Source organism: Ferrovum myxofaciens (assembly GCF_000735045.1).
GTDB classification, from domain to species: domain Bacteria; phylum Pseudomonadota; class Gammaproteobacteria; order Burkholderiales; family Ferrovaceae; genus Ferrovum; species Ferrovum myxofaciens.
In genome coordinates this window covers 1-55,980 of the sequence record NZ_JPOQ01000008.1, presented here as the reverse complement: position 1 = coordinate 55,980, position 55,980 = coordinate 1, and the positions used below count along the sequence as shown (strand labels likewise).

The following is a 55,980-nucleotide window of genomic DNA, read 5'->3' as shown; positions in this document are numbered from 1 at the left end:
TTCGCCGGATCTTCCGGTTTTGCGAGAATCCCCCCGTGGGGTGGATTGGCAACTCTTCAAAAAGCCTCGTTTTGCCTTTGGTTGGAGTGCCCTATTTGTCTATGTGGGTGCCGAAGTAACTCTAGGGAGTTTGATGACCAGTTATTTGATACAACCCCAGGTATTGGGCGTCAGTGCTCCTGTGGCGGGAAGTTTGGTCAGTCTTTATTGGGGAGGGGCCATGATGGGGCGTTTTATGGGTTCCTGGGTACTCTCCCGCTTGCCGGCGCACCAGGTCTTGGGAGGTTGTGCTCTGGGAGCGGCGACCCTGGTCCTGATCTCCTCTTTAAGTCACGGGCATCTTGCAGCGGGGGCCCTGATTTCCGTAGGGCTGTGTAACTCGATCATGTTTCCGGTCATCTTTTCGTTGACCCTGGAAGATCTGGGCGGTGATACACCCCAGGGTTCGGGATTGTTGTGCATGGCCATTGTGGGGGGTGCGCTGATTCCTTTGCTGACGGGGGCCCTGGCTGATACATGGGGGTTGGCCCGTGCTTTTGGGGTCCCTGTGCTTTGTTATTTCCTCATTGCCTCCTTTGCCTTTTTACAAAAGAGAATGGTCCGGTGTGAGCATCATCCTTAGGCGCCGAATTCCATGCGGTTTCGCTTGCAGGGTATTGGTCTGTAACGGTAAACGGAAACTGACGCTTGACCTTTGTGATGGAATATGGAAAAGGCAGTGTTCGGTAGTCCGTTTCTTCGCATATCCTGTACTGAATACCGGATCATTCCGAATCACCCAGGCACTTTCATTTGAGGTGGATGGGGTGATGGGCGGCCAAAAAAAACGGCCATAAAGGCCCGTGTTTATTGATGTAATGGTGGAGGTAAGCGGGATCGAACCGCTGACCTCTTGCATGCCATGCAAGCGCTCTCCCAGCTGAGCTATACCCCCCAAAAGAATCCGTGCATCATACAGGGTTCGAGGGGGGCATGCAAGTGACATGGGAGCCGGGAAAAGGTTCTCAGGGCGTTATCGGTGGATTGTCAGTGGGTGAAAGGGGTAATTCGGCGGTACTAGGTGTCCTCTCCGTAGTCGAATTGTATGGGGTAAAAATTTATTGATTTTGGAGTTTTAAATATCTGTTCCCAAGGTTGTTTGGTGTGAACTGGTTTGGCAAAAGTGAAATAGAGACGATGGTTATGATTTATTGAAAATGATTGCTTTTGAAATTCATCAATAAAACTTGCTTTTTCATTTTGTTTCAATTTTGTTTTGTGATTTGGTATACTGATTGCCAATCCGGTGGTTACGGAATTTTATTGGTAATTCGGATTTGGTACTTTCAAAAGTGCCTTAAGTTTCGCTTAACAAAAGGAATGTGATGATGGCAACTTATGAAGAATTGATGGCTCAGGCAGAGGAATTGAAACAACAGGCTAACGCCGTGCGGCAACAGGAAAAGCAGGGTGTGATTGCAGAGATTCGGGAAAAAGTGGCGCGCTATGGCATCACCGCCAAGGAATTGGGTTTGGTGGGAACCCGAGTCGCGGCACGCTCTGCTGGACCCGGCGTTCGTTATCGGGGTCCTAATGGGGAAATCTGGAATGGCAAGGGACGTCGTCCAGATTGGCTTAAACAGGCCACCAGCGCAGGGCGTAATAAGTCCGATTTCGCGATCTGATTGCCCGCATCCCTTGCTTGAAAAGGCACACAGGTCAAGGCGGAGGTTTACTTTGCCTTGACCTTGGATTGATCGTCCAGGTTTTTCAGGAAATCCATTTTTTCGGCAATCTTGATTTCCAGTCCGCGGGGTACGGGACGGTACCATTGAGGCGGTTTCATGCCTGCAGGTAAGTAGGTTTCTCCTGCAGCATAGGCATGGGGTTCATTGTGGGCGTAACGATAAGTTTGCCCATGACCTATTTCTTTCATCAAGCGGGTTGGAGCATTGCGCAGATGAATGGGAACTTCACGACTCTTGTCCTGCTTGACGAATGCACACGCTTGGTTGTAGGCCATGTAGCCGGCATTGCTCTTGGCAGCGACGGCAAGGTAAATGACTGCTTGGCCTAATGCTAATTCACCTTCAGGACTACCCAGTCGTTCAAAGGTCAGGGCAGCATCGTTGGCAATCTGCAGGGCTCTTGGATCAGCCAAACCGATGTCTTCCCATGCCATCCGGATAATCCGCCGCGCCAGATAACGGGGATCGGCGCCCCCATCCAGCATCCTGCACAACCAGTAGAGCGCTGCATCAGGATTGGAGCCACGAACCGATTTGTGCAGGGCAGAAATCTGGTCATGGAAGTTGTCTCCACCCTTGTCAAACCTTCTGCTGTTCAGGGTAAGCGCGTTCCGGATGAAGTCGGCATCAATCGTGGTTACGCCCGCAGCACCGGCGGCCGTGTTGCATTGTTCGAGCAGATTCAGGAACCTTCGAGCATCACCATCGGCATAGCCAATGAGGGTGTCAACGGCCAAGTTATCAAATTGGAGATGGCCCAGTGCTTTTTCCTGGGCCCGTATCAGCAATTGTTTCAGTTCGTCTTCTGTCAGAGACGTCAGCACATAGACCTGAGCACGAGACAGAAGGGCTGAGTTCACTTCAAAGGATGGATTCTCGGTCGTTGCGCCAATGAAGGTGACCAGTCCGCTTTCGGCGTAGGGAAGCAGGGCATCTTGTTGGCTCTTGTTGAACCTGTGGATTTCATCAACAAACAGGAGGGTACGTTTGCCATGCGCCAGGTTCTCTTGAGCTTGTTCCATGGCTGCCCTGATGTCTTTTACCCCGGAGAACACGGCGGATAGAGCGATGAATTCACAATCAAAGGCCTGTGCAGTCAGTCTGGCCAGGGTGGTTTTACCTACCCCCGGCGGACCCCATAAAATCATTGAATGGGGTTTTCCTGATTGAAAAGCCAATTTCAATGGTTTGCCTTCACCCAGAAGATGGGACTGCCCAATGACTTCATCCAGTACCTTGGGCCGGAGGGCTTCAGCCAGTGGTGCAACAGGCGCTTGCGTGAACAAATCAGACATGGTTTTCCTCAACCAAACCTCGGGATTGCCCCATAAACTCTTCAAGAATTTGTGGGCGGAGCAATTCGAACAATAGGGTTGTGAGGTTCCGAGGCATGAGGGGGTTTCCGTGTCAGCGGAAAACTATATTAAGGGCCGAGAAACGGATGGAGCATGGATTATAATCCATTCCATTCAGGGTGGACGCCCTCCGATTCTTGCTACAGGTTCTCTCGCTCATGGATCTTTCAGCCCATACCCCGGTGATGCGTCAATATTTGGCTTTGAAGGCCCAACATCCGGAACGACTGGTTTTTTATCGGATGGGGGATTTTTACGAACTGTTCTATGAAGATGCGGAAAAAGCCGCACGCTTGCTGGATATTTCCCTGACCCGTCGCGGTATGTCAGCGGGCCAGCCGATTCCCATGGCGGGAGTTCCTTACCATGCAGCCGAAGGTTACCTGGCTCGTCTGGTGGAATTGGGGGAATCGGTGGCTATTTGTGAGCAGGTGGGAGATCCGGCCACCAGCAAAGGCCTGGTGGAGCGCCAGGTGATGCGCATCGTGACTCCGGGAACCGTGACGGAAGCCGCTCTATTGCCGGATCATCGTGATGCTCCTTTAGTGGCGCTGGCGCAACGGGCAGGGCAGGTGGGGGTGGCAGTTCTGACCTTGAGCAGTGGGCGCTTTCGGGTGCTGGAGGTTCCATTGCCGGATTTGATGTCCGAATTGGAGCGTATTCAGGCTCGGGAAGTACTCTGTCAAAGTGGAGAAGAGCCAGCGACCCGAGGTTGGGTGGTACAGGTGCTTCCTGCCTGGCATTTCGATGAAAACCGGGCGTTGCGCGATTTGACGCAGCATTTTGGCGTGCATGATCTGGCGGGGTTTGGTTCGGTGAGTCCGCTGATGTTACAAGCTGCGGGGGCCCTGTTTCACTATGTACAGCAGGCTCAAGGGATGCACCTGCCCCACATTGATCGCCTGGAAGTTCAGCAGACCAAAGATTGGGTGCATCTGGATGAAGTTACCCGACGCAACCTGGAAATTACGGAAACCTTGCGCGGGAGCGTAGCCCCTACCCTATATTCCTCGCTGGACACCTGCCGCAACTCCATGGGGCGACGTTTGCTGCGCCATTGGCTACACCATCCCCTGCGCGACCTGAATGTGATTCGGGCCCGCCAGGAGGGTATTCGACAACTCATTGGTCGAGGAGATGGGCATGGAGCCCAGCAACTGCAAAACCTTCTCAAGACCACGGGCGATGTGGAACGAGGAGTGGGAAGGATTGCCTTGGGCAGCGCGCGTCCTCGGGATTTGGTGGCTTTGCGCGAAACCCTGCAGGGGTTGCCTGATCTCGGAACCCTATTACAGGATCTGACGGACTCGGCTCGTCTGCGGGAATTATATGACGTTTTGCACCACTTTCCCGTTGAAGTAGTGACCCTGCTACAGCACTCCATTGCTTCAGAACCTGCCAATTTGATCCGGGAGGGGGGGGTCATTGCTCCGGGTTTTGATGCTGAACTGGATGAATTGCGCAGCATTCAGAATGATTGTGGTGCTTTTTTACAGGCCCTGGAGCAACAGGAAAGAGCGCGCACAGGCATTCCCACCCTGAAGGTGGAATATAACCGGGTACAGGGGTTTTATATTGAAGTGACCCATGTACACCGGGAGCGTATTCCCGATAACTACCAGCGCCGTCAGACCCTTAAGAATGCCGAGCGCTATCTCACGCCTGAACTCAAGGCGTTTGAAGAGCGTGCCCTGGCTGCGGGAGAGCGCGCCCTGGCTCGGGAGAAATGGCTTTATCAGCAAGTTTTGGAAACGTTGAGGCGGTTTCTCAAGGAACTCAAGATGCTGGCCTTGGCCATTGCCGAATTGGATGTATTGGCCTGTTTTGCGGAACGTGCAGTGGCGCTGAATCTGGCGGCCCCTGAGTTCTGTGGAGAGTTACGCATGGAGATCGAGGGAGGACGGCATCTGGTGGTGGAGCAGCAGGTGGATCGATTTGTGCCCAACGATACCCATTTGCACGAAGGGCGCCGCCTGCTTCTGATTACGGGTCCCAATATGGGCGGCAAGTCTACCTACATGCGGCAAATTGCCCTGATCGCCCTGCTGGCGCATACCGGAAGTTTTGTGCCGGCTCGACGCGCGCTTCTCGGCCCCTTGGATCAGATTTTTACCCGTATCGGGGCGGGTGATGATCTGGCCTCGGGGCGATCTACTTTTTTGGTGGAAATGTCAGAAGCGGCTTATATACTGCACCATGCGACCCCTGCCAGTCTGGTTTTAGTGGATGAAATAGGAAGGGGAACATCCACCTTTGACGGACTGGCACTGGCCCATGCCATAGCCCGTCATTTATTGGAAAAGAATCGTTGCGCCTGCCTGTTTGCAACGCATTATTTTGAGTTGACACATTTGGAACGGGAGGTGGCGGGGGTGGCTAATGTACATCTGGATGCAGTGGAACACCGTGACCGCATCGTGTTCTTGCATGCTCTGGAAGAAGGGGCAGCCAGCCGCAGTTACGGTCTCCAGGTGGCGGCTTTGGCGGGTATTCCCCGCCCCGTATTGCGCTGGGCACGGGAATTATTGGCCCGTCTGGAACAGCAACCGGGGCTACGACCGGCCCAGGACGACCTGTTCCAACGGGAGTGGAAACCCCTGCCGGAAGAGGAACAGGAGGAAAACCTCCGGAAACCGGAACCTCATCCGGCAATGGTGCGTCTTGCTGCATTGGAACCCGATCGATTGACGCCCCGTGAAGCGTTGGAAACCCTGTACGCTCTGGTGGCGCAGGTTCAATCGAATCCGCCGCCAGAGGGCTAAAGACAGGCCGGGTTTCTGCCTGCCGGGTAGATCAGGTAGAATGCATCCAGCAACGGGAGGTTCCACATGCTGAAAACTGGACAACTGGCCCCGGGTTTTGAGTTGCCCGATGCAGGGATGGAAATGGTTTCCCTTAAGGGCTACCTAGGGCAGTGGATCGTCGTGCTTTTTTTCTATGCGCGCGATGCGTTTCCTCAATGTCGTGAGGAAGCTATCGGTTTTAGTGATCGGGAAGAGGAATTTGATCGCTTTGGCGCCAAGGTGCTGGGCGTTTCCCAGGATGATGTGCTGTGCCATGCGGACTTTTGTGAGGCTCATGGCTTGAATGCCCGACTCCTGTCGGATGTGGAAGGGGAAGTTTGCCAACGTTACGATGTCCTGCGCGAAAAGGAGTTAGGCGGGCAGAAACGCTCCTGTGTCGATCGTATCACCTACATCATCGATCGTCAGGGTGTGGTTCGTTTTGCAGTAGCGGTGAACAACAACCGTGACCATGTGGTCGAAGTGTTGAATCTTGTCAAGGAACTTAATCGATCATGATTATCGCAAAGAATTCAGTCGTCACGCTCGCTTTTGTATTGCGGGACGATCAGGGGGTGTTGCTGGAAGAAAGCGACCCCACCATCAGTTACCTGCATGGGGGGTATGACGGCATTTTCCCTTCGGTGGAAGAAACGCTGGAGGGTCAGGAGGAAGGGTTTGCCTGTACGGTGACCATGACGCCGGACATGGCCTTTGGGGAGTACGACCCCACTTTGCGCAGAACGGAACCACGTTCACTGTTTCCCTCCCAGGTCAAGGTGGGGATGCAGTTTCAAGGCGAGGGGGAAGGAGAGCAGAACTGGCTGTTTGCGGTGACTGAAGTCACGGACGAAACAGTGACGCTGGACGGGAATCATCCGTTGGTTGGCAAGACGTTGGTGTTTGACTGTACGGTGAAAGGTGTGCGACGTGCCAGTGAAGAAGAACTGGAGCATGGTCATGTTCACGGGGAACATGACCATCACCATTGAAGAATCAGTTGGATTTTAGGTAGTCTGGCCATGGAGTACCCAGTTCGCTCTGGGTCAGACGTGGACTCTGGAACAGGGTCCACTTGCCGATCAGTCCTTTGGACCAGATTCCCAGAACCAGTTGACCATCGCGATACTCGCAACGGTAGGTGGCAGGGATCGTGGTCGTCCCTGTACCAAACGGGACTCCTGTGAGATCGGCATCAGTTTCGATAATGACGCCGTCCATTGTGCGCAGGATGCGCTCATGGATATTTTTGGCGGCATTACCCGGTGAGGCATTCAGCATGCTTACCGGACAGGCGGCTTGCATGGCTTCCAGTTCCAGGCCGGGTTTATTGGCGATCTCCCGTTGGGCAGGGTGCTCCAGTTTGAGTTCGTCGGGATAAGAGTCGTTGGCTTGAGCCATGAGCGGGGCTGCCATCAGCAAGGCCAGACCGACCAGCGCCGGGCGTAGGATAGGTGCGGACATAGGAGTTCTCCAGAACAGATCGTTATTAGAGGTTTCGGCGGGAGGGGGTGATGACCTGACCTGCCCTCCCATGAGGCGATTCTACTGCAATCCATGGGCAATCGTGCAACGAGACAAAGAAGATATGCAACTTTTCTCACTTGCGGTCATAATGACGCAGTCAATTTCTTCCCCGTTCCGCCTTAAAATGTGGGTTACAGGATGCCTCAGCATATGAATGATGAATCGGTGGTTCCAGATACCCTTGCCGAAGATTCCCTGTTGCTTCAGATTCGCGCATTGGGTCACCTGCCTTCTCCTTCCTCCACCGCCTTGCGCCTCTATGCATTGATCCAGTCGGAGGACGTGGATTTACACAAAGTGGCCGAAGTGATCAAAAGGGATGTGGCACTGACCGTACGTCTGATCCGCATGGCCAATCGTCCAGGCGGGACCCCCGGTCGTCCGGTGGCTTCCGTTGAAGAGGGGTTGATGCGCATCGGACTCAAAACAGTGGCGGGACTGGCTGTGGGCCTGTCGGTGATCGATGACGCAGTCGCCTCGAGTGCGCCGGATGCCAGCGCCTATCTGGCGCTGTGCCGTCATTCCCTGGCGGCGGCTGTGCTGGCAGAATGGATGTGTGACCGACCTGAAATCCCGGTCAGTGCGGCGGACCTTTTTACCTGTGCCCTGCTGGCACGGATCGGGCAATTGGCCCTATTGCGTTTCTACCCCGAGCCATACTCGGTTCTGCTTCGTTTGAATAAGAATACCCACGAACTGCTGGATGCGGAGCGGGAACAACTGGGTATCGATCATCAGGCGATCACTCTGGCGTTGTTGCAGGAATGGGGGTTTCCTGATCCGCTGACGGAGGCCATTCGAATTTCCGAAGCAGAACCTGAACTGCGGGTGGGCAATGACCGTAGTCACGTCATGGCACAAATTCTCAATTTTGCCTGGGAGGCCGCTCCTGCGTTGATCTCCCGGCACACCGAGAAGATCAACGGTTATTTGGAACATGGCTTGGCCCTTTTGGGTCAAAGCGTGTCGACAGAAGAGTTGCCCGGAATGGTTGAGGACATCATTGGGCATTGGCAGGAATGGGGTTCTCACACACCAGGACACGATAGTTCCAATAAAGATATTGCCCCGAATAGTGGAGAGGCGGAGTCAGTTACCACACGGCTTTTGCTCGTGGGAATCCCTTTGGCCATACGCCAGTCATGGGAATCGACCTTTGCCGGGCGAGGTTATGGCGTTTTGAACGTGGATTCCTGGGGGGCTGTGACGACCCAGATGACCAACGAATCGGTGGGGTTCCTGATTATTTGGCAGGATGAACCCCACATCTTGGGTGAACAAGAAAAAAGATTGTTTGAATCCTGGACTGGGGAAGAGCAACGGGCAATTGTGGTGCTGGTTCCCGAATTGAATGCCCCCTTTGCCCAGGAACTTTTGGAAATCGGCGCGGACATCGTACTGCCTTGCACGGTGTCAGCCCCTCTGCTGGGAGCTCAGTTAGCGCGTTTGGAGGGCAAGTTGGTGGTGGCGCGAAACCTCGAGGCGGAACGGTCTACGCACCGCAAATTGTTGTCCGAATTGGTATTGACGACGCGTAAATTGCATTTGCAGACTTTGACCGACCCGCTCACCGGGTTGGCCAACCGGCGTATGGCAGAGGCTTTTTTGAAACGTCACTGGTTCCAGGTGGAACGCCGAAACCTCCCTTTGGGTGTCTTGATCATCGATCTCGATGATTTCAAGCGAATCAATGACAAATTCGGGCACGATGCGGGTGATGCCGCCCTTCGGGCTTTTGCTACCGTCCTCAAGGAAAATGTTCGCCAGGAAGATTTGGCGGTTCGTTTGGGGGGGGATGAGTTTTTGGTGGTGTGTCCTTTGGCACAAGTCTCCAATCTGGAATATCTGCGCAAGCGTCTGATCGAAGTTGCCCGTCAGTTGACCCTGGAAACAGGTCCTTTATCATGTTCTATCGGGTTTGCCGAAAGCGATCGAAATACCATGAAATCCCCGTCTGAATTATTAAAGCAAGCGGATGAACATTTGATGCGATTGAAACGCAATCGTCCAGGTAAAGGGTAATTGCAAAAGGGTCGATAAGGTTTGGTGATTGTGGTGATTAGAATTATTTAATTTTTTTATACTTGATTTCCTATAAGATGTTTGTAGCAAGACCCCTGAGTAGTAGTTAACCTGATGGAGGAAAACCATGTCAGTGAAGAAATACAATGCTGGTGTGAAGGAATATCGCCAGACCTATTGGACCCCTGAATACACCCCTAAAGACACGGATTTATTGGCGTGTTTTAAAATCACCCCGCAGCCTGGAGTGGATCGCGAGGAAGTGGCCGCTGCCGTGGCCGCCGAGTCATCCACTGGAACCTGGACCACGGTGTGGACCGACCTCTTGACTGATCTGGATCACTACAAGGGGCGTGCCTATAAAATTGAAGATGTTCCTGGCGACGATACCTGTTATTACGCATTTGTGGCATACCCCATTGACCTTTTTGAAGAAGGGTCGGTGGTCAACGTGTTGACATCGTTGGTTGGTAATGTTTTTGGATTCAAGGCGTTGCGTGCTCTTCGATTGGAAGATGTGCGGTTCCCCATTGCTTATGTCATGACCTGTGGCGGCCCTCCCCATGGGATTCAGGTTGAACGGGATGTGATGAATAAATATGGTCGTCCCATGCTGGGTTGTACCATCAAGCCCAAATTGGGTCTGTCCGCCAAGAACTACGGCCGTGCGGTTTATGAATGCCTGCGTGGTGGTTTGGACTTCACCAAGGATGACGAAAATGTCAACTCCCAGCCTTTCATGCGCTGGAAGCAACGTTTCGACTTCGTCATGGAAGCCATTGAAAAGGCGGAGCGTGAAACCGGCGAGCGCAAGGGGCACTATCTGAACGTGACGGCGCCCACTCCGGAAGAAATGTACAAACGTGCGGAGTATGCCCGGGACATCGGCGCGCCTATCATCATGCACGATTATCTGACCGGCGGGTTGACGGCTAATACTGGACTGGCCAACTGGTGTCGGGATAATGGAGTGCTGTTGCACATTCACCGTGCCATGCACGCGGTGCTCGACCGTAATCCCCATCATGGAATTCACTTCCGTGTATTGACCAAGGTGCTGCGTCTGTCCGGCGGTGACCATCTCCACTCGGGTACCGTGGTGGGCAAGTTGGAAGGCGACCGTGAAGCCACCTTGGGCTGGATTGATATCATGCGTGACAGTTATATCAAGGAAGACCGCAAGCGCGGGATCTTCTTCGATCAGGACTGGGGTTCCATGCCTGGTGTGCTGCCAGTAGCCTCTGGTGGGATTCACGTCTGGCACATGCCGGCTCTCGTGACCATTTTCGGGGATGATTCCGTTCTGCAATTTGGTGGAGGAACCTTGGGTCATCCCTGGGGTAATGCAGCGGGTGCCGCAGCCAATCGCGTGGCACTGGAAGCCTGTGTGGAAGCCCGCAATCAGGGCATCGCCATCGAGAAGGAAGGCAAGGCTGTATTGACCAAGGCCGCCGAGCACAGTCCCGAACTGAAGATTGCCATGGAAACCTGGAAAGAAATCAAGTTTGAGTTCGATACCGTGGACAAACTGGACGTGGCCCACAAGTAATGGTGCCTGATGTCGTGCGGCTCTAGGGCCACACGACCCTGCAAACTAATTTGAGGAAAGAAGTCATGAGTGAAGTAATGGATTACAAGTCGCGCTTGAGCGACCCTGCCAGCCGTAAGTTTGAAACCTTTTCCTACTTGCCGGCCATGGGTGCGGACGAAATCCGCAAGCAGGTGGAGTATCTGGTCAAGAAGGGATGGAACCCGGCCATCGAACATATCGAGCCCGAGTACTTGATGGATTCTTACTGGTACATGTGGAAATTGCCGATGTTTGGCGAAACCGATGTGGAAAAAGTATTGGCCGAAGCCGAAGCCTGCCATAAGGCCAACCCTGACAATCATGTGCGCTTGATTGGCTATGACAATTTCAGTCAGTCTCAAGGTGCCTCCATGGTGATTTTCCGCGGCAAGACCGTGTAACGGGGGAAGTCCTCGCATCCGCCCCCGTGACCTCGACATCGAGGGCCGGGGGCTTTTTGTTGGCGGACCTCTTTCTGTCTGGTTAGGGAAGAGGCATGATCAAGGATCAGATAAGGAATCATTCCATGAGTGATATCATTTCGCAGTATCGAATTTCCACGGCTCCCTATTATCGTCCGGTGGCGGATGAAGTGGAACTGTTTCAGGCTGCCTATAGTGTGCGCATGCCCATGATGCTCAAAGGGCCGACGGGTTGTGGTAAAACCCGTTTCGTCGAGTACATGGCTTATACGTTGGGGAAGCCTCTGATTACCGTGGCTTGCAACGAAGACATGACGGCCTCGGATCTGGTGGGGCGATTCCTTCTGGATGCCCAGGGGACGCGCTGGCAGGACGGACCGCTTGCCATTGCCGCCCGGTATGGCGCCCTCTGTTATCTGGATGAAGTGGTGGAGGCGCGTCAGGATACCACGGTGGTGATTCACCCACTGACGGACAACCGGCGTGTACTCCCCTTGGAAAAGAAGGGCGAATTGATCAAGGCCCATTCCGACTTCCAGTTGGTGATTTCTTATAATCCCGGTTATCAAAGTTTGATGAAAGATCTCAAGCAGTCGACCAAACAGCGTTTTGGCGCGTTGGACTTCAATTATCCCGCTCACGAGGTTGAAACGGAGATCATTGCCCATGAAACTCGGGTGACTGTGGAGGTAGCCAGCAAATTGGTTTCCATTGCAGAACGGGCTCGTAATCTGAAAGGACACGGACTGGATGAAGGAATTTCCACCCGGATGCTGATCTATGCCGGAAGTTTGATTGTCGCTGGGGTGGATGCCAAAAATGCCTGCCGTGTGGCGCTGGTCCGTCCCATTACGGATGATCCAGACATGCGCGATGCCCTCGATGCGGCGGTTATGACCTTCTTTTAAGGAGTGGGCGGACCATGGCGATCCATCTCGAAGATTATCAGGAGTTACTGGCTGATTTGTCTCCAGCCTGCCAGCAAAGGTTGCGCGACGAGTGGCATGAGGCTACACGGGCACTTTCGGCCCGCGGCCTGGACAATTACCTCAAGGGAACAGCGGCCTTGCAACATCTGGGGCGTGGCAATGAACTGGTCCTGAGCTGGATTGAAGTGGCCCCCCAGGTGGCTCGGGCGGTGGGTGAGGAATGCCTGACAGATCTCGTACAGATTGCGCTGGGATTTTCATCCCGGACTTCTGGAACGGTGATCGAACGCTTGTTGGGGACGGCTCCCGTGGCGGCCAACCGACTGGGGGATGCCGACCTGTTTCAGGCGTATCTCCAGTTTCTTAACCATCTCCTGGGTCAGGCTCCCCGCGGGGTTCGACCCATGCTCGACAATCTGGAAGTCTTGCTGAACCAGTTGACTTTGGGTGGGTTACGCCGCTGGGCTACTTGGGGAGCCCATGCTCATCGCACCAACTATGAAGCGCAGATCGAGTATTTTGGATTGGTTTCCAAAGAATCACTGGCCATGTTGCAAAAGGAGCGCAAAGGGACACTCTTCATCGATATTCAGCGCCGGATCAATATGTATCTGCGCGCTCTGTGGGGGCGTGATTTCTTCATGCGTCCCACCTCCGGAGACTTTGAACGAAGGGAAGGATATAAACCTTACATCGAGAGTTATTTCTTTCATGTGCCCGATGCCTATGATGACCATGAGGGCATTTCCGGCCTCAGTTTATACCGGGCTGCGGCCGCCCATTGCGCCGCTCATTGGGTAGCGACCACGGCTCCGATTTCGGCAGAAAATCTGAACCCGTTGCAAATGGCCCTGATCGAGATCATTGAGGACGCACGCGTGGAAACCCTGGCCATTCGGCGTTTCCCTGGGTTGGCGCAATTGTGGGTTCAATGCCACCATACCCACGCGGGTCAGGGCGCAAGCGCTGGTGATTATTTCAATCGTCTGAGTCGGGCCCTGCTGGATTCGAACTATCAGGATCCCGACCCTTGGGTGGCGGAAGGACGACTCTTGTTTGCCCAAGCAGAAAACCTGAACGATCACCAACTTTCCTGGGATATTGGGGTTTCTCTGGCCCATACCTTCCGCACTAAAAATATTGCTTATAATCCACGTACAGATGGGCAGCGTCCTCTTTATCGGGATGACAATCGTTTCATTTGGGCTTTTGAAGGATTTGATTTCGAGGCAGCCCTGGCTGCAGGCTACGATCAACCTCGTCAGGTGCGGCGCAAGGTCAATTTGATGGAAATGGTCAATGAGATCGATACCGAACTGGCGGGAGATGATGCCCAGGAAATTTGGGTACTGGGTACGGAACTTTTTCCCTATGAGGATACGGGCGTCAGTTTCAATGAACAGGAAGGCAAGGAACCGGTCTCAGATCCATTTCATTATGCGGAATGGGATTATCAAATTCAACTTGAGCGGCCCTCCTGGGTGACGGTACTGGAGCGCCACCCCAAACGAGGGGATCTGGCACTCATCGAGGACATTACCTTTCGCAACAAGCGCCTGATTGCACGCATGAAGTTCATTCTGGATGCGATGCAACCCCAAGGAGTGACACGCTTGCGTAAATTGGAGGAAGGCGATGATATCGACCTGAATGCGGCCATTGCCAGCACCATTGACTTGCGTATGGGCATACAGCCCGAACCTCGCATCATGATGCGCAGTGTACGCAAGGTGCGTGACATTTCGGTCATGGTTTTGCTGGATCTGTCTGAGTCTACCAATGACAAAGTGGCGGGACAGGACTATTCGGTTCTCGACCTGACCCGTGAAGCCACTGTTCTCTTGGCCGATGCCATCCACAAGGTGGGAGATCCCTTTGCGATCCATGGATTTTGCTCCGATGGCCGGCATGGGGTGTCCTATTATCGTTTCAAGGATTTTGATCAGGATTATGATGATCTTCCCAAAGAACGGCTGGCGGGCATGAAGGGGCAGTTGTCCACGCGTATGGGAGCCGCTGTTCGTCATGCCGTACAGCATTTGAAGAGGCAACGTTCGGCTAAAAAGTTGTTACTGGTGCTGACAGATGGAGAGCCGGCTGATGTGGATGTGCGTGACCCACAGTATCTTCGTTACGACACAAAAAAGGCCGTGGAAGAGGCAGGACGGGCGGGGATCCTGACCTATTGCCTGAGCCTCGACCCACGGGCAGATCAGTATGTTTCACGGATTTTTGGTGCCAAGAATTTCCTGGTGGTGGATCAGGTGGCGCGATTGCCTGAGAAATTGCCTTTGCTTTATGCTGGGTTGACACGCTGAAATTCACAAGGATTACTATGGAACAACGTTACAAAGGCGTATACTCCGATCTCAATGGGGGGATGACCCATTTGGCTCAGATCATCAAGGATGCTTGGGTGTTTGGGTTGCTGCCGGAAGATCAGGATGGCACGGGTTGGACGAGTGGGCAAATCCAGCAACTCTATGACAAGGTATCGGAGGAGTGGGAGAAATATGGACACTTGCCCAGCCGTTTGACGCCCGAACTGCGTGACCGTCATCAAAGGATCTATGAGGCTTCGGTGAAACGGGCGCGCAAGAATGGCTGGAACCCTGAATTGGGAGAAGATGATTGATCGAGTCAAAAAAATATCTCCTGGTTGGCAGTATTGACTTAATTGTGTATAATCCTGTGTTTTTCGGACGAATTCCTACCGTATTTGGAGAATGACATGGCTGCAATCGCCGCTCATAAAGCGCAGATCATGAAGGACTTTCAGCGTACCCCTCAAGACACCGGCTCGACGGAAGTCCAGGTGGCACTGTTGACTCATCGCATCAATCATCTGACTGAGCACTTCAAGGCCCATGTCAAGGATCACCATTCCCGCCGTGGTTTGCTCAAGTTGGTCAGTCAGCGTCGCAGTTTGCTGGATTACTTCAAGCGCACCAATATGGATGGCTATCGCCAACTCATCGCCAGTTTGGGTTTGCGCAAGTAATATCCGGTGAAGAGGTTTTGGTACGAAATGCGGTGCGAGGTAATAGGCGCACCGCATTTTTGTTTCACAATACTGAACGTAACAATCTATTGATAGTGAGGATGAACGCGTGAATCCGATTCGCAAGACATTTACCCTGGGCCGCCATCAAGTCACTCTTGAAACCGGAGAGATTGCCAGACAGGCCGATGGTGCCGTGATGGTATCCATGGAGGATACCGTGGTTCTGGTGACCTGCGTGGCTTTGAAGAAAGCCAAGGTGGGCCAGGATTTCTTCCCCCTGACCGTGGACTATCAGGAGCGGTTCTACGCCAGCGGGCGAATTCCCGGAGGCTTTTTCAAACGCGAAGGGCGACCTTCTGAAAAAGAAACCCTCACTTCCCGGTTGATTGACCGACCTTTGCGTCCTTTGTTCCCGGAAGGGTTCTACAACGAAGTTCAGATCGTGGCAACAGTCATGTCCTGCAATCCGGAAATTGACCCGGATATTCCTGCCTTGATCGGAGCCTCTGCGGCGGTGGCATTGGCGGGGCTTCCCTTCAGTGGCCCCATCGGAGCGGCCCGGGTGGGTTATGTGGAGGGCCAGTTTGTGCTGAATCCCACCGCAACCGAGTTGACCCAGTCAAAGATGGATCTGGTGGTGGCGGGGACGGCAGAAGCGGTCCTGATGGTGGAGTCCGAAGCCAGTGAATTACCTGAAGATGTCATGTTGGGCGCGGTAGTTTATGGGCATGAACAAATGCAGGTCATTATCGATGCCATCAATGAACTGTCCGATGAAGCAGGCAAGGAACCCTGGGACTGGATGCCTCCCACACGGGATGAAGCTTTGGTCACCCGTCTTGAAGCCTTGGCCCTGAATCCCTTGCGTGAAGCCTACCGGATCCGCGCAAAACAGGCGCGTACGGAGCGGATTGAAGCCATTCGAAGCGAAGTCATGCCTCAGGTGCTCTCCGCTGATGCCGATGCAGACCAGCAAAATCAAGTGCGTAGCCTCTTTGGTGAACTGGAGGCACGTATCGTGCGGCACCAGATTCTGGATGGAGACCCACGTATTGATGGGCGCGACACCCGTACGGTTCGCCCCATTACCATTCGCATGGGCGTATTACCCCGCACCCATGGTTCTGTTCTGTTTACCCGAGGAGAAACTCAGGCTTTGGTGATTGCGACTCTTGGCACTGGGCGCGATGAGCAGATCATCGATGCGATCCAAGGGGAGTACAAGGATCGTTTCATGCTTCATTACAATTTCCCTCCTTATTCCACAGGGGAAACAGGACGGGTCGGTAGTCCTAAACGGCGTGAAATCGGCCATGGACGTTTGGCAAAAAGAGCGTTGGTGGCAACCTTGCCCACGCCGGAAGAGTTCTCCTATACGCTTCGTGTGGTCTCTGAAATCACTGAATCCAATGGGTCCAGTTCCATGGCTTCCGTTTGCGGGGGTTCCCTTGCGTTGATGGATGCGGGCGTTCCTGTCAAGGCCCATACGGCGGGCGTAGCCATGGGTTTGATCAAGGAAGGAAATCGTTTTGCCGTGTTGACAGATATCCTGGGTGATGAAGATCATCTGGGCGATATGGATTTTAAGGTAGCCGGTACAGAGCAGGGGGTCACCGCTCTGCAAATGGATATCAAGATCACGGGCATCACCAAGGAAATCATGCAGGTGGCGCTGGCTCAAGCGCGCGAAGGTCGTATCCATATTCTGGGATTGATGAAGCAGGCAATGCCTATGGTGCGTGAAGAATTGTCCAGTTTTGCGCCACGCATCCTGACTCTTAAAATCAATCCGGAAAAAATTCGGGACGTGATCGGTAAGGGTGGAGCCGTGATTCGTGCCTTGACGGAAGAAACCGGAACCACGATTGATATTCAGGAAGATGGCACAGTCAATATTGCATGCCTGACTTCAGAAGCCGGAGCCTTGGCTAAAAAACGGATTGAAGAGATCACGGCTGAGGTGGAAGTGGGCAAGATCTATGAAGGCATTGTCCTGAAATTGCTTGATTTTGGCGCCATTGTGAGTGTTCTTCCAGGCCGGGACGGGTTGCTGCACATTTCCCAGATTGCCCATGAGCGTGTCAATGCTGTGGGAGATTATCTCAAGGAGGGACAGCAACTCAAGGTCAAGGTTCTGGAGGCTGATGAAAAAGGTCGTTTGCGTCTTAGTCTCAAAGCCTTGCTGGAACCCCCGGTGGTTGCAGATTGAACTTCGTGATAGGATGAGTTGACCGAGAGGTCTGTCTAGGAATGTTGATACGGTGAATTGTCATGGTTGAAGCCACGTTGAAACAATTTTCTCCCTATGTCTTGAAAGAGGGAGAAACATACATGAATGACCTGCAACTGTCCCATTTTCGCCATCTTCTTGAGAGTTGGAAGGCGGAATTGGGGCAGGATATCGACCGAACGGTCCATACCATGCAGGATGAAGCGACGGTGTTTGCCGATCCCAATGATCGTGCCAGCCAAGAGTCGGATATGGCACTGGAATTGCGTAACCGCGATCGCGAACGCAAGTTGATCAAAAAGATCGATGAAACCATTGCCAAAATAGAAGCCGGTGATTATGGCTACTGCGAAAGTTGCGGGGTTGAAATCGGTATCAAACGCCTTCAGGCACGACCCACCGCCAGTTTGTGCATTGATTGTAAACAGCTGGAAGAAATGCGCGAGCGTCAGGTCGCCAAGTAATTTTCAAAGGTATGATTGATGCAGGCAGACCCTGAGGGCCTGCCTGCAATCAGATTCGTACGAGGGATTTCAGAAGAGTCCAACTCAACTCCCAATGTTCCAGCGGTCTTCGTTGGAATTGACTGGAACTGAATTGGTGCCAACGTCCAATGACGATATTCATCAGTAGATTGGCTTGCACCGTAATGGCACGGTCGCTGGATATTTCGCCGTGGGTGACGGCAAGACGCAGGCTTTGCCGAAGCGAGGCTTCCAAACGTTCACAGAGTTGCGCAATGCGCACCAGCAACCGTTCATTTTCATGATGCAGAACTTCTCCGGTAAGCACACGGGTCATGCCGGGATTTTTTTCTGAAAAAGCCAGAAGAAGAGTCAGGGTGGCCTCCACCTGAGCCAGACCTGAGGGTAATTCGACGGCGATGCGGTTGATTCGGGTAAACAGGGTTTGTTCGATAAATTCGATCAAACCTTCGTACATTTTTGCCTTGCTGGCAAAATGACGGTACAGGGCCGCTTCAGACACTTTCAAGTGACTGGCCAGGAGTGCGGTGGTGATTTTTTCTGATTGAGGTCGTTCCAGCAGAGAAGCCAGCGTATGCAGGATTTCCTGACGCCGTTCTCCCGTATTGGCACGGGAACGAGAAACGGGGGGTTCCGGGGTGGACATGGTGCGTTGTATGGGCAGGAATGTCGTTGAGTGAATCCCTGTATTATAGCGAACCTGGCTTGAATCAAAGAGTTTCATTTTTCAAGTACTGCCAGTCCCCATCGACCGTGTTAAAATCAGAGACGTTTCCATTATCTAGTCAGAGGTCGGGTCATCGTGGCAGGACATTCCAAATGGGCCAATATCAAGCACAAGAAAGCCGCTGCCGATGCCAAGCGCGGTAAGGTTTTTACTCGCCTCATCAAGGAAATTACCGTGGCGGCGCGCATGGGCGGCGGGGACGTTGGGAGCAATCCGCGATTGCGTCTGGCTGTGGAAAAAGCCTATGACCAGAACATGCCCAAGGACACCATCGAGCGTGCCATCAAGCGGGGAAGTGGCGATCTGGAAGGCGTCAATTATGAAGAAATACGCTATGAAGGGTATGGCATCAACGGAGCCGCAGTGATGGTGGATTGCCTGACGGATAATCGGACCCGTACCGTGGCCGATGTGCGCCATGCCTTTACCAAGCATGGCGGTAATTTGGGTACGGATGGTTCGGTATCCTTCCTGTTTGTGCATTGCGGGCAAATGCTTTTTCCACCGGGAACGGATGAAGACCGCTTGATGGAAGCGGCTCTGGAAGCGGGGGCGGATGATGTTCTCCATCATGAAGACGACAGTTTTGAAGTGGTGACCCCCCCCTATGATTTTAGTGCCATCCGACAAGTTCTGGAGAAAAGTGGATTCAAGGCGGAATTTGCCGAAGTGACCATGAAACCCCAGAATGAGGTGGAATTTTCCGGGGATGAGGCTGTACGTATGCAGAAACTCATCGATGCCCTGGAGTCCCTCGATGATGTGCAAGCGGTGTATACCACCGCAGTTCTGTCCGAGTGAATGGTGGCCCTGCGTATTCTGGGTGTGGATCCTGGCTTGCGCTGCACCGGGTTTGGGGTCATCGAAGTGTCTCAGAGGGGTAAAGACCCTGAATATGTAACCAGCGGAACCATTACCACACCTTTCCCTGCAGCGCTGCCAGCGCGTATCAAGGTGCTTCATGCAGGATTGACCAGTGTCATCGAGCATTATCAACCGCAGGTCATGGCGATAGAAATTGTTTTCGTCAATGTGAATCCCCAAGCCACCCTGTTGTTGGGTCAGGCACGGGGGGCCTTGTTGGCGGCAGCGGTCATGCGTGATCTCGAGGTCCATGAATATACGGCATTGCAAGTTAAACAGGCGGTGGTGGGGCACGGCCATGCCAGCAAGGAGCAAGTTCAGGCCATGGTCATGCGTTTGCTCAAATTAACCGAACTTCCTCGGGTCGACCCTGCCGATGCCTTGGCCTGTGCCCTGCGGCATGCTTATGGAGACCTTTTGCCGGCGGTTGCCGCAGGGCGCCGATCCACCCGTTGGCGTTCAGTGCCGGGACGTACAGGAAACCCTTCATGATTGGACGTTTAAGTGGAATCGTCGTGCACCAGGCCCCTCCCTGGATAGTGGTGGAGGTACAGGGAGTGGGGTATGAACTGGAGGTTCCTTTGGGAACGTTCACGCGTTTGCCGGCGCAGGATGTGACTGTACGATTTTTGACGCATCTCGTGGTTCGGGAAGATGCCCATCTGCTGTATGGATTTCTGGAAGAAGAAGAGCGGCAGGCATTTCGACAACTGTTAAAAATCAGTGGAGTGGGGCCTCGTCTGGCGCTGGCCGTATTGTCCGGGCTTTCTGTGAATGCGTTGGGACAGGCGGTAGAACGGCAGGAGGTGGATCTCTTGACACGCATTCCCGGCATTGGGAAAAAAACTGCGCAGCGCCTCCTTCTGGAGTTGAAAGAAAAATTGATCCTGTCCCCCTCACCTGAAGGACCGTTGCCTAATTCCATGGGTTCCACTTTTACGGTGGAATTGGCGCAAGCCTTGGGCAACTTGGGTTACAACGAACGTGAAATCCAATGGGCAGTGAAGCAATTGCCGGCAGAGGATTTGACGTTGGAGCAGGGAATTCGCATGACTTTGGGCTGGCTGGCACGTCGGGAGTCCTGATCCCATGACAAGATCCGAGGTGAGGAAAAGCAAATGATTGAACAGGATCGCCTGATTGGGGGGAACCTGGAGTCGCGCCAGGAAGAAGTTCAGGAACGGGCATTGCGTCCACGACAACTGGACGATTATGTGGGGCAGAAAAAGGCACGCGCACAACTGGAGATTTTCATCGAGGCTGCGCGTCGGCGCAAAGAACCCCTGGATCATGTCTTGTTGTTTGGTCCGCCGGGACTGGGAAAAACGACTTTGGCGCATATCATTGCCCATGAAATGGGTGTCAATTTGCGTCAAACTTCAGGACCGGTACTGGAACGGGCAGGGGATCTGGCCGCCTTGCTGACTCATCTGGAGCCTAACGATGTGCTCTTTATTGATGAGATCCATCGCTTAAGTCCGGTGGTGGAAGAAATCCTTTATCCGGCGCTTGAGGACTACCAGATCGATATCATGATTGGGGAAGGACCGGCAGCCCGTTCTGTTAAACTCGATTTGCCGCCGTTCACTCTGGTGGGGGCAACCACGCGGGCCGGGATGTTGACCAACCCTTTGCGTGATCGATTTGGTATCGTGGCCCGACTGGAGTTTTATACGGAAGATGAATTGTCCCGGATCGTGACCCGTTCAGCCCGTTTGCTGGGGATGGACATGGACGAAGCGGGAACCCGTGAGGTGGCACGCCGTTCCCGAGGGACCCCCCGTATTGCCAATCGCCTGTTAAGACGGGTTCGTGATTATGCAGAGGTCTGTTCACAAGGGTGCGTCACACAGACTGTTGCAGATGCCGGTTTGAAATTGTTGGAAGTGGATGACAAGGGTTTGGATATGATGGACCGCAAGTTATTACAAACGGTCATCGAGAAGTTTGCCGGTGGGCCGGTGGGACTGGATACCCTGGCTGCCGCCATTGGAGAGGAACGAGACACCATCGAGGATGTTCTGGAACCTTATCTGATCCAGCAAGGATACCTGCAACGCACCGCGCGGGGACGTATGGCAACGGCTGCTGCCTTCCAGCATTTTGGCTTGCCTTCGGCGGGAGGAAAAACCATCGGTGAATTGATACTGGAAGAGCGCTCATGAATGTCCGGCGAATTGAGGTTCCCCTTCGGATATACCATGAAGACACGGATGCTGGCGGGGTGGTTTATCATGCCAACTATTTGCGCTACATGGAACGAGCTCGTACGGATTGGTTGTATGAACGGGGGTTCGATCATGAGCGCGTTGCGCATGAACATGGAATTTTATTCATGGTCCGCAGTATCGAGATCAAATTCCAGCGTCCGGCTCGTTTGGGGGATAACTTGCTGGCTGTGGCTGAACTGGCAGGGGTGCGTCATGGCTTGATGACCTTCCGGCAGTCGGTCATGCGGGGCGAACAAAGTCTGGTACGCGCGCAGGTGGTGGTGGCCTGCGTGACAGCGAAGGATTTTACGGTAGCGGTCATACCGCCTACCTTGGCAAATTTTCTGGGAGTGGAAGGGTGAATATTACTTCGGATATTTCATTAGTAAGTTTGGTTCTCCAGGCCAGTATATTGGTTCAGATCGTGATGGGACTATTATTGTTGGTATCGCTCCTGTCCTGGACCTATATCTTTACAAAAATGTTGACTTTGGGTAAGGCCCGTCGTCAAACAGCAAAATTTGAAGAAGAGTTCTGGGCGACTTCGGATATTGGCGCTCTTTATCAGCGTGCCGCGGGGCATAACGAAAATAGCGGGGCATTGGAACGGATTTTTGAATCCGGCTATCGGGAGTTTCTTCGTCATCGTAAATCCGGGACACTGGAAACGGCAGCCGTTACCAGTGGGGTGCAACGGGCCATGAAAGCCACATTTCAGCGTGAAACCGATCGCCTCGAGTCGCACCTGGCTTTTTTGGCAACCGTGGGTTCGGTCAGTCCTTATGTGGGATTGTTCGGGACAGTATGGGGAATCATGAATGCCTTTCGGGGTCTGGCCAACGTGGGCCAAGCAACTTTGGCCCATGTGGCGCCGGGCATCGCTGAAGCCCTGGTGGCCACAGCCATGGGCCTGTTTGCGGCAATTCCTGCAGTCGTAGCCTATAATCGTTATGCCCATGACACGGACCGGTTATCCAGTCGTTTTGAAAGTTTCATGGAGGAATTCTCCAATATTCTGCAACGTCAGTTCAAACCGGCTCAGAACGGGCGTTGATCATGGCACGCAAACCACGGCGCATGATGAGTCAGATCAATGTGGTTCCCTACATTGACGTCATGCTGGTGCTTCTGGTCATCTTTATGGTGACGGCCCCCATGATCAATCCCGGACAGGTGGATCTGCCTTCGGTGGGGCAAAATCTGGCCCAGTCTCAGGATCCGGTGCAGGTGATCCTGCATCTGGATGGGCATTTGACGGTGCTGGATACTCATCAGGGCAGTGAAGAACAGAGTGTGACCCGTGATGGACTGGTGGACAGGATGGGGGTTTTACATCGTTCGGAGCCAGACCGTCCAGTGGTCATTGCGGCAGATCGTGCCGTGCGCTATGAAGAAGTATTACAGGTCATGGATCTGCTGAAAAAGGCGGAGATCAAGCGAATTGGCTTGCTGGCGCGGGGGCGCTCCGGTTGATGCCTGAGACCATTGATCACGAACGGGGAGTGCGTCTATGGGCCTGGATTCTGGCATTACTGGTTCATGCCCTGTTTGTGGCTGTCCTGGTATTTGGTGTGTCCTGGCAACGACATCCCGAGCCTGCGCCCATGATGGCCGAACTATGGTCGGATATCCCCAAACCAGCCACCGTTACGGAAGTGACTCCGCCACAACCCGTAACGCCTGAGCCGCCAGCTCAGCCAGTACCTGCTCCAGTCCTTGCTCCTCCCCCTGTGGCGTCCACTCCGGCCCCTCGTTCTGAACCTAAACCGGTCTTGCCAGCAACGCCCAGCGCGGCAGACATTGCACTCAAGAAAAAAAAGGAAAAAGCGGTGCAGGAAGCGAAACGTCAGGCAGACCAAAAGCAACGGGAGAAAATGCTGGCTGAGCAGTTGCGTCAGGAGCGTCAGGATGCGCTCAAAGAAGAAAGAAATGATGCCAAAATGCGTGCTGATGCCGAGGTGCGCCACCGTCAAGCCGAACAGTTGGCTCAGAATGCCCGTGCCGCTCAAGCGGCAGCAGTGGATCGTTACAAGTTGGCCATCATCAACAAAATCCGCGGGAACACGGAAGTTCCCGAAGGTGTTCCTGCCGGGTTGACGCTGGAGGTAGATGTCACCATACTGCCTGATGGAGGGGTTCTGGAGCCTGTCAGGATCGTCAAGTCCAGCGGCGACCCGCGCTATGATCAGGCGGTTCTGCGCGGCATCCTGCGTTCCCAGCCTTTGCCCTTGCCCAGTGACGTGGCTTTACGTCAACTATTTCGAGTGACTCATCTACAACTTCATCATGAAAAATAACTTGCTCATTTTCATCGCTCTCCTGTTGGCACTGATTCAAGTGCCGGTTCATGCGGATATGACTCTCGAGATCGTCACTCAGGGAGCGCAACTGACTCCTATTGCCGTTTTGCCCTTTGCTGGGGATGGGGGGGGTTCTCACCAACTGTCTGCGGTCATTGCTGCTGACCTCAAACGTTCCGGTTTATTCGATCCTCTGGATACTCGAGGAGTCTCTCCTGCACCTGCCGATGTGGAAGGGGTGAATTGGGATACCTGGCAGGCCCAACATGCTAACTTTATTGTAGTGGGGAATGTTCAGGAAGAACCGGCGACCCATCATATCAAACTGAATTTTCGCCTGGTGGAGCTGCCCAACCGAATGGCACATCTCAACCTGTCTTTTGACGGATCCGAGGACCAGTACCGTATGGTGGCACACCATGCGGCTGATGCCATTCTGGAAAACATCACAGGGTACAAGGGCATGTTCAGTTCACGTATTGCCTACATTACCCAGCATGGTTCTGCCCGCAGTCTCAAGGTGGCAGATAGCGATGGCTTCAATGAGCAGAGCATGCTTCATACCAATGAACCGATTCTGTCCCCCAAATGGTCGCCTGATGGTCAGCGTATGGCCTATGTGACTTTCGAACTCAATCGCCCCATGGTAGTGGTACAGACACTGGCTACCGGGGTTCGTCATGTGGTGGCCCGCTATAAGGGTAGCAACAGTGCTCCGGCCTGGACCCCTGATGGACGGCATCTGGCTGTGGTTCTGACCAAGGATGGGCATTCACAGATATACCGGATATCCCTCGATGGTTCGGAGGCTCCAGAACGTCTCCTTTCAAGCGGAGGTATCGACACGGAACCTTACTTTTCACCGGACGGGCAGACCCTGTACTTTACTTCCGATCGGGATGGCGGGCCTCAGATTTACCGAATTGCCCTGAGTGATCTGCGCGGGGCTCCAGAACGTCTGACCTTTGGCAGTAGTTATGCGGTTTCTCCCAGGTTGAGCCCGGATGGCAAGCAACTGGCATATATTCAGCGTGATGGAGGAGCATTTCATGTGATGCTCATGGACTTGGCAACGAAACAGACTCAGCCCATGACGGAGACCTCACTGGACGAGTCTCCGACCTTTGCCCCCAATGGGAAATACCTGCTCTATTCCACTCAAGATGGAGGGAGAGGTGTTCTGGCCATCGTCAGTACTGATGGGCGAATCCGTCAGAAACTGTCGACCCAGACGGGAGATGTTTATGAACCCGTTTGGGGGCCGTTGCAGTAAACCTAAGAACAGGGGTATGCGTTATACTGGACGCAGCATTCGCAACCACTTTTTGAGTTTTACGTCAACCCATTTTCTTAACAAGGATAATCATGAAAAAAGCTCTTCTCGCATTGGCTGTTACCAGTGTTCTGGCTGCCTGTAGTTCCACTCCAACCGAGGAAACCAGCGCACCCGTGGCACAGAAAACCGCTGCGCCCGTGGCTGTGGTTCCTGCGCAGCCCATGGCCAAAGAACCGGTCACGGTTTCTTTGTATCCTGCCAAGGGAGTGGGGGGGGCGTTGGGTCAACGGACCATTCATTATGCTTTCGACAAGTACACAGTCACGGATGAATTCATGCCCGTGGTTGATGCCCATGGCGATTTTTTGCTGTCCCATGGGGATGCCAAGGTCACCCTGCAAGGGAACTGTGACGAGCGTGGCAGCCGTGAATACAATCTGGGCCTGGGACAGCGTCGTGCCGATAGCGTGCGCAAGATCCTGATGGCCAAGGGAGTGAAGGATAGCCAGATTGAAACGGTCAGTTTTGGCAAGGAAAAGCCTGTCAATCCTGGGCATAATGCCGCCGCCTGGGCAGAGAACCGCCGCACGGATATCGTTTACCAAGGCGAGTAATTTTTATTCGTAACCATTGCCCGGCGAGAGTATTACCCCCTCGTCGGGTTTTCCATTTCTGGTGACCATGAAAACCACCTTCAAATCCTCGTATTTTCTACTGGTTCTGAGTCTGCTTTGCGCTGGCCATGTTCGAGCGAGCCTTTTGTCCGATGAAGAGGCCCGGCAGGGCGTGGCAGACCTCAAGAGCCAGCAAACCGTCTTGAGTCGCCAACAACAGACGATGGATGAGCGGGTCACGCGCATGGAAACTGCGCTTCAAGGCTATCCGGATCTGGTCATGCGTTTGGACAGCATGAGTCAGGATCTGGCCCAGATACGGGGACGTATCGACAGCCTGGCCAATCAACTGGACGTGGAAGACAAGCGTTTTCATGACTTGTACATGGATCTGGATTCTCGTCTCAAGGCCGTGGAAACTGTTTTGCCCAAACCTGAAGGGGCCGGATCGATTTCTGGTTCCCCAGGTGTGGCGAACGGAAAAGAGGGTGCTGTCCCCTCTGCAGGTACAGCAGAAAGCGGGAAGAATTCTCTGGCGGTGGCAGATAATGGGTCAAAACCAGAGAATGCATCTGATGCCAAAACGCCCTCTGCAGACTATGATGCGGCTCTATCTGTATTCAATGCGGGAAATTACGTAAAATCCCGGAAATTGTTCGAAGCCTTTGTGAAGTCCAATCCTGACGACGACAAAGTGCCCAATGCGCTCTACTGGATCGGAATGAATCAGTTATTACTCAAGGATTACAAAGGGGCTCGTGCAACCAATCAACACCTTTACAAGTCTTTTCCGGACTCGGCCAAGACCCCTGATGGGTTGCTGAATCTTGCGGCAGCTTGGTTGGGGTTAGGGGAACCTGCTACAGCAAAAGCCACATGGAAGATGATCATCGCCAAGTATCCAGACAGTTCGGCTGCGCAAAAAGCCAAGGCCCGTCTTCGTCAGCATTGACAGCAATGGTTTTTTGGGTGATAATTTCGGGCTACGTTAGTCAGTTTGGGCCGTTAGCTCAGTTGGTAGAGCAGCGGACTTTTAATCCGTTGGTCGCAGGTTCGAATCCCGCACGGCCTACCAATAAATCAAGTGGTTACAGATAGTTCAAAGAAATTAAGTTTCCGCAATTAATGAAAAGTAAGGGAGCCTATTGCTCCCTTACTTGGTCTCGGTTGTGGTTTTGTCGTAGTCACGATCATTCCTGATCCTTTCGGCTGGATCGAAACGCCATGCTGTGCGAGACAGTGATGCGCATCCTGCCAGGTCACCCCAGGCTGTTGCAGAACCTTCTTGAGTTCCTGCGCCGGTTCCTTGGATGCCCATGACTGAAACGAATGATCGTCCCCGATATTTATTTCAGCGCGACGCGCCCGTTCACTGATACGCGCACCATCTTCCTTGAGCAGCCCCAGCCCCCGTCGTTCAGCTCGGCTCATCCGGATAATTTTTGGACCTTCCTTGGTATCAAGGGTGATGTAGGGGCCGTTTGCACGCCCATAGCCGAATTCTATTTCAAGTTCTCGCATACACCGGTCAAGGATGAAATAGTCTTTCTTGAACGGTGGTGAGATTGCGAGAAGCCTAGTGAAGTCCTGTCCACCGGGATTGATGGCAAACCTCTGGAGTTTGGTTATCGCCAGGCACTGAATTCCTGGCTTCAAAAAGCGGGCGCGGCCATGGCACAACGGCCCGATATTATTTTGGCCATGTCCAATGACTGGTGGGCGTATTCCAGTACCGCACCAGGAATTCAAATGGCCAGTACCAGAGCATGGGCGAGACTCATGGACATCCCATTGGTCATGGCAGTAAATTTGGGGAAAAGTCAAAAATCATCATCCGCATCGTGCCATTTCCGGACGGTCAGGTGTACTGGTGGGAAGGCTCACTGTTCGGCCAAGAGAAGTCATACAAGAATGGCCATTATGGCGCAGCGAAATAACAAGATAAACCAAGAAAACTAAAGTTTAGGCTGCCTCGTTGTCGTTCCCTGCACCTGATAAATTAGCCACGGCATGACTTCACTAACATGTCAGCACGCCAGTCAAAACAGTGGTTGATTATCCTTTGCAACTGATTTAAACTGGTCATCTGACTAGTCTTATGGGGTGCAATCATGAACACATGGCCTGTACAAGATGCAAAAGCTCGTTTCAGCGAGTTACTGGATGCCTGTGTCAACGAGGGGCCGCAACTGGTCACCCGGCGCGGGGCGGAAACTGCTGTTCTTGTTCCCATCACCGAATGGAAACGACTGAGCAATTCAGCGCTACCTTCTCTCAAGTCCTTGCTGCTTTCTGACATTGGGCGTGTTGACCTGAAATTGCCTCATCGCAAACTAGCCAAGCGTCGCCCTGCTGCAGTTCTGTAATGTTTCTGCTTGATACTAATATTGTTTCTGAGCTCCGCAAGATTCGTCCGCACGGTGCTGTGGTGGCATGGATTGAATCGGTAGCCGATGCTGACCTGCATCTCAGTGCGGTGACACTCGGTGAGATACAGGCTGGCATCGAGATTACACGGGATCAGGATGTAATCAAGGCAGTGGAAATTGAGGTATGGGCCGATCAGGCATCCGCCACTTATAATGTGCTGCCGATGGATGCGTCAACGTTTCGAGTTTGGGCGAAACTGATGCATCGACAATCGAATACTGTTTATGAGGATGCCATGATTGCAGCCACTGCAATTGTACATAAACTCACGGTCGTTACAAGAAACACTCGTGATTTTGAACGCTTCAACGTGCCGCTATTCAACCCGTTCGGGGATTAGTGTTAAGCTTATCGGGCAGCAAAGAACCTATTGCGGTCACACGTCCACCCAGATATGCTGTCATTTGAACGACTGCTGTACTTCGGAACCGGTCGGAAGGACAATTCACACTGCTCGGCCTTAACGGACATTGTTGTATCTGCCTGTCAGTGCCCGCTTTCGAGACAGAACGGACCGTCAAGCTCGAACAACTGACCGCCTGCTTTGCTACTGACAGCAGACCGTCAAACTACGGAAAATATGCGAGCTTGAATGTCTGTTGATAACCCTATAGGAGACGTTCACACTCACAGATAGCAACCATTCAACCAGGGCATTTACACAAAAATTAGCACCACCTCGAATGCGGCCTGCCGAATCCTATCTTGCTGCGACTGTATCCGGATGTACGGGATCTAGGGGTTTTTCATAGTTTGCCAACAATCAATATTTTTCCTGAGCTCGCACATTACGCAATGGAGAAAAGTTTGGAGCCGCGCCATTTATCTCGGCAACCATTTCCTCTGCATCCAAATATTTTCCGGCGATGCGTGGAGAGATGACGATGCCGTGAAGTTGTGCGCGTAGATCATCCCATCGGTCTTGTAACACTTGCCAGTTTTTCTCATCATACGTCCCCAGAAAAATGACTGGGCGAATTTCGATTCGCGGGAGGTCGCCATTCTTTTTCTCGTCAAAGATAGCTTGATTCAATTTTTCTTCCCACAAACTGCCGATCCTATCGACTCGACCAATCTGCTGTTCAACCACGCCAGGATTCCACTCTGGATGCAGCAGCACAACCGTGCGACACGCCTTGTGAAGATTAAGCCCCTCACGGCCCACTAACGATTGCGCCACCAATACCTTCGGGTGCCCTTGTTTTCGATTAAAGGCCAATTGCAGGAAGCGCCGAGTTGCGGGTTTTGTTTCACCATACATGAGCCGTGCATATCCTCCTTCCGGGCGGCTGTATTCCTCGTGCAGCCTGATTCTAAGATCAGCCCAAAGATCAGATGCTTTCGCCTCGTCCAACAGCCCGTCACCATCCGCATCTCCCTCGTCGCGGTCGCTCGCTGCCGCCACCAGATCAATAAAGGCCTGCGCGAAGGCAGCATTCTCAATGCTTGTTCCTATCAGCTCTTGAATCGCCCGCGCTACTACCGCCAAGGCATGATCGTCGTTGCCTTGATCCTGTTCCAAATTCTCCGTAGCCGTTTTCTTGAAGGCATCAAACAGTGCTCGCACACGTTCGTCTGGCTGCTTGTTGTTGAAGCCTTCTTCAATGTGGCGGATCAGATTTTCTCGAATATTGCGGCGCTGATTCTCGAGTTTTTTGTATTGTTCAGCGAGGGCATCATCCAGACACTTCCGATCTAACTCTCCTTGCCTCTGCAAATGTTGATGAGCAGCCAAGATAGCGGCCCACTCTTCGTTCTCATGAACTTTGGATTGTGGCCATGGTCGCTTACCATCCACGCATCGCAGCATCTCGCGCGCATTAAGCAGTTGCACCAATGCGCGTAATGGGCGAGTAAACCGACCAAATACTAGAACCTTTTCCCCTTGTCGGCAGACGCTCTCAATTTCTTCGACAGCCGCCAGAATTGCGGGATGATCGAATAGCGCCGATCCTTCGTTCACGAACGGCTGGATCATGACGTTCTGCCACCATTCTGCGCGTAGCAGACGCTTGTCAGCTGACAGCTCTGTTTCGGCGTTACGTTGTGTAGTGATCTCAGGAACGCCATCGGCTTCAGTTTGCCTGTGGTCATCTTTGTCATCTCGCTGCAACTGATCAATCAGTGCTGCGATGCCGTGACCATTGCCCAAGGTCAGACGCAGCCGCTTGGCCGCTGTATTGTCGGATTGACGTGTGACGAACGACAAAGCTTCCGCTGCGCACACCGCCTGTTTCCACTCGAGGGTCAGACGAGCGGTATCGATCAGGATTTCCTGTTCACGTCGGTAGGCGTGGTAGCCCTCACCAGATGTTTGCTGAAACTTGATGACCGCAGGGTCTTCCCGTTTATCACGTCGCAGCAGATAGGGATTTAGCGCTTGCTTAAAAGTCTTGGCTGATTCCTTGTATTTTTCGCGCGCTTCTTTGTCGCTCGGACATTGCCTCACCCTACCTACGGCTTGCTCGTAACTTGAAATCGCCGTGGTTGCCGCTGATTTCGATATTTCATCAACCTGGATGCGCCCCAGCATCTGCGTCCATTGTGTCGCATCGAGCTCGACAGGAGTCGCCGTCATCGCCAGGCAGCGTGCATCGGCAGATTGCAGAACAACCTCTTTTAACAATCGATTCAGTCCACTGTCTTGGCCTCTACTTTTGTGTGCCTCATCAACGATGACCAAATCAAATACCCCAAACCCAAGTCCGACAGCACGTTCCAGCCAAGGACGTAGTTGTGCGTTACGCCCATATTCGCCAGCAGTGAGCGCACCAGGCCACGGCGTGGTTTCGGCTAATTCTTGGATAAATTTTCGTGCAGGGTGACCTTCTGGTCTGGCGCTTATTGCACCGACAATGCTCTCCGCTGCTTGTCGAACCCACTTGTCGTCAAGCATCTTGTTTCCGCAATAATCGCGCGGCCAACGCCCGTTAGCTTGTTTTCGCCATCTGGCATATATCTCCGGGAGTAGAGCCCAACGCCAAGGGGCAGTGTTCTCTCCAAGCCGCCAGTTCGTAAAAGAGTGGGAAACCACCAGGGCCGACTCGTTAAACCAAGGAGCGTCTTTCTCCTCGGTCTCCCATGCCTGTAAATATTGCCAGAGGCTGCGCAAGATTGGCGGTGCATCTACTCCGGCGATCTGCAACTCGTCGCTCCATTGATAGCCTAATCCAGGCGGAACCAGTATCGCGACCCGGCCACCCTCCGCTATCACACACCGGGCGACCGCAGCAGCAATTCGAGTCTTGCCCATGCCGACTTCGTCAGCGATGATTACGCCGTTGTTTGGTAGTCGCTTGGCGACCTCTTGAAGGCTCGCTGCCTGTCCGTCGTTGAGTTCTATTGCCCGATCATCTGCAAGCGTGCAAAGCCTTTCTGCAACTTTGTTCCAACCCTTGAACTCTTGATTCATTTCGCCCCCCCAATCGGGCTCATTTCATTGATCTTCCAACTCACCTCGATCCGGCCCAAGGTGTCGTCGTACATCTTTCCTAGCTCTGAATCACAGGGTTCAGCAAACAATGGGCGAAATGACTGATGGCGCAACGGACTTAGTGGATTAAGTTTAAGTTCGTCACGGAAGAATTTGACAGGAACACTGTCGGCAGCTTGCCCCAACGTCTGCACAAGGCGGTTGCACCAAAGCACCCAATCCATTTCGTCGATTCCAGTTTGCTTGGCTGCGATGCTTTCGATCAGTTCCATCATTTGGCGTATTGGATAGCTGGTCGTCGGCACTGAACGCCCCTTCACTTTGTCCTTTCCTTCGTGCTCATCGCTTCCGCCGTCTCCGTCGTCCTCTCCATCTACATCCGGGGGCAGTGGAAAGTCGGCTAGTTGCCACCAAGCCTCGTCGATACCGATTGCGGTCAACTCGGTGGCGGCAATGCGCCCATATTGATCCACAACAGGTATTAGGGACTCAATCTGCCGATCGTTTTCTTGCCACCGTATGCGAGCTTGGCGGGGTTGTGCTTCGCGCCACTGAAATCCGCTTTTAGTTCTTGAGCAGGCGATTCCGGCTGAATCAAGCACCTGAATTTCGGCGGCCCTGGGTTCGTCCGTGCGCAATTCACACACGCCATCGGCTTCGTGCCATGTAAGCCAGGCAACAGGTGGTGCAGCATAAATTGCATCCCGTGGCACCATGCCAGGACCTGCGGACAGTTTGGTTGCGTCGCCAATCTCATTGTCCCACTGAATGGGTAACAAGTTCGTCACCACCAGATGCTCTTCGGTTTCCTTGTTTTTCTTCCAACACAAAGAGTCCGGGGCAAACACAACGCCTGCTTCGAGGTTGCCTGCGCTGTCACTCATCTTATTGTCAAAGCCCGGATGAGTCAGGTTCCCTGAGCCCAGATAAACCCAGGCACTGGTGCAGGCATTGGAACTATCACGATAGTTGGCACTGAACAGGAATTTCGCGTGCAAGGTACGCTGTGCGCCTTCTCCAAACACAATTTGCGGGATGGCTGCCGGGCGGATCGTCATGCCACACGATTGCAATGGCTCCACCGCTGTTGCAATAGCCTGACAGTCCATCGGATTGACATAAAGGTCTACCTCCGGCTTCGTAGTCAGCAAGCCCTGATCACGAAGGGCGTTGACAATCGCCACAGGCACTTCTGGTGATTTTCCCTGATTGGCCGATGCTTCATAGAACCCAGACCCCATGGCCAAGTAATTGCGCTTCACCCCGCTGCAGGCTTTAATTTTTTCGGGCAGTTGATAAAGCAGGGACTTGCTCCTGCTATCGAAGACCCTCGGTCGCCCTTGTGCCTTTCTCGAACACGCATCTATCCATTGGCCGACTTGCTGCAGCGCATTCATCGTTTCACTGAGATGACCATAGGCAGAAGCATTGAGCAGCCGCGTGTCGAAAAGTTGCTGAATCCACGCCAATAAATTCCATGCCGCCTTGATGTCCGCGCAGTTTTGTTTGACATCGGCATCTAGGTTGCTGAGTGATTCACTGGCGATATCGATCCGCCACACCAGATCCAAACTCTCTTCCAGCGTCTGCCGCGTCCAGTTGCCGGTAGATACCAGCAAGCGTAATTGCCACTGACTGTGATTTTCCTGATGTCGGAAGCCCAGCAGTGCGACCTTGGCATGCAGAAGTCGAAACGGCTTATTCGCGTGATCTTTGATCGGGAAATGCGCCACCCCGGGGGCATCCTGCAAAGAAACGGGTGGGTTGCCCGGGTCAAGCAACACGACGAGCGCAATGCGCCCTTGGTGGGCGCGTTGCGAACGTGTAAGCCGGGTAAAACGTTCGGTGGCGTCATCAAGAAATAACGCATCCGCCGAGTAGCCGCACAACCAGCCAAAATGTCCGATGTAGTCCTCTGGCGCATCGAAATGCTGCGCCAGCGATGGCGGCCTCAAGGTTTCGCTATTGCGACTCATGCTTCCCCCCGCCTGCGTCTGGATTCAGCCATCCATCCAGTTCACCGTGCATGTCGAGATTCAACAGATAGAGATTTCGCATGCGGTATGAGATGCCTTCCGGCAATGGGATTTTCCCTGCTTGCGGCGTGTCTTGATCTTCGCTGTCGTCGGCACCGACCTGCGTTGCCGAACCACGAAATGCCGGCCCTGGCTTGATCTCATCCCCCACCAGGCGCAGCACGTGTCCGTCTCGCTCGACCAAGGATCGCAAAATACAGGATGGGTCGTCATTTACGCACTCGCAACAGAATTTGTTGGCTTCCTCATCCGCGTGTTTAAACGCCAAGTACTTATTTGCTGCTGATTTCATCTCTTCAAGCGCGCGGTTCAGCGCCTCATGAGCTTGCGCTTTCAATGAATAAGACTGCCCGGCTGTCTGGTTTCCGATGTGCGCTTCTGCTGCATCGAGAACAGAAATCGCGGCTTCGCGCGTTTCAAAAAACAATGCTCCTGCCCGGATATCATGCCAATGTTTTTCCGAAATTTCTATCGGTCGCAGATCCCATGTCAGCCTGTCTTGTCTGTTTGTTCGAAGTGTCTCGACCCATGCCAGCACGTTGGCTCGGCGTTCTTTATCTTCATGGTTTTCTGTTCCGCCTTGAATTAATCTTTCGCGAAGTAATGGGATTGCGTCGTTAGGGGATCGATGGAGAGGGGATAGCGCCTGTTGAAGCTCATTTGTTTTCAGTTTGTCATTTTCTCCCAGCACCCACCGGGTCAGATGATCAATGACAGCCCGCTTGTGTGGTCGATATTCCCCTGTAGCTTGTTTGATAAAGTCCATTCCCGCATCCGAGCAACGAAATGCATTGAACCGCGCGCTGTCGGACTCGACGAAGCCGAGCGCGGGCAATGCCTGAACGGTCGCCATTCGCATGGGTTGTGTGACGTAGAAATTTCGCTGCCGCACATGCCGGAAGCTGAAATCATCTTTGCCTTGCAACTTAGTATTTCCGCGCAAGCGAGCATCGCGGCTCCAGCCATTGCTGTTGAAGGCCAGCCAACAGGCCAGCGCTTCAATCGCGTTGGCTACTTCAATATTCTGAACTTTCGCCCCCCGGTTGTGCGCCTCTTCCGCTACAGCCACACCGAGCGTGGCAAGCAGCAGTTGCTTGCCGTACCAGATACCGCCAAGACCGGGAACGGCAAGATCATTGAATGAACGCACCGATGCACCCAGTCCAAGGATTCGAGTACGGCGCGCATTCGGCAAGAATTCAGGACCCAGAAGACCCCATGTGGCTTCCATTAATCATTTCCCTTTCGTCACGGCTTGGCGTGAGGCGATATATAGCGGCATCAAAAAATCATTGTCTGCTCAAGAATATGCCTTGTGTGCGTCAGAATAAGTCGCTATTGATAATTTCTGAGTTTAATGCTGGCAGATTCGCAATGCTCAATTTAAACAGATGCGGGAATATCGACTGCAATGGAAAACATTTGCCAGCGTCCGGTTATGGCCGACTGCTGCCTGAGAAGCATTCTACTCGCCAGCGGCCGCTATACTACAAACGCCAGTCGTTCAAGCTCCACCCCATGACGGTCAGCTGATGGCACATTGCAGACATTGTATCTAATAATGCTGAATGATCGCAAAGGCCGACCTCCAGTCCGTGGGTTGACGCGCCAAGCGTCCGCTCAACTCGGATACCTGCCTTTGAACCCATGACAGTTCATCCGGCAGCAATGAGGCGATAGCGGCCAACCACCAAACCTACGATCTCCGCCTGCCAGCCTTGGCTTGCACAAAACGGCGAATATATTCAACTGTGAATGCAACCTTGTTTTGCACAAAACAACCAGAATTCCTGATTTTGTGTGGAATTATTGAATCCAATCTCAGATTGAAAATAGCCTTTATTGTTACTACTGAAGAAGCAACCACATATTCCGAATACCCAAAATTTTTCCGCAAAGAGAATAATCCCCCGCGTGATTATTGGCATCGGAGCGTCTCTTTTCAATTATTTTGCGGAAACAAAAACTCGTCGAAACCTTTATGGATAGTGGATTCTATGGTTGGACTTTTAATCCGTTGGTCGCAGGTTCGAATCCCGCACGGCCTACCATTTAAGTAAAAGAGTTAAGCCATCCGTTCGGGCGGCTTTTTTCTTTCACTGAGTCGTTATCAGTCTTTCTCGGTGAAGTAGCAGCAAGGTACTCCCGAAATTATTCAGTATCCCTTCAGATACGAGACTGGCCTCCAATAGGTTGGATAAGCGGATCTTGTTTTTGATCGCATCGCGATTGTGAAGTTGCTCGCAATAGATATATTCCTGTATGCAATCTGCCCAGCGGTTATTCTGAAGTTCATGACGCACAGCATTTCTGATACGACCTCCCATTCCTGACGAACCATAACCATGGATTACTACGAGGGCTTTGAGGCCGACGCAGATGGACGCATGAATGGATTGATCCAGAATGACCAAGGCATCCTCCGCTTTTGGAGAGCCGTATTCCAGGTTTATCTTCCAGTAATCGGTATGAGGATGGGGTGGATTTGTGTCACCGCAAAACCGGCATGGAGTCGAGAACAGATTTCGGGGGTTACCGCAGTGATTGCATTCAAAAGGGTGACTCATAAAAGTTTATTACCCCTTCAGTGGTCACCCCGTCCGGTGTCTCAGTAAATTTCAGAATCACTATCCGAAGGCATCGTTGTGAGTGCCAATTCGATATTTGAGGCCAGATCTTTGGCATAGTCTGCCGCCTCGGATAATCGAATTGACTCATAAAACTTCGCTTTTAGGCGAAAACTATTGATATCTTCCAACAATAACGCTCTTATCTCATCCTTGCTCATCGGGAAACTCCTTGTGTGAGGTTTAACCGGGATCTTGCCTGCATTTTCTTCGTTAACTTTCTTCATCCAGCATCGTTTCATTTCTTTTGTCAGTATTCATTATCCCAAAATATCCGGACGGCTCAGGGAGGCGCTTCTAACCCTGATGACGTGGTATCGGGTTTTGCTGTTTCTTGCTTGGTCTCTGAAGATTTGTTCGTTGTTTCTTGGGGAACTTCTTTCGGAGTATCTTTCTCGTCCGTTTTCGGGGTGTCCTTTTCGTTTTTTTCGTCTGTTCTGCGTTCTCCAGTGGTGGCTACAAAAACAATGGATCCCAGAAAAAGTAGGCCTATGATCGTTTCAAGCATAAAATATTGGATCCTTCATATATTTTTTGATTGTGCGAACCTTCAAGTTATTTTCATACTCCAAAGTTTGAGGAGTCATTCCTCGCGGGTTGTCGACAGACGTGCAACCCATCGGTCGACAACAGATTCGTTCATAATAAATCTGAGGGGACCGCCATGAAAAAATTAAGTATTCCGCTGGCAGTGTTGTTGACCTGCCTAAGTGTGAGTATCTGGTCTGCAGACCATGAAGTCAAGATGATGACGCAGGGAAGCGATGGACAAACACTGGTCTTTGAGCCATCATTTCTCAAGGTCGCGGTGGGAGACACCGTTACTTTCAAGCCCATGCAGAAAGCAGGTCACACCAGTTACTCCATTTTTGAACCGGAGGGAGCAAAGCCTTGGAAGGCGCAACCTGATTCGGAAATCACAGTCAAACTGGACAAGGAAGGGGTTTATCTGGTGGAGTGTTTTGTCCATAAGACCTTGGGTATGGTGGCCGTGATCCAGGCTGGAAAACCAGTCAATCTTGAGGCAGCCAAGCAAAAAGCAGCAGAAGAATCTGCCAAGATGGCAGTCGGTAAGGATCGCTTCGCCAAGGAACTGGCTTTAGTCAAGTAAAGAGGACCTTTTCTTTTATTCCTCGCTCCACTCTGACAATTTCGGAGGGCGAGGGATCCTCCGGTTATCTCCGTTATCCTGTGTTGGAAGAAATGACATAGAAAACCTTTGGTATTTGGGCTATCGGAACCTGATGTGTGAGATTATCATCATCGCTTGGAGAGAGTTTAGGGTGGGAGGTTGTCATGTCGTTATTGAGCGGTATGAGTGGTAGCATCGGAGCAACGCTTGCTACGGGTAGCGTCCTTACTTCTGCTTTGTCCAAAAAACACGGAGGCAGTCGTGGAGAAGGGGAGGGTCATGGAGCAGCAGTATCAGGGTTTACGGGAGGAACGCTTATGTCCTCCGTGGTACAGTCCTTGCATCAAGTCATAGACGCAGGTTCTGCGAAGTCGGGAGCCCCTGCCGTATCTTCCTCCTCCGCAACGAGTTCTGCAAATTCCCATTCGTCTGGGACATCGCCGGAACAGGCGTTGAACGTCTTCGTGCAGGCGCTCTTCTCATCCTTGTATGGAGCAAATAATGCGGTTTCAACGAATACCGCAAAACCGAGCGGTGCAGTGCAGGGACCGGTATCGACTGGGTACCTCTCTGCTCCAGGCTCTCTGGAAAACCGCCTGAGTGGTTTGATCCAGACGCTTTCTACGGCGAATCCATCTTCCATGTCGACCTCCTCAGTGATCGGGGGGCAAGCTGGAGTTGCGAATGTTCCGTCTCACGGAGCTTTGCAACAGGAGTTTCACAACCTGCTGTCTACTTTTGGAGCGACACAGGGTCAAGCGACCCTCAATGGATTTCTTACATCGTTGTCAACCAATCTGCAGAATCATGGGGCCAGTTTGGGGTTTAAAGCGATTGCTTGACAGGATGGATGTATGGGATTAAAATTCCATGTTCTGTGAATTTATCAAGGTGAATCCCATGTATGCGGTCATCAAGACGGGCGGTAAGCAATATCGCGTTCAGTCCGGAGAGAAGTTGAAAGTAGAGCGAATTGAAGCAGAAGTTGGCTCTGAGATAGGTCTCGATCAGGTACTGATGGTTGCAGATGGTGAAACCTTGTGCGTCGGGCGCCCTTTGGTAGAGGGGGCAAAGGTTGTGGCAACGGTGGTTAGTCATGGTCGTCATGACAAGGTGCGTATCTTTAAAATGCGTCGCCGCAAGCACTACCAAAAACATCAGGGACATCGGCAGAATTATACGGAACTGCAAATCGGTTCCATTACGACAGCAGTTTGAGGTTAAAACATGGCACATAAAAAGGCAGGCGGGAGTTCCCGCAATGGACGTGATTCCGAGTCGAAACGTTTGGGGGTCAAGGCCTATGGTGGGCAACTTGTCAGCGCAGGGAGCATCATTGTGCGGCAACGGGGTACACGCATTCACCCAGGGACCAACGTTGGCATGGGGAAAGATCATACCCTATTTGCCAAGGTGGAAGGACATGTGGTATTCCGCAACAAGGGACCGCTTAACGACAAGATCGTCATCATTGAACCCTTGGCCAGCGTTGCTTGATCGGCCATTGCGATTACAGGAAAATAAAGCCCTATCCGTTGTGATAGGGCTTTTTTATTGATATGAAATTCATTGATGAAGCACTGATCCAAATTCATGCCGGAAAAGGTGGGGACGGTTCTGCCAGTTTTCGGCGCGAGAAGTATGTTCCCAGGGGAGGGCCCGATGGCGGTGATGGTGGGCGCGGGGGTAGTGTCATTGCGGTGGCTGATCGTAATATCAACACCCTTGTGGACTATCGTTTCGCGCGTATCCACCGGGCTAAAAGTGGTGAATCTGGTCGTGGTTCGGATTGCAATGGGCGGGGAGCGCCGGATGTGATGCTCCGCATGCCCGTGGGAACCCTGATTCGGGAAGTTGAAACAGGTGCCATCGTGGCAGATCTGACGCAGCATGGTCAGCAGGTGATTTTGGCGCAGGGAGGACAGGGCGGCCTTGGTAATTTGCACTTCAAGTCCAGCACCAACCGTGCTCCCCGTCAGTTCACCAAGGGTGAAGCCGGCGAGGAAAAAGAATTACAACTTGAACTCAAGGTGTTGGCAGACATAGGTCTGCTGGGGTATCCCAACGCGGGTAAATCAACGTTTATTCGTGCGGTTTCTGCGGCACGTCCTAAAGTGGCTGACTACCCCTTCACCACGCTTCAACCCCACCTTGGGGTGGTTCGAGTGGATGATGCGCGTAGTTTTGTGATAGCGGATATCCCGGGTTTGATCGAAGGCGCGGCGGAAGGTGCCGGATTGGGGCATCAATTTTTGCGCCATCTGACGCGCACCCGTTTATTGTTGCATCTGGTGGATTGTGCACCGCTCGATGAAGAAATAGATCTGGTGGGACAGGCTCAAGCCTTGAGCAATGAATTGCTCAAATATGATGGGGCGCTTCATGCCAAGCCGCGCTGGATTCTCCTCAACAAGATGGATATGCTTTCTGAAGAGGCGCGTTCTGAAGTCCGGGCGCTTTTTGAGCAGTCTTTAGGGCCTCGACAGTTCTTTGAATTGTCGGCACTGACGGGAGAAGGATGTCGGGAACTGTGTTTTGCGATCATGGGGTATCTTCAGGAAATGAAAGCACAGAATCCGGAAATCGATGAATCTGCGCGCGATGATTTGATAAGCGACACCCCTGTTCTGGGTGCTGAGCCAGGTCTGGACCAGGACACATCTAATTCCTCAGAGAGCAAAAAATGACTTCCTTTGTGCGCACAGCACACCGTTTGGTCATCAAAATTGGCAGCAGTCTGTTGACCAATGAGGGGCGAGGTTTGGATCACGAAGCCATGCAAGGTTGGGCGGAGCAAATCCAGTTCCTGCGTAAAACAGGGAAATCTGTGGTGCTGGTTTCTTCAGGGGCAGTGGCCGAAGGGATGCGACGTCTGGGATTGAATGATCGACCCAAGGCTTTACATGAACTGCAAGCCGCCGCCGCCGTGGGACAGATGGGTTTGATCCAGGGGTGGGAAACTTGTTTTCGGTCCTATGACGTCGGTACGGCCCAGATTTTGTTGACGCGGGCCGATCTGGCTTCGCGCGAACGTTATTTGAACGCCCGATCCACCCTGTCCACTTTGTTAGGCTGGGGGGTCGTTCCCATTATCAATGAAAACGATACCGTGGCAACGGATGAAATCAAGGTGGGGGACAATGACACTTTGGGTTCGTTGGTGACCCAATTGATCGAAGCCGATGGATTGGTAATCCTCACGGATCAAGCCGGACTTTTTACGGCTGATCCGCGCAAGAATCCCAACGCAACCTTGATTGGCGAAGCAAAGGCAGGAGATCCGAACCTCGAAACCATGGCGGGTGGTGCGGGTTCAATTCTGGGGCGTGGTGGAATGCTCACGAAAGTTTTGGCCGCCAAACGGGCAGCACGCAGTGGTGCACATACGGCCATCGTTTGGGGAAGAGAACCCAACGTTTTGAATCGATTGGCAAGTGGAGAGAGTATTGGTACCCAATTGCTGGCCAGCCTTCCTGCTTTGACGGCACGCAAGCAATGGTTGGGTGATGCCTTGCCGGTGCGGGGCAGTTTGATGCTGGATGAGGGGGCAGTTACGGCTCTATGCCAGGAACAAAAAAGTTTGCTGCCCGTGGGAGTGACAGGTTTGCAAGGAGCGTTTGAACGCGGAGAGTTGGTCAGTTGCCTGGACAAGGAAGGCAAGGAAGTCGCTCGGGGGTTGGTGAATTATTCTGCTCGGGAAACCACCAAAATTCTGGGGCAGCCGACAGAGAGCATTGAAAACGTGCTGGGTTATGTGGATGAACCCGAATTGATTCATCGGGATAATCTGGTTTTGCTGCAGGGGTAGACGCCAGAAGAATAGAGGACTGGCGTATAATGCGCTTTTGCACGGGAGGCAGGTCATGCGCGTGGTTGAAAAAGCACTGACTTTTGATGATGTTTTACTCGTACCGGCCCATTCACAGGTATTGCCGCGGGAAGTCACCTTAACGACGCAGTTGTCCCGTGGAATCACCCTGAATATCCCTCTCTTGTCCTCCGCCATGGATACAGTCACCGAAGCGCGTCTGGCCATTGCTCTGGCTCAAGAAGGAGGAATCGGGATTCTTCACAAAAATCTTTCCATTGAGCAGCAGGCTGCCGAAGTGGCCAAGGTCAAACGTTTCGAATCCGGAGTGGTGCGAGATCCAATCACCATCACTCCGGACATGCCGGTAAGGGAGGTGGTTCAACGCACTCGCCAGCATCGTATTTCGGGTTTGCCAGTGGTGGAAAATGGACGGGTAGTGGGTATTGTGACCAATCGGGACCTGCGTTTCGAAAGCCGCCTGGATCAACCGGTGAGCGCGGTGATGACGCCGCGAGAGCGTTTGGTGACGGTGCGCGAAGGTGCAACGCGTGACGAAGCCATGAAATTGATGCATCAACATCGATTGGAACGAGTGTTGGTCGTTAATGATCAATTCGAATTGCGCGGTTTGATTACCGTGAAAGATATTCTCAAATCCAGCGAGCATCCCCTGGCAGCCAAGGATTCCGCTGGACGTTTGAGAGTTGGGGCTGCCGTTGGCGTAGGGGAAGGTACAGAAGAGCGGGTTGCGGCTCTGATCGAGGCAGGGGTTGATGTGTTGGTCGTAGATACGGCCCATGGGCATAGCCAGGGGGTCCTGGATCGGGTCCGTTGGATCAAGCGCCATTATCCCCATATGGAAGTGATTGGCGGCAATGTTGCCACCGCTGCAGCGGCCCTGGCACTTGTGGATCATGGTGCCGACGGCGTCAAGGTGGGGATAGGCCCAGGTTCTATTTGTACTACTCGTATCGTTGCGGGAGTCGGCATTCCTCAGATTACAGCAGTTCATAACGTGGCGACTGCTTTGGAAGGAACGGGGGTACCCTGTATTGCCGATGGCGGCATCCGTTTTTCAGGAGATGTGGCCAAGGCCCTGGCTGCCGGGGCAAATACAGTGATGATTGGAGGACTGTTTGCGGGCACTGAAGAGGCACCAGGCGAAACCGAATTGTTTCAGGGGCGTTCCTACAAATCTTATCGAGGTATGGGGTCTTTGGGAGCGATGCAGCAGGGGTCCAGTGATCGGTATTTTCAGGAAGAAGAGATCAACGCTGACAAGTTGGTTCCCGAAGGCGTTGAAGGGCGCGTTCCCTACAAGGGGCCAGTCTCGGTGGTGATTCATCAGTTGATGGGAGGCGTACGGGCCAGCATGGGCTATCTGGGCTGTCATACCATTGACGAAGTTCATCAACGCGCAGAGTTTGTGGAAATATCCTATGCCGGAATGCGTGAGTCCCATGTTCATGACGTCCACATCACCAAAGAAGCACCCAATTACCATATAGATTGAGTTATGTCCCGCCAGAAAATTCTAATTCTTGACTTTGGTGCTCAGTACGTCCAGTTGATTGCGCGGCGTGTTCGGGAGGCAGGGGTCTATTGTGAATTACATCCGTGGGATGTCACCGATCAGTTTGTGCGGGAATTTGCACCGCAGGGAGTGATCTTGTCCGGAGGGCCGGCTTCGGTGACCGCGGGGCATGAAGCGCCGCGTGCCCCACAGTCCGTGTTTGAGTTGGGAGTGCCCGTTCTGGGGATTTGTTATGGCATGCAGACCATGGCTGCCCAGTTGGGTGGTCAGGTGGAAAATGCTACCGTGCGGGAATTTGGGCATGCCACCGTCCAGACCTTGGGCGAATCCTCTTTGTTTGGCGAGTTGTGTGATCAGAAAGGTCCGCGCGGAGAATCCCTATTATCAGTATGGATGAGTCATGGCGATAAAGTAACCTCGCTACCTTCAGGATTTTTTATCAGTGCAGCGAATACAGTGACTCCGATTGCGGCCATGACCGATGAGACCCGCCATTTCTACGGGGTTCAGTTTCATCCGGAAGTTACCCATACCGTGCAGGGAAAGGCGCTTTTGACCCGTTTTGTGAGGGACATTTGCGGTCTTGGTGGGGATTGGACCATGCCCCATTTTATCACGCAAGCCGTGCAGGCGATCCGTGCTCAAGTGGGAACGGATGACGTGATTCTCGGACTTTCCGGCGGAGTGGATTCGTCGGTGGCGGCGGTTCTCATCCATAAAGCCATTGGTTCCCAGTTGACCTGTGTTTTCGTGGATCACGGTTTGTTACGCTACAGAGAAGCCGAGGAAGTCATGGCGACCTTTGGTCAGCACCTTGGCCTCAAAGTGATTCATGTAGACGCCAGGGAAACCTTCATGGGACATCTGGCCGGTGTCACAGACCCGGAACAGAAACGAAAAATCATTGGTCGTGAATTCGTCGAGGTGTTTCAGCGTGAAGCAGGATGCTTACCGCAGGCCAAGTGGTTGGCTCAAGGAACCATTTATCCGGATGTCATCGAATCTGCCGGCTCCAAAAATGGTAAAGCCCAGAATATTAAATCCCACCATAATGTGGGAGGGCTTCCTGAAACACTCCACCTGAAATTACTTGAGCCCTTGCGCGACCTGTTCAAGGATGAAGTACGCGCCTTGGGAGTAGAGTTGGGGCTTCCCTCTGAAATGGTCCATCGCCACCCTTTTCCGGGACCGGGTATGGGTGTGCGCGTATTGGGCGAAGTGTCGCCTCATTTTGTTGATTTACTGCAGCGTGCCGATGCTATTTTTATTGAAGAATTGCGTTCTTCGGGTTGGTATGACCAAGTTTCTCAAGCTTTCGTGGTATTTTTGCCCGTGCGTTCTGTAGGTGTCATGGGCGATGGACGAACCTATGAACATGTAGTGGCTTTGCGTGCTGTGGTCACCAGTGACTTTATGACAGCGCATTGGGCCGAACTCCCATACGACCTGCTGGGAAAAGTGTCCAATAGAATCATCAATGAAGTGCGCGGGATCAACCGCGTAGTTTATGATGTTTCCGGTAAACCTCCCGCGACCATAGAGTGGGAGTGAGGGGGTTGCATGTATTCTAGAGTTTTCCCTGAATTGCCAAAGACTTAATGAATTTCTGCGATGCCTACAGGTACATCGTCAACGATTCAGGTTTGAAACGACAAGCGATTGATCTCGAAAGGCTTTGCGCTTTTCGCCGTATCGGCGACTCGCGCATGCAGCGCGAAGATTTGACGGTAAATATGCCGGTAAATTCTTCTTCGAAATATAGGCGTCTGCATTTACCGTCATATCCGTGTGGACTCGAACGGTAAAACAAAAGGTGCTTTGGAACTCGCGGACTCTATACGGCGTGATGGCGCTACGGTTTATCTTTACTGCACAGTAAAGATTGATGCTGTTTCGTTGAATACCGAAACAAACAATTGTCGACTTCCTTTGCTGCGCCAGCAACTGATCAGGCTTCCGGCTTCGGCAAATCGGCAGCGCGAACCGCACGCAGCACTTCCCGAAAGACATCATCGAACGGCGGAAGATGGTCCATCTGGTGCGCGAGACGAGCGGCCCAGAGCCGCCGCAGACGATCTTCCTTGGCGGCGATTGCCTGCTCCATGCCTGCAACGACGCGCTGCCGCAATGCCAACTTGGTATCGAGTTCGGCACGCATCTCCGCAACGCGCAAGTTGGTGGAGCCGAACAGATACCAGAGGTCATACAAGTCACGCGGCTCGTTGCGCGCCCGATCGCTCAAGGCCAGCAGCTTTTCGACCACGATCTCCTCGATGGCGTAGACCTTCACGGTCGGCCCTTCGGGCAAGTCGTCAAAGCTGTCGTAGGTGCGATGAATCGGGCGATCTTGCAGCGGGAAGCACAGGACTTCGTTGATCGTGATATCAATCTTCACGTCGTTCGCGGCGGGCAGCGGCCCCTGGTAGCGCAGATAAAACGTGTGACTGTTCTGGTGGCCGTGGCGGTCTTCGCGATCGAACGCGATCCGCAGGCCCGAGTCGGCTTCGACGGTCGCGAAGATTTCGTTCAACCCCGCCAGGATATCTTCGAGGGTGATCGGACGGGTCAAGGTGAAATCCAGGTCTTCCGAAAACCGATAGTCCTCAAACCAGCAGCGCCGCAGGGCCGTGCCACCTTTGAAGGCCAGCATCTCGCGTAACGGATGGCCGGCCAAACCGGTCAGGAACCAGGCCAGCACGTAGTCGCGTTCGATGACGGCCTCGGGGATGCGCCGCCCGCCAGCGGTCACTAGCGTGTTCGAGATCATGGAAATGTTGCGTTGGGGAATCATCAGCCAAGCCTCACGGCATCCAGTTCTTCGGGAGTTACGTTGAGTTGGAGCCGCCAACGTGAGAGGAATGTTCCCTCGGCGGGGAGCAGTGGATCGAGGCGCTGGTAAGTTGCCGTCAGCATGCCACGCAGCGATTCCAGCACCGAAGCATCGGCCAGACCATAGTGTTCCAGCAGGTAGCCGAGGCGGCGCACGACGGCACCGACTCCGAGACGTCGTGCATAGTCCACCAGTCGTTCGACTTTCAGTACGTCCCGCTTCATCCACAAGCCCTTGGCGACTTCGGTGATACCACCGGCAAATGCCGGGTGTCGGAGACCATCGATGATGGTGCGCTCCATGTCGCTGATCATCACGAAGCGCTCCTTGTCGATCCAGTGCTTCATGACCCCGAATTCTTGCTCCGCCGTAATGTGGACAAACCGAAAGTCATAGCCGCCCACCGTCTGCGGACGCACGCGCCGCGTACATGACACATACACGGTGAAATTCGGCTGCGTCACCATGCGATGCAACTCAAGTGCGGTGCCGTGCGACAGGAAGTAGGACGCCGTACCGGCGAGTTCACGCGCGATCATGTACGGGCTGTCGATGTGCTCAGTGGCCCGGCCGAGTTCGAATGGCACGAGGTTGTACAGGCCAGGCTTCAGTCGCGTGATCAAGCCTCGCTGCTGAGCCTTGTGCACGAGATTGCGGGCAGCAGCAGCCGTCAAGCCTGTGATCGAGCCGACATCCGCCAGCGTGAACGTCGACCGGCGCAGTTCATTCAACTCAGTGAAGAGCTGCGCTGCCCGTGGGCCTAGCGTCTTTGTTTGCAACTGATATTTTACGCTCAATTTGCGCCCCTAAAGGAAACGTAATGCGCAGTAAATATAACACTAAGGATATCTAGCGGCAAGCTTGTTTCCCCCTGGGAGACGAATTCAGCGTAAAATGTAACAGTAAAAATTCAATCATGAAAGTCGCCATGGGCCGCGCCAAGAAGAGAGTTGTTGGCGCAGGCATACCTTTGACCTTGGGTTTCATGGGTTGGAATACGCTCGATGTATAGCGTTTGGTAATGAGAAATCGTTGCTTTATACTTGTCCTTGAGTGGAAAAACGTAGGATGCAATGACTCCGATGGGCTTCCAGAGCCCCCTCGATAGTTGATGATTGATGTGGAAGAGTAGTCGCCGCACAAGCCGAGTGCATCTCCCGCGCCAGTCAAAGCGTTTGTTTTTTGACGGTAAATATGACGGTAAATTAGATGTCCCATACAGAGAAAGCCTGTATTCATGCGGGTTTGCAGGCCTTGGAAACAATTGAGTGGGAGTGAGAAAATTCTGTAGCGCATTGACTGTATTGAAAAAATTAAATGCCATTGATGACCGCCACACGTCATTAATGGCATTTTTCATGGCACATGTGAAGCCGTTGAGGCGATGTCGGATCGATGCCATGAAGCGGGATGGTAGTGGCGCATGGTATCGAATCTGCGCGCGAGTATTCGTCGTATGAGAAGAGAAAGATTGCATTGCACTGCGGGAATCCCGTATAATCGCTCTCATGCGCACCGTGATCGAAACCCCGACTTTCCAGAAGCAGGCCGAGAAGTTGTGGTCAGAAGAAGGGCGACTGTCCTTCATCGACTGGATTGCAGAGAATCCGCTGGCAGGGGACGTGATTCCCGGTGCGGATGGAGCGCGCAAGGTTCGTTGGAGCCGTGCCGGATCTGGCAAATCAAGTGGTGCGCGGGTGATCTACTTCAACTTGGCCGAGCAGGAAGTGGTGCTGTTGGTGGCAGCGTATGCCAAGGCCGAACGCGCCAACATGCTTCCAGTCGAAATCAAAAAGGTGGTGTGACATGGGCATTAAGGAAATCGACGTTGAGAAAGTGGCAACGGCTATTGAGGCCGATGCCGGTGAGGTTCTTCCCGATCTGCGGCAAGCACTCGCAGAGGCGAAGGCAGGGCTTGGGCGTGTCACAATGCCTGAGCAGATTCTTGTGCGTCAGGCCCGAGAGAAATCTGGCCTGACACAGGCCGCGTTTGCCGAGCGTATCGAAACCCCAGTGGCGACATTGCGCGATTGGGAGCAAGGACGGTTCGCGCCTCCAGGGGGGGTGTTGTGCCTGCTTCGGTTGATAATCAAGCATCCCGAGTTGTCCAGGGAGTTGAGTGTCGTATGAAAGTGACTGAACGTGGCACTTTTCATGGCATTGGAATCGGAGACTTTACCAAGCTATTGTATCGCAATGGGTTTATTCGCTCGTTGACGATAGAGTGGGAATAATTTTAGGCCTTTCGGAAACTTTTGTCGACTGTCGGGAAAGTTGCTTAACTTATTGATTTATTTAGGTTTGTATCGCGAAAAACTACCGACATCTATTGGCGACAAGCAAAACTTTTGTCGGTAATCCTGACAGTAAGGAAAACCTTGGAGAATACGCTTATGACTGAATTTCCAGAAGACATTTATACTGAGCCATCAAATGTGGATGTTGATACTCTGAAAAATCTTGGTCCCCTTCGAGGTATGGCGGGTATTTGGCAAGGTACTCGCGGCCTGGACGTTAAGCCGAAAGTTGAGGGGCCAAAGAAACAGGCTTTTGTCGAGCATATTGAACTTCAACCGATAGACCCACAGACCAATGGACCACAGTTGTTATATGGCCTACGTTATCATACTCATGTGGTTAAGCCAGACCAGGTTAAGACATATCATGACCAAGTCGGATACTGGCTATGGGAGCCTTCCACAAATACAGTGATCCACACCCTGACAATTCCGCGTGGCCAGGTCGTCATGGCTGTGGGAGTAGCGGGTGCTGACGCGAGAGAGTTTGAGTTAATAGCTACTCATGACTCCGGAAACTTTGGTATCCGTTCGGCACCATTCCTTGACTATGCGTTCAAGACGATCGAATTTCGGATCAAGGTCACAATCAATCCCGATGGAACCTGGTCTTATGATGAAGACACAGTGCTCATGATAAAGGGTAAGGCAGACCCCTTTCATCACACGGATCGAAATACATTAACCAAGATTGCGGAACCCACACCAAATCCTCTGGCGAGAAAATAATTCAGGCGCAACTTGGCAGTCATTCGCGAAACACTAATGCGACGACGACATGTAATCCTCCCTCATGTTGTAAGGTCTGGCGGCAACTTTCATTTAGGTTTGCCCGGCCTCACCTGAAAATCTCACGGTATTTTCGTTTGTGTCAGGAAATCTGTACATGAACGTGTTTACTGAGCACGTCGGCAATCGTGTATTCATTGCCCGAGACAAGACGATTTCCGTCCAGTTGCCTGTCCAGCACATCCAGTTGACGTTTCGATTCCATTCAAATGGTTATTGCAGGAGGTTGATATATTGTATATCCGTACAGTTATCCAGTGCGGCCTGAGATAGAGGCATAATCAGGTTCTATTATGTGCGATACCGTCCAGACGATTTCCATATTTTATTTCAGGATTCCCGGTATCCTTCAATAAAATATTTGAACATTTATGGATAAGCAAATGCCAACTTCTCTGCTGTTAACAGCACCGGAATTTAAGGCGCTACGAGCTTCCGAAAGCAGTTACCGTCGATTGTTTGAAACCGCTCAGGATGGGATCCTGCTTCTTAACGTCGACACAGCCCAGATCGAAGATGTCAATCCCTATTTGATCAATATGCTTGGTTACACGCATGCGGAGTTTCTGGGGAAAAAACTATGGGAAGTGGGCCCGTTTTCTGACAGATGCGAGAGCAAGGAAATGTTTGCGGAACTGCAGACAAAGGGATACGCCCGGTACGAAGATCTTCCGCTCAAAACAAAATCAGGAGCACGAGTCCAGGTTGAATTCGTGAGTAACACCTACGAGTGTGACGGTATCCAGGTCATTCAGTGCAACATTCGCGATATTACCAAGCGTAAGTCCGCCGAAGCGGAAATCCAGCGGCGTACCCATCTTTATAATGCGCTGAGCCAAAGTAATAAGGCTATCGTGCACTGTACCAATGAGGAAGAGTTGTTTCTGAAAATCTGTTGTGCTGCGGTGCGGTTTGGAAGGATGAAGATGGCGTGGATCGGGCTCATCAATGCTGAGACGCACAGGGTACTGCCGGCTTGCAGTTTTGGTGGGGGTATCGAGGAACTGAAAAATATCGAAATCTCGGCAGATGCTGAGAGCCCCTTCGGCCATGGTCCAATCGGGATCGCCCTGCGCGAAAACCGTCCCTTCTGGAGCCAGGATTTCATGAATGATCCGCTCACCGCTCCATGGCAAGAACGCGCAGCACGCGGTGGTTGGGCTGCCTCGGCGTCGCTGCCGCTGCACCGGAATGGCATCATTATCGGTGCTTTTACCTTGTATGCAGGCGAAACCAATGCGTTCGACGAAGCTGCGTGCGACCTGCTGGTGGAAATGGCCGTCGATATTAGTTTTGCACTGAGCAATTTTACTAACGAGATTGCACGCAAGCAGGCGGAGCAGGAACTGCGCATTGCCGCCATCGCTTTCGAATCACAGGAAGGAATTCTCATCACCGATGCCGACAAAGTCATCCTGCGTATCAATAAATCTTTTACGCGCCAGACCGGGTACAGTGCTGAGGAAATCATCGGCAAGACGCCCGCCCTGATGAAGTCTGGGAGGCAGAGTCCCGAATTCTATCAACAAATGTGGGAAGTTCTGACCCGAGATCACTACTGGCATGGCGAAATCTGGAACCGGCGCAAAAATGGAGAAATCTATCCGGACTGGCTCACCATTACCGCCGTTACTAATACCGAGGGAAAAGTCACGAACTATGTCAGTTCCTATTCGGATCTTTCCAAATTCAAAAAAAGCGAAGCCACAATCCACTCTTTGGCTTTTTATGATCCACTGACCAGTCTGCCCAATCGACGCCTGCTGGTCGAGCGTCTGCAACATACTTTTGCCGCCAGCGCCCGTCATCACTACCATGCCGCTCTCCTGTTCATCGATCTTGATAACTTCAAGATTCTTAACGATACCAGGGGGCATAATATCGGCGATCTATTGCTCATCGAGGTGGCCAGTCGGTTGCAAGCCTGTGTACGTGAAGGGGATACTGTGGCGAGGTTAGGTGGCGATGAATTCATTGTCATCCTGCAGGAGTTGAGTGAAGAGCCTTTACAAGCGGCTGCCCAAACGGAAGTCATTTGCGACAAAATACTTGCTGCCATCGGTCGGCCTCATCTGCTGGCGAATTATGAATATCAAAGTTCTGCCAGCATTGGAATCACCCTGTTTTGCAATCAGGCGGTCATGGTGGACGAATTGCTCAAACGTGCGGACACCGCCATGTATCAGGCGAAGAATGCCGGACGCAATAGCCTGCGTTTCTATGACCCTGCCATGCAGGTGGTACTGGAAACCCGCGCGGCGTTGGAAACTGACTTGCGTGGTGCCCTGGGAGAGAACCAGTTCAGACTGCATTACCAAATGCAGGTTGGTCACACCGGTCATATTCTCGGGGCAGAGGTGTTGATACGCTGGATGCATCCACAACGCGGACTGGTTTCACCCCTGCAGTTTATCCCGTTGGCTGAAGAAACGGGTCTGATTCTGCCCATCGGGCGATGGGTGCTGGAAATGGCTTGTGCCCAACTCAAGACATGGGAAGCCGACCCGCTTGCCTGTAACCTGCGGCTTGCCATCAATGTCAGCGCACCACAATTTCATCAACCCGATTTCGTGGAGCAAGTACGCCAGACGTTTCAGAGACATGTGCTCAACCCCAATCAAATCAAATTCGAACTTACGGAAAGTCTGGTTCTGGACAACATCAGTGATACCATCGTCAAGATGCACGCACTCAGACAGAATGGGGTGCGTTTCTCCATGGATGACTTCGGCACTGGCTACTCATCGTTGTCTTACCTGACACAGTTACCCCTTGATCAATTGAAAATCGATCAGTCCTTCGTGCGCAACATTGGTGTGAAACACAGTGATTCGATCATTGTACAGACCATCATCGGCATGGCTAATAATCTGGGAATGGAGGTCATTGCAGAGGGGGTGGAGACGGAAGAACAGCGTGCATTCCTCGAGCAACATGGTTGCGTTGTCTACCAAGGGTACCTGTTTGGTAAACCGGTTCCCGTAGAGGAATTCGAAGAAGAATTGAAAAATCGTAATGATAATGGACAGTAAGCCTATCCGTGGCTTGGGTGCCTGATCAGTAAAACCAGCGATGCATCACCTTGCGGGGGGGTATGGGTGCATCGCCGGGAGAGGCATGATTGTTACTTCTTGCGCTGCCAGTTGGCGTTGTCAGCAATGAAACAAAACAAGGCAATTCCCACGATTCCAATGATTTCATACATCACGATATTACCCATGGCGCAATCTCCTGAAATTTTTATCTGAATGCGATACTGTTCTATCCCACCAATCTTTATGTTGGGATGACTGATTTTAACCATAAATTTGATTAAGATCAAATAAAAATAATAAAAAATATGGTAGAGGCAGATTTTTATGCGCAACTGTTTGAACGGATGAATATTTTTGTTACAACCTTGTATCTTCCCTCATAGGATTCAAGGTTGGCATGGAAGGGAGGGGGCGAATAGTCGTTTGATTTTGTGGCGGGGAATTCTGCTATAATTCCCGCTTCATGGCGTGGGTCGTTAGCTCAGTTGGTAGAGCAGCGGACTCTTAATCCGTTGGTCGAAGGTTCGAATCCTTCACGGCCCACCAGTAATTTTATGAAAATAAAAGATTTTTTGATTCGCGCTTTGGTCTGTTTCGTGAGGTTCACCTCGGTACACTCTCTAATTCCGCGAACACACCTTGCCCAATCAGGTTAGACCATCCCCAGTTACCATTTGCTATATGTTTTCATTTTGTTCTAAAAACTATAGTCCTATGCATTGCATCCGATCAAAATGGAAACTACTCCACACTTCACTTCTCCAGTAAGGAGGTTACACCATGCGACAATTTAGATCTGTGGGTACCGCGGTTTTGATTGCGGCAGGTGGAATCGCCAATGTTTCTGCGTGGGCCGAACTGCCCATGAAACCTGGGCTATGGGAAATTCAACCTACGGTGCAACTGCCCTCACAGAATGGTGCTGGTCCTATGCTCGACATGAGCCAGGTCGTGCAGGCTATGTCGCCTCAAATGCGCAGTCAAATGGAAGCCTTGATGCAAAAACAAGGGGTGTCCATGGGGGCCAACGGCGGTATACGCGTCTGCACAACCCGGGATATGATCGAACGTAACCGATTGCCTCAGAAGAATGGCTGTGAAAGTTCCATTACCAGCCAGTCTGGAGACAAATACCGGCTTCATTTCAACTGTGGTAGCCCACCAACTGTCGGTGAGGGTGAAGTCGTGTTCCGGAACAGTGAGGCTTATACCACGAGGGTTGAGATTACTCACCAGGAGCAGGGCAAGGAATTTGCCGTGACCATGGAATCCAGCGCCAAGTGGCTGGGCTCAGATTGCGGAAGTCTGCAACCTGCACCCTAGGCATTGTTCCCCCCTGTGGATGGGGTTCATGGCCGTAATACGGGAGCCGTGGGAGAGGGAGTGATGGAGACTGGCTCGGTAGTGGTTTCACCCTATCGAAGGTGCTGCTTCAGTTCTGAACGAATGGTTTCCAGTTTTTCTTTGAGTTTTCGTTCGTTGGATAACCCCAGTCGGATCATCATTTTTTGTCCGGCTGATCTGTTTTCCAGATTATCGTCAGAAAACTGGTACAGCACGTGTGGCTGAACCAGTTGTACTGGCGGTGAAATTTCCGGGGCCTTGATCAGGTCATCGAGAACCGCCAGCAGACGGTCGTTGAAATATTGTTTGGGATGGCCCAACTGTTCGTAGGCCTCCTGAAATAAGGGATATACCTCAAGATATAACCGGACTACCGCCTTGGCATCCACGGCATCGACGATGCGCATGTATGGGGCATATCGCGCTGAGTTGGCGGGATCGATGCTCAATACCCCCGCCTGGTTTCTTACCCGGAAACTGCCATTGGGTGCATCCACGGGCAGTCCGTTCAACGGAATGCTCTGACGCAGGAGATTGTCAAGGGTGGAGACAAGGTGGGTGACCAGATTTTCATCATTGAAGAGGTGCATCAATGACCTGTTTTTGGTTAAGTGCGAAATACTGTCGAGCATGAAGGAATCACTTTTGTCCAGAGAGGGAAGGGCAGGGATCTCTGGAGTTGGTGGCCCGATGATTTTTGCCGACGCTGGAACAGGGGGCGGTTGCGGGGTAATCACCGGGCCAGCAACCGGCAGGGAAGTAACCTGTCGTTGAAGACGGGCTTGTTTGTCCGCTGAATTTTTCCAGTAGAGATACCCGGCAAAGGCACCACCAGCCATCGGGAGGATGATCAGTGAAACCTGCAATGCTTTCTTCATGAAGTGTCCTTTCGGGCTGAAGAGAAAGGGTGGATTGGACACTTTAGCACAGGAAATGTTGCAAGGTTCGCGATCTATAGATCTCCGTGACCTTCGGATTCCTTGTCTTCCCAGTGGCGGATCTTCTTGTAATTGATGTGTTTCTCCAGGATGCGGCTTTCATGGAAAAAAAGTCGCATGACAAGCACGTACAGCACCAGAAAAATCGCAACGCCTATACCTATCCATAGTGTCATATTCATTACCTTAAATTCTGATGCCATCCGAATTTTGAATGGATATCGTTCATGGCATTCCTGAGTTCATCCCGAATTTTGTCAGCAGAGACTTTTACTTATACTCTGTTCATATAGTTGCCTTCCGTTCGTTATCGCACTTAAGTGACTCAGTGGTAGTTCAATGCCGCGCCCGAGCGCCATAGGGATCTTTGGTATTTATGCCGGGGAGGATGTCAATTAAATTGTCGTTGATCAAACTCCATTTCCATTCCGCGACATACAATAACGCTGCGGTCGAGGGCGTGGTATTATTTTTCCTGTCGCCCAAACGAGGCCCGGTATCTAGGTTGCCGAGCGATCCTGAATTCGTTCATGCGGTTGCGGGTTTTTGTTGAGGATCGGGCAGCAGGGTGGGGGCCAATGTAGGGCGGGGAAAGAATCGTTCGACAGCATACAAGAAGAATCAACTACAAGGGATAACCTCAATATGAAAAAGCAAACGATTGCTATCGTAGGATTGGGACGGGTCGGGTCTGTTTTTCTGGAGGCTTTGCTCGGCAAGGCCAACAAAGGGTTGAAAATTGTTGCTGTCGCGGAAAAAAGTGACACACCGGGCAGTCGCTTGGCCCTGGCGCAAGGGATTGAAATTTTGGATGTGGATGGCTTGATCGGGAAAAGTGGTAATGTGGACATCATTTTCGATTTGACCGGCATGTCTGCTGTACGGCAGGAATTGAGAGACAAGTTATCGAAATCCACCAATCGGCACACGGTCATTGCCACAGAAAGCATTGCCCGCATGATCTGGATGTTCATTACAGATGCCGAATTACCTGATGTACACGCAGGGGCGGGATACTGAGGCAGGGAAGTTCGGGGGGCTGCGTTACTCAATGCCCAATGCCCCTCTGGTTGTCACGTATCGTTGGCAGATGTCGCTTGCACTTTTCATCAGTCTCTGTGGAATTAAATGAGATCCTGTAAGTTTGGCCTGATTTCTCTGTTGCTCTGGATTGCTACCGTCGCGACGTTTGCATGGTTTTTTATCCAGGGTAATACCACGGCAGGGACGGACCGTCGAACTGCGATAGTTATGAAAGCCAGTGAGCGTGAGTTTGTTTTGTCGGAAATGCGTGGAATGTTGGTTGCCACCCAAGGGATTATGGAAGGGGCGAATCGAGGCGATATGCAGGCCGTCATCAAGGCCGCCAGTGCGGCGGGCATGGGAGTGGCCGCTGATGCAAATCCGGCACTCATTGCAAAACTTCCGCTGGACTTCAAAACGCTTGGAATGAGCGTTCACCAAGATATGGACGACATAGCCAAAGCCGCCGCTGCCGGAACGCCAACCGCAGAAATTCTGAAGATGGAATCGAACACATTGACAAAATGTATCGCCTGCCATTCGGTATGGCAATTACCGGACTGCGCGAAAAGCCCCGTCGTTCAGGGCGGGGATGAATAGCGCGGATGCCGAAGGCATCCATCTTCGTTTCCTATAGTGGCGTTTGCTGTTGCTCGATATATTGTTTGATGATGCC

At 52.4% G+C, this 55,980-nt stretch carries 58 protein-coding genes, 3 tRNA genes and 1 pseudogene (1 of these 62 only partly in view); 44 read left to right on the top strand and 18 right to left on the bottom strand.

The window, feature by feature from the left end:
* A protein-coding gene (locus IV91_RS0101510) for a sugar MFS transporter (protein ID WP_035416956.1) crosses the window boundary here: on the top strand, window positions 1-622 show its 3' portion. Its footprint begins 593 nt before the window's first position; only the last 622 of its 1,215 coding nucleotides appear in the window; its start codon lies off the left edge, out of view; its stop codon occupies window positions 620-622.
* A gap of 236 nt (window positions 623-858) precedes the next feature.
* On the opposite strand, the gene IV91_RS0101505 is transcribed toward IV91_RS0101510, so the two are convergent.
* A tRNA-Ala gene (locus IV91_RS0101505) sits at window positions 859-934 on the bottom strand.
* 430 nt (window positions 935-1,364) lie between these two features.
* Here IV91_RS0101505 and IV91_RS0101500 point away from each other — a divergent pair.
* A complete protein-coding gene (locus IV91_RS0101500) occupies window positions 1,365-1,664 on the top strand; it encodes an H-NS histone family protein (RefSeq protein ID WP_082783189.1) in 300 nt (99 codons plus the stop codon).
* Window positions 1,665-1,711: 47 nt separating this feature from the next.
* Here the strand turns inward: IV91_RS0101500 and IV91_RS0101495 are convergent, their stop codons facing one another.
* On the bottom strand, window positions 1,712-3,022 hold the full coding sequence (locus tag IV91_RS0101495) for a replication-associated recombination protein A (protein WP_031595471.1): 1,311 nt from the start codon (window positions 3,020-3,022) through the stop codon (window positions 1,712-1,714).
* Between the two features lie 218 nt (window positions 3,023-3,240).
* On the opposite strand from IV91_RS0101495, the gene mutS reads away from it, so the two are divergent.
* The 3 genes from mutS to IV91_RS0101480 all read left to right on the top strand — a co-directional run bounded on the left by mutS (window position 3,241) and on the right by IV91_RS0101480 (window position 6,857).
* Complete coding sequence (mutS, locus tag IV91_RS0101490) at window positions 3,241-5,844, top strand: DNA mismatch repair protein MutS (RefSeq protein ID WP_031595470.1); 2,604 nt, start codon at window positions 3,241-3,243, stop codon at window positions 5,842-5,844.
* Window positions 5,845-5,910: 66 nt separating this feature from the next.
* On the top strand, window positions 5,911-6,384 hold the full coding sequence (locus tag IV91_RS0101485) for a peroxiredoxin (protein ID WP_031595468.1): 474 nt from the start codon (window positions 5,911-5,913) through the stop codon (window positions 6,382-6,384).
* Window positions 6,381-6,857 (top strand): FKBP-type peptidyl-prolyl cis-trans isomerase, encoded by a 477-nt coding sequence (locus IV91_RS0101480; protein ID WP_031595465.1) that lies wholly within the window; start codon window positions 6,381-6,383, stop codon window positions 6,855-6,857. Before IV91_RS0101485 ends, IV91_RS0101480 begins: the two co-directional genes overlap by 4 nt.
* Before the next feature lie 4 nt (window positions 6,858-6,861).
* Here IV91_RS0101480 and IV91_RS0101475 read toward each other — a convergent pair whose 3' ends face one another.
* A complete protein-coding gene (locus tag IV91_RS0101475) occupies window positions 6,862-7,329 on the bottom strand; it encodes a hypothetical protein (RefSeq protein ID WP_031595463.1) in 468 nt (155 codons plus the stop codon).
* 213 nt (window positions 7,330-7,542) lie between these two features.
* Here IV91_RS0101475 and IV91_RS0101470 point away from each other — a divergent pair, with 213 nt between their 5' ends.
* The 9 genes from IV91_RS0101470 to dksA all read left to right on the top strand — a co-directional run bounded on the left by IV91_RS0101470 (window position 7,543) and on the right by dksA (window position 18,033).
* Window positions 7,543-9,414: a sensor domain-containing diguanylate cyclase gene (locus IV91_RS0101470; protein WP_031595461.1), complete on the top strand. Its 1,872-nt coding sequence runs from the start codon at window positions 7,543-7,545 to the stop codon at window positions 9,412-9,414.
* Window positions 9,415-9,541: 127 nt separating this feature from the next.
* Window positions 9,542-10,963, top strand: a complete 1,422-nt coding sequence (locus IV91_RS0101465) for a form I ribulose bisphosphate carboxylase large subunit (protein ID WP_031595459.1) — start codon at window positions 9,542-9,544, stop codon at window positions 10,961-10,963.
* 65 nt (window positions 10,964-11,028) lie between these two features.
* On the top strand, window positions 11,029-11,385 hold the full coding sequence (locus IV91_RS0101460) for a ribulose bisphosphate carboxylase small subunit (RefSeq protein ID WP_031595457.1): 357 nt from the start codon (window positions 11,029-11,031) through the stop codon (window positions 11,383-11,385).
* 125 nt (window positions 11,386-11,510) lie between these two features.
* Window positions 11,511-12,314 carry a CbbQ/NirQ/NorQ/GpvN family protein gene (locus IV91_RS0101455; protein WP_031595455.1) on the top strand — a complete coding sequence of 268 codons (804 nt, stop codon included), beginning with the start codon at window positions 11,511-11,513 and terminating at the stop codon, window positions 12,312-12,314.
* Window positions 12,315-12,328: 14 nt separating this feature from the next.
* Window positions 12,329-14,653 carry a nitric oxide reductase activation protein NorD gene (locus IV91_RS0101450; RefSeq protein ID WP_031595454.1) on the top strand — a complete coding sequence of 775 codons (2,325 nt, stop codon included), beginning with the start codon at window positions 12,329-12,331 and terminating at the stop codon, window positions 14,651-14,653.
* 17 nt (window positions 14,654-14,670) lie between these two features.
* Window positions 14,671-14,970: a hypothetical protein gene (locus IV91_RS0101445; protein ID WP_031595453.1), complete on the top strand. Its 300-nt coding sequence runs from the start codon at window positions 14,671-14,673 to the stop codon at window positions 14,968-14,970.
* Window positions 14,971-15,066: 96 nt separating this feature from the next.
* Window positions 15,067-15,336, top strand: coding sequence for a 30S ribosomal protein S15 (gene rpsO, locus IV91_RS0101440; RefSeq protein WP_031595451.1), 270 nt, complete (start codon window positions 15,067-15,069; stop codon window positions 15,334-15,336).
* A 109-nt stretch (window positions 15,337-15,445) separates the two neighbouring features.
* On the top strand, window positions 15,446-17,548 hold the full coding sequence (pnp, locus tag IV91_RS0101435) for a polyribonucleotide nucleotidyltransferase (RefSeq protein ID WP_031595449.1): 2,103 nt from the start codon (window positions 15,446-15,448) through the stop codon (window positions 17,546-17,548).
* A gap of 62 nt (window positions 17,549-17,610) precedes the next feature.
* Window positions 17,611-18,033 carry an RNA polymerase-binding protein DksA gene (gene dksA, locus IV91_RS0101430; protein WP_031595447.1) on the top strand — a complete coding sequence of 141 codons (423 nt, stop codon included), beginning with the start codon at window positions 17,611-17,613 and terminating at the stop codon, window positions 18,031-18,033.
* A gap of 49 nt (window positions 18,034-18,082) precedes the next feature.
* On the opposite strand, the gene slmA is transcribed toward dksA, so the two are convergent.
* Window positions 18,083-18,700, bottom strand: a complete 618-nt coding sequence (gene slmA / locus IV91_RS0101425; RefSeq protein ID WP_051861821.1) for a nucleoid occlusion factor SlmA — start codon at window positions 18,698-18,700, stop codon at window positions 18,083-18,085.
* A 156-nt stretch (window positions 18,701-18,856) separates the two neighbouring features.
* On the opposite strand from slmA, the gene IV91_RS0101420 reads away from it, so the two are divergent.
* The 12 genes from IV91_RS0101420 (at window position 18,857) to IV91_RS0101365 (ending at window position 27,120) form a co-directional block, all read left to right on the top strand.
* Window positions 18,857-19,582 (top strand): YebC/PmpR family DNA-binding transcriptional regulator, encoded by a 726-nt coding sequence (locus tag IV91_RS0101420; protein ID WP_031595445.1) that lies wholly within the window; start codon window positions 18,857-18,859, stop codon window positions 19,580-19,582.
* Complete coding sequence (ruvC, locus tag IV91_RS0101415) at window positions 19,583-20,137, top strand: crossover junction endodeoxyribonuclease RuvC (protein ID WP_031595444.1); 555 nt, start codon at window positions 19,583-19,585, stop codon at window positions 20,135-20,137.
* Window positions 20,134-20,730, top strand: a complete 597-nt coding sequence (ruvA, locus tag IV91_RS0101410) for a Holliday junction branch migration protein RuvA (protein WP_031595443.1) — start codon at window positions 20,134-20,136, stop codon at window positions 20,728-20,730. The genes ruvC and ruvA overlap by 4 nt, the downstream gene beginning before the upstream one ends.
* Window positions 20,731-20,763: 33 nt before the next feature.
* On the top strand, window positions 20,764-21,810 hold the full coding sequence (gene ruvB / locus IV91_RS0101405) for a Holliday junction branch migration DNA helicase RuvB (RefSeq protein ID WP_031595442.1): 1,047 nt from the start codon (window positions 20,764-20,766) through the stop codon (window positions 21,808-21,810).
* Entirely contained in the window at window positions 21,807-22,217 is a 411-nt protein-coding gene (ybgC, locus tag IV91_RS0101400; protein ID WP_031595440.1) for a tol-pal system-associated acyl-CoA thioesterase, read from the top strand. The genes ruvB and ybgC overlap by 4 nt, the downstream gene beginning before the upstream one ends.
* The gene (gene tolQ / locus IV91_RS0101395) at window positions 22,214-22,909 is read left to right on the top strand and encodes a protein TolQ (RefSeq protein WP_031595439.1); all 696 of its coding nucleotides are present in this window, start codon (window positions 22,214-22,216) and stop codon (window positions 22,907-22,909) included. Before ybgC ends, tolQ begins: the two co-directional genes overlap by 4 nt.
* Before the next feature lie 2 nt (window positions 22,910-22,911).
* Window positions 22,912-23,328, top strand: a complete 417-nt coding sequence (gene tolR / locus IV91_RS0101390; protein ID WP_031595438.1) for a protein TolR — start codon at window positions 22,912-22,914, stop codon at window positions 23,326-23,328.
* Window positions 23,328-24,152 (top strand): cell envelope integrity protein TolA, encoded by an 825-nt coding sequence (gene tolA / locus IV91_RS0101385; protein ID WP_035416954.1) that lies wholly within the window; start codon window positions 23,328-23,330, stop codon window positions 24,150-24,152. Before tolR ends, tolA begins: the two co-directional genes overlap by 1 nt.
* The gene (tolB, locus tag IV91_RS0101380; RefSeq protein ID WP_031595436.1) at window positions 24,142-25,428 is read left to right on the top strand and encodes a Tol-Pal system beta propeller repeat protein TolB; all 1,287 of its coding nucleotides are present in this window, start codon (window positions 24,142-24,144) and stop codon (window positions 25,426-25,428) included. Before tolA ends, tolB begins: the two co-directional genes overlap by 11 nt.
* 92 nt (window positions 25,429-25,520) lie before the next feature.
* Window positions 25,521-26,045 carry a peptidoglycan-associated lipoprotein Pal gene (gene pal, locus IV91_RS0101375; protein WP_031595435.1) on the top strand — a complete coding sequence of 175 codons (525 nt, stop codon included), beginning with the start codon at window positions 25,521-25,523 and terminating at the stop codon, window positions 26,043-26,045.
* 67 nt (window positions 26,046-26,112) lie between these two features.
* On the top strand, window positions 26,113-26,997 hold the full coding sequence (gene ybgF, locus IV91_RS0101370) for a tol-pal system protein YbgF (protein ID WP_031595434.1): 885 nt from the start codon (window positions 26,113-26,115) through the stop codon (window positions 26,995-26,997).
* A gap of 47 nt (window positions 26,998-27,044) precedes the next feature.
* Window positions 27,045-27,120: transfer RNA gene (locus IV91_RS0101365), tRNA-Lys, on the top strand.
* A 47-nt stretch (window positions 27,121-27,167) separates the two neighbouring features.
* Here IV91_RS0101365 and IV91_RS0101360 read toward each other — a convergent pair.
* Entirely contained in the window at window positions 27,168-27,566 is a 399-nt protein-coding gene (locus IV91_RS0101360) for a hypothetical protein (protein ID WP_200874299.1), read from the bottom strand.
* A 245-nt stretch (window positions 27,567-27,811) separates the two neighbouring features.
* Between IV91_RS0101360 and IV91_RS18330 the strand changes: the two genes are divergently transcribed.
* The 3 genes from IV91_RS18330 (at window position 27,812) to IV91_RS0101345 (ending at window position 28,815) form a co-directional block, all read left to right on the top strand.
* Window positions 27,812-27,982, top strand: a complete 171-nt coding sequence (locus IV91_RS18330) for a hypothetical protein (protein ID WP_160171510.1) — start codon at window positions 27,812-27,814, stop codon at window positions 27,980-27,982.
* 174 nt (window positions 27,983-28,156) lie between these two features.
* Window positions 28,157-28,411: a type II toxin-antitoxin system Phd/YefM family antitoxin gene (locus IV91_RS0101350; protein WP_031595431.1), complete on the top strand. Its 255-nt coding sequence runs from the start codon at window positions 28,157-28,159 to the stop codon at window positions 28,409-28,411.
* A complete protein-coding gene (locus tag IV91_RS0101345; RefSeq protein ID WP_031595429.1) occupies window positions 28,411-28,815 on the top strand; it encodes a type II toxin-antitoxin system VapC family toxin in 405 nt (134 codons plus the stop codon). Before IV91_RS0101350 ends, IV91_RS0101345 begins: the two co-directional genes overlap by 1 nt.
* A gap of 423 nt (window positions 28,816-29,238) precedes the next feature.
* Here IV91_RS0101345 and IV91_RS0101340 read toward each other — a convergent pair whose 3' ends face one another.
* The 6 genes from IV91_RS0101340 to IV91_RS0101315 form a co-directional block, all read right to left on the bottom strand.
* Window positions 29,239-31,887, bottom strand: a complete 2,649-nt coding sequence (locus IV91_RS0101340) for a helicase-related protein (protein WP_051861817.1) — start codon at window positions 31,885-31,887, stop codon at window positions 29,239-29,241.
* Entirely contained in the window at window positions 31,884-33,884 is a 2,001-nt protein-coding gene (locus tag IV91_RS0101335; RefSeq protein WP_031595425.1) for a phospholipase D-like domain-containing protein, read from the bottom strand. Before IV91_RS0101335 ends, IV91_RS0101340 begins: the two co-directional genes overlap by 4 nt.
* The gene (locus tag IV91_RS0101330) at window positions 33,871-35,175 is read right to left on the bottom strand and encodes a hypothetical protein (RefSeq protein ID WP_031595422.1); all 1,305 of its coding nucleotides are present in this window, start codon (window positions 35,173-35,175) and stop codon (window positions 33,871-33,873) included. The genes IV91_RS0101335 and IV91_RS0101330 overlap by 14 nt, the downstream gene beginning before the upstream one ends.
* Before the next feature lie 324 nt (window positions 35,176-35,499).
* Window positions 35,500-35,631 carry a hypothetical protein gene (locus tag IV91_RS19495; RefSeq protein ID WP_267880963.1) on the bottom strand — a complete coding sequence of 44 codons (132 nt, stop codon included), beginning with the start codon at window positions 35,629-35,631 and terminating at the stop codon, window positions 35,500-35,502.
* A gap of 921 nt (window positions 35,632-36,552) precedes the next feature.
* Window positions 36,553-36,798 carry a hypothetical protein gene (locus IV91_RS0101320; RefSeq protein WP_031595418.1) on the bottom strand — a complete coding sequence of 82 codons (246 nt, stop codon included), beginning with the start codon at window positions 36,796-36,798 and terminating at the stop codon, window positions 36,553-36,555.
* A 56-nt stretch (window positions 36,799-36,854) separates the two neighbouring features.
* The gene (locus IV91_RS0101315; protein WP_031595416.1) at window positions 36,855-37,079 is read right to left on the bottom strand and encodes a hypothetical protein; all 225 of its coding nucleotides are present in this window, start codon (window positions 37,077-37,079) and stop codon (window positions 36,855-36,857) included.
* A gap of 156 nt (window positions 37,080-37,235) precedes the next feature.
* Between IV91_RS0101315 and IV91_RS0101310 the strand changes: the two genes are divergently transcribed.
* Window positions 37,236-37,682, top strand: coding sequence for a plastocyanin/azurin family copper-binding protein (locus IV91_RS0101310; RefSeq protein ID WP_031595414.1), 447 nt, complete (start codon window positions 37,236-37,238; stop codon window positions 37,680-37,682).
* A gap of 364 nt (window positions 37,683-38,046) precedes the next feature.
* Here the strand turns inward: IV91_RS0101310 and IV91_RS0101305 are convergent, their stop codons facing one another.
* Window positions 38,047-38,346 (bottom strand): hypothetical protein, encoded by a 300-nt coding sequence (locus tag IV91_RS0101305; protein ID WP_031595412.1) that lies wholly within the window; start codon window positions 38,344-38,346, stop codon window positions 38,047-38,049.
* Window positions 38,347-38,603: 257 nt separating this feature from the next.
* On the opposite strand from IV91_RS0101305, the gene rplU reads away from it, so the two are divergent.
* From rplU to guaA, 6 genes are all read left to right on the top strand, one after another.
* The gene (gene rplU, locus IV91_RS0101300) at window positions 38,604-38,921 is read left to right on the top strand and encodes a 50S ribosomal protein L21 (protein ID WP_031595410.1); all 318 of its coding nucleotides are present in this window, start codon (window positions 38,604-38,606) and stop codon (window positions 38,919-38,921) included.
* Between the two features lie 9 nt (window positions 38,922-38,930).
* Entirely contained in the window at window positions 38,931-39,200 is a 270-nt protein-coding gene (gene rpmA / locus IV91_RS0101295; protein WP_031595408.1) for a 50S ribosomal protein L27, read from the top strand.
* Between the two features lie 62 nt (window positions 39,201-39,262).
* Entirely contained in the window at window positions 39,263-40,390 is a 1,128-nt protein-coding gene (gene cgtA, locus IV91_RS0101290) for an Obg family GTPase CgtA (protein ID WP_051861815.1), read from the top strand.
* A complete protein-coding gene (gene proB, locus IV91_RS0101285; protein ID WP_031595405.1) occupies window positions 40,387-41,511 on the top strand; it encodes a glutamate 5-kinase in 1,125 nt (374 codons plus the stop codon). Before cgtA ends, proB begins: the two co-directional genes overlap by 4 nt.
* 55 nt (window positions 41,512-41,566) lie before the next feature.
* On the top strand, window positions 41,567-43,027 hold the full coding sequence (guaB, locus tag IV91_RS0101280) for an IMP dehydrogenase (protein ID WP_031595403.1): 1,461 nt from the start codon (window positions 41,567-41,569) through the stop codon (window positions 43,025-43,027).
* A 3-nt stretch (window positions 43,028-43,030) separates the two neighbouring features.
* Window positions 43,031-44,599 (top strand): glutamine-hydrolyzing GMP synthase, encoded by a 1,569-nt coding sequence (gene guaA, locus IV91_RS0101275; RefSeq protein WP_031595400.1) that lies wholly within the window; start codon window positions 43,031-43,033, stop codon window positions 44,597-44,599.
* Window positions 44,600-44,996: 397 nt separating this feature from the next.
* On the opposite strand, the gene IV91_RS0101270 is transcribed toward guaA, so the two are convergent.
* The 3 genes from IV91_RS0101270 to IV91_RS18325 form a co-directional block, all read right to left on the bottom strand.
* Window positions 44,997-45,839 (bottom strand): nucleotidyl transferase AbiEii/AbiGii toxin family protein, encoded by an 843-nt coding sequence (locus IV91_RS0101270; protein WP_031595399.1) that lies wholly within the window; start codon window positions 45,837-45,839, stop codon window positions 44,997-44,999.
* Complete coding sequence (locus tag IV91_RS0101265; RefSeq protein WP_233418370.1) at window positions 45,839-46,675, bottom strand: type IV toxin-antitoxin system AbiEi family antitoxin domain-containing protein; 837 nt, start codon at window positions 46,673-46,675, stop codon at window positions 45,839-45,841. Before IV91_RS0101265 ends, IV91_RS0101270 begins: the two co-directional genes overlap by 1 nt.
* 113 nt (window positions 46,676-46,788) lie before the next feature.
* Window positions 46,789-47,280 (bottom strand): hypothetical protein, encoded by a 492-nt coding sequence (locus tag IV91_RS18325; protein ID WP_160171509.1) that lies wholly within the window; start codon window positions 47,278-47,280, stop codon window positions 46,789-46,791.
* Between the two features lie 106 nt (window positions 47,281-47,386).
* Between IV91_RS18325 and IV91_RS0101260 the strand changes: the two genes are divergently transcribed.
* The 3 genes from IV91_RS0101260 (at window position 47,387) to IV91_RS0101250 (ending at window position 48,904) form a co-directional block, all read left to right on the top strand.
* Window positions 47,387-47,683 carry a hypothetical protein gene (locus tag IV91_RS0101260; protein ID WP_031595395.1) on the top strand — a complete coding sequence of 99 codons (297 nt, stop codon included), beginning with the start codon at window positions 47,387-47,389 and terminating at the stop codon, window positions 47,681-47,683.
* A 1-nt stretch (window position 47,684) separates the two neighbouring features.
* On the top strand, window positions 47,685-48,008 hold the full coding sequence (locus IV91_RS0101255; protein WP_031595394.1) for a helix-turn-helix domain-containing protein: 324 nt from the start codon (window positions 47,685-47,687) through the stop codon (window positions 48,006-48,008).
* 263 nt (window positions 48,009-48,271) lie between these two features.
* A complete protein-coding gene (locus IV91_RS0101250; RefSeq protein ID WP_031595393.1) occupies window positions 48,272-48,904 on the top strand; it encodes an FABP family protein in 633 nt (210 codons plus the stop codon).
* A 175-nt stretch (window positions 48,905-49,079) separates the two neighbouring features.
* Here the strand turns inward: IV91_RS0101250 and IV91_RS19490 are convergent.
* Window positions 49,080-49,169, bottom strand: a pseudogene (locus IV91_RS19490) (glutathione-dependent disulfide-bond oxidoreductase); the annotation flags it as partial.
* A 178-nt stretch (window positions 49,170-49,347) separates the two neighbouring features.
* On the opposite strand from IV91_RS19490, the gene IV91_RS16590 reads away from it, so the two are divergent.
* The 3 genes from IV91_RS16590 to IV91_RS0101225 all read left to right on the top strand — a co-directional run bounded on the left by IV91_RS16590 (window position 49,348) and on the right by IV91_RS0101225 (window position 53,322).
* Window positions 49,348-51,996 carry a bifunctional diguanylate cyclase/phosphodiesterase gene (locus tag IV91_RS16590; RefSeq protein WP_160171508.1) on the top strand — a complete coding sequence of 883 codons (2,649 nt, stop codon included), beginning with the start codon at window positions 49,348-49,350 and terminating at the stop codon, window positions 51,994-51,996.
* Window positions 51,997-52,469: 473 nt separating this feature from the next.
* Window positions 52,470-52,545: transfer RNA gene (locus IV91_RS0101230), tRNA-Lys, on the top strand.
* Window positions 52,546-52,779: 234 nt separating this feature from the next.
* Window positions 52,780-53,322, top strand: coding sequence for a DUF3617 domain-containing protein (locus IV91_RS0101225; RefSeq protein ID WP_031595391.1), 543 nt, complete (start codon window positions 52,780-52,782; stop codon window positions 53,320-53,322).
* 92 nt (window positions 53,323-53,414) lie between these two features.
* Here the strand turns inward: IV91_RS0101225 and IV91_RS0101220 are convergent, their stop codons facing one another.
* Complete coding sequence (locus IV91_RS0101220; RefSeq protein ID WP_051861812.1) at window positions 53,415-54,221, bottom strand: DUF3014 domain-containing protein; 807 nt, start codon at window positions 54,219-54,221, stop codon at window positions 53,415-53,417.
* Window positions 54,222-54,295: 74 nt separating this feature from the next.
* Window positions 54,296-54,457, bottom strand: a complete 162-nt coding sequence (locus tag IV91_RS18320) for a hypothetical protein (RefSeq protein WP_156472675.1) — start codon at window positions 54,455-54,457, stop codon at window positions 54,296-54,298.
* A 469-nt stretch (window positions 54,458-54,926) separates the two neighbouring features.
* On the opposite strand from IV91_RS18320, the gene IV91_RS0101210 reads away from it, so the two are divergent.
* Together IV91_RS0101210 and IV91_RS0101205 are read left to right on the top strand one after the other, a co-directional pair.
* Window positions 54,927-55,301 carry a Rossmann-fold NAD(P)-binding domain-containing protein gene (locus IV91_RS0101210; RefSeq protein WP_031595388.1) on the top strand — a complete coding sequence of 125 codons (375 nt, stop codon included), beginning with the start codon at window positions 54,927-54,929 and terminating at the stop codon, window positions 55,299-55,301.
* 231 nt (window positions 55,302-55,532) lie between these two features.
* A complete protein-coding gene (locus IV91_RS0101205; RefSeq protein ID WP_200874297.1) occupies window positions 55,533-55,904 on the top strand; it encodes a hypothetical protein in 372 nt (123 codons plus the stop codon).
* The last annotated feature ends 76 nt before the right edge of the window (window positions 55,905-55,980 follow it).

Coding starts and splice junctions, on each gene's coding strand:
- IV91_RS0101500 (WP_082783189.1), top strand. CDS start 1,365: ATGATGGCAACTTATGAAGAATTGATGGCTCAGGCAGAGGAATTGAAA.
- IV91_RS0101495 (WP_031595471.1), bottom strand. CDS start 3,022: ATGTCTGATTTGTTCACGCAAGCGCCTGTTGCACCACTGGCTGAAGCC.
- mutS (WP_031595470.1), top strand. CDS start 3,241: ATGGATCTTTCAGCCCATACCCCGGTGATGCGTCAATATTTGGCTTTG.
- IV91_RS0101485 (WP_031595468.1), top strand. CDS start 5,911: ATGCTGAAAACTGGACAACTGGCCCCGGGTTTTGAGTTGCCCGATGCA.
- IV91_RS0101480 (WP_031595465.1), top strand. CDS start 6,381: ATGATTATCGCAAAGAATTCAGTCGTCACGCTCGCTTTTGTATTGCGG.
- IV91_RS0101475 (WP_031595463.1), bottom strand. CDS start 7,329: ATGTCCGCACCTATCCTACGCCCGGCGCTGGTCGGTCTGGCCTTGCTG.
- IV91_RS0101470 (WP_031595461.1), top strand. CDS start 7,543: ATGAATGATGAATCGGTGGTTCCAGATACCCTTGCCGAAGATTCCCTG.
- IV91_RS0101465 (WP_031595459.1), top strand. CDS start 9,542: ATGTCAGTGAAGAAATACAATGCTGGTGTGAAGGAATATCGCCAGACC.
- IV91_RS0101460 (WP_031595457.1), top strand. CDS start 11,029: ATGAGTGAAGTAATGGATTACAAGTCGCGCTTGAGCGACCCTGCCAGC.
- IV91_RS0101455 (WP_031595455.1), top strand. CDS start 11,511: ATGAGTGATATCATTTCGCAGTATCGAATTTCCACGGCTCCCTATTAT.
- IV91_RS0101450 (WP_031595454.1), top strand. CDS start 12,329: ATGGCGATCCATCTCGAAGATTATCAGGAGTTACTGGCTGATTTGTCT.
- IV91_RS0101445 (WP_031595453.1), top strand. CDS start 14,671: ATGGAACAACGTTACAAAGGCGTATACTCCGATCTCAATGGGGGGATG.
- rpsO (WP_031595451.1), top strand. CDS start 15,067: ATGGCTGCAATCGCCGCTCATAAAGCGCAGATCATGAAGGACTTTCAG.
- dksA (WP_031595447.1), top strand. CDS start 17,611: ATGGTTGAAGCCACGTTGAAACAATTTTCTCCCTATGTCTTGAAAGAG.
- slmA (WP_051861821.1), bottom strand. CDS start 18,700: ATGTCCACCCCGGAACCCCCCGTTTCTCGTTCCCGTGCCAATACGGGA.
- ruvC (WP_031595444.1), top strand. CDS start 19,583: ATGGTGGCCCTGCGTATTCTGGGTGTGGATCCTGGCTTGCGCTGCACC.
- ruvA (WP_031595443.1), top strand. CDS start 20,134: ATGATTGGACGTTTAAGTGGAATCGTCGTGCACCAGGCCCCTCCCTGG.
- ruvB (WP_031595442.1), top strand. CDS start 20,764: ATGATTGAACAGGATCGCCTGATTGGGGGGAACCTGGAGTCGCGCCAG.
- ybgC (WP_031595440.1), top strand. CDS start 21,807: ATGAATGTCCGGCGAATTGAGGTTCCCCTTCGGATATACCATGAAGAC.
- tolR (WP_031595438.1), top strand. CDS start 22,912: ATGGCACGCAAACCACGGCGCATGATGAGTCAGATCAATGTGGTTCCC.
- tolA (WP_035416954.1), top strand. CDS start 23,328: ATGCCTGAGACCATTGATCACGAACGGGGAGTGCGTCTATGGGCCTGG.
- tolB (WP_031595436.1), top strand. CDS start 24,142: ATGAAAAATAACTTGCTCATTTTCATCGCTCTCCTGTTGGCACTGATT.
- pal (WP_031595435.1), top strand. CDS start 25,521: ATGAAAAAAGCTCTTCTCGCATTGGCTGTTACCAGTGTTCTGGCTGCC.
- ybgF (WP_031595434.1), top strand. CDS start 26,113: ATGAAAACCACCTTCAAATCCTCGTATTTTCTACTGGTTCTGAGTCTG.
- IV91_RS0101360 (WP_200874299.1), bottom strand. CDS start 27,566: ATGCGAGAACTTGAAATAGAATTCGGCTATGGGCGTGCAAACGGCCCC.
- IV91_RS18330 (WP_160171510.1), top strand. CDS start 27,812: ATGGGCGAGACTCATGGACATCCCATTGGTCATGGCAGTAAATTTGGG.
- IV91_RS0101350 (WP_031595431.1), top strand. CDS start 28,157: ATGAACACATGGCCTGTACAAGATGCAAAAGCTCGTTTCAGCGAGTTA.
- IV91_RS0101345 (WP_031595429.1), top strand. CDS start 28,411: ATGTTTCTGCTTGATACTAATATTGTTTCTGAGCTCCGCAAGATTCGT.
- IV91_RS0101340 (WP_051861817.1), bottom strand. CDS start 31,887: ATGAATCAAGAGTTCAAGGGTTGGAACAAAGTTGCAGAAAGGCTTTGC.
- IV91_RS0101335 (WP_031595425.1), bottom strand. CDS start 33,884: ATGAGTCGCAATAGCGAAACCTTGAGGCCGCCATCGCTGGCGCAGCAT.
- IV91_RS0101330 (WP_031595422.1), bottom strand. CDS start 35,175: ATGGAAGCCACATGGGGTCTTCTGGGTCCTGAATTCTTGCCGAATGCG.
- IV91_RS0101320 (WP_031595418.1), bottom strand. CDS start 36,798: ATGAAGAAAGTTAACGAAGAAAATGCAGGCAAGATCCCGGTTAAACCT.
- IV91_RS0101315 (WP_031595416.1), bottom strand. CDS start 37,079: ATGCTTGAAACGATCATAGGCCTACTTTTTCTGGGATCCATTGTTTTT.
- IV91_RS0101310 (WP_031595414.1), top strand. CDS start 37,236: ATGAAAAAATTAAGTATTCCGCTGGCAGTGTTGTTGACCTGCCTAAGT.
- IV91_RS0101305 (WP_031595412.1), bottom strand. CDS start 38,346: ATGGAAGATGGATTCGCCGTAGAAAGCGTCTGGATCAAACCACTCAGG.
- rplU (WP_031595410.1), top strand. CDS start 38,604: ATGTATGCGGTCATCAAGACGGGCGGTAAGCAATATCGCGTTCAGTCC.
- rpmA (WP_031595408.1), top strand. CDS start 38,931: ATGGCACATAAAAAGGCAGGCGGGAGTTCCCGCAATGGACGTGATTCC.
- cgtA (WP_051861815.1), top strand. CDS start 39,263: ATGAAATTCATTGATGAAGCACTGATCCAAATTCATGCCGGAAAAGGT.
- proB (WP_031595405.1), top strand. CDS start 40,387: ATGACTTCCTTTGTGCGCACAGCACACCGTTTGGTCATCAAAATTGGC.
- guaB (WP_031595403.1), top strand. CDS start 41,567: ATGCGCGTGGTTGAAAAAGCACTGACTTTTGATGATGTTTTACTCGTA.
- guaA (WP_031595400.1), top strand. CDS start 43,031: ATGTCCCGCCAGAAAATTCTAATTCTTGACTTTGGTGCTCAGTACGTC.
- IV91_RS0101270 (WP_031595399.1), bottom strand. CDS start 45,839: ATGATTCCCCAACGCAACATTTCCATGATCTCGAACACGCTAGTGACC.
- IV91_RS18325 (WP_160171509.1), bottom strand. CDS start 47,280: ATGGCATCGATCCGACATCGCCTCAACGGCTTCACATGTGCCATGAAA.
- IV91_RS0101260 (WP_031595395.1), top strand. CDS start 47,387: ATGCGCACCGTGATCGAAACCCCGACTTTCCAGAAGCAGGCCGAGAAG.
- IV91_RS0101255 (WP_031595394.1), top strand. CDS start 47,685: ATGGGCATTAAGGAAATCGACGTTGAGAAAGTGGCAACGGCTATTGAG.
- IV91_RS0101250 (WP_031595393.1), top strand. CDS start 48,272: ATGACTGAATTTCCAGAAGACATTTATACTGAGCCATCAAATGTGGAT.
- IV91_RS16590 (WP_160171508.1), top strand. CDS start 49,348: ATGCCAACTTCTCTGCTGTTAACAGCACCGGAATTTAAGGCGCTACGA.
- IV91_RS0101225 (WP_031595391.1), top strand. CDS start 52,780: ATGCGACAATTTAGATCTGTGGGTACCGCGGTTTTGATTGCGGCAGGT.
- IV91_RS0101220 (WP_051861812.1), bottom strand. CDS start 54,221: ATGAAGAAAGCATTGCAGGTTTCACTGATCATCCTCCCGATGGCTGGT.
- IV91_RS18320 (WP_156472675.1), bottom strand. CDS start 54,457: ATGACACTATGGATAGGTATAGGCGTTGCGATTTTTCTGGTGCTGTAC.
- IV91_RS0101210 (WP_031595388.1), top strand. CDS start 54,927: ATGAAAAAGCAAACGATTGCTATCGTAGGATTGGGACGGGTCGGGTCT.
- IV91_RS0101205 (WP_200874297.1), top strand. CDS start 55,533: ATGAAAGCCAGTGAGCGTGAGTTTGTTTTGTCGGAAATGCGTGGAATG.